48 protein-coding genes and 1 tRNA gene (1 of these 49 running past the window's edge) are annotated in these 57671 nt (G+C 72.2%); 14 read left to right on the forward strand and 35 right to left on the reverse strand.

The window, feature by feature from the left end; translation table 11 throughout:
• The 3 genes from ACFQLX_RS00005 to dapD all read right to left on the reverse strand — a co-directional run.
• The coding region (locus ACFQLX_RS00005; RefSeq protein ID WP_465270541.1) for a helix-turn-helix domain-containing protein at positions 1-314 on the reverse strand (314 nt) is incomplete at its 3' end.
• A gap of 90 nt (positions 315-404) precedes the next feature.
• Positions 405-2525, reverse strand: a complete 2121-nt coding sequence (locus tag ACFQLX_RS00010) for a P-loop ATPase, Sll1717 family (RefSeq protein ID WP_386410080.1) — start codon at positions 2523-2525, stop codon at positions 405-407.
• 415 nt (positions 2526-2940) lie between these two features.
• The gene (dapD, locus tag ACFQLX_RS00015) at positions 2941-3924 is read right to left on the reverse strand and encodes a 2,3,4,5-tetrahydropyridine-2,6-dicarboxylate N-succinyltransferase (protein ID WP_386410082.1); all 984 of its coding nucleotides are present in this window, start codon (positions 3922-3924) and stop codon (positions 2941-2943) included.
• A 199-nt stretch (positions 3925-4123) separates the two neighbouring features.
• On the opposite strand from dapD, the gene ACFQLX_RS00020 reads away from it, so the two are divergent.
• Positions 4124-5353, forward strand: a complete 1230-nt coding sequence (locus ACFQLX_RS00020) for a DUF7847 domain-containing protein (protein WP_386410085.1) — start codon at positions 4124-4126, stop codon at positions 5351-5353.
• Between the two features lie 151 nt (positions 5354-5504).
• Here the strand turns inward: ACFQLX_RS00020 and ACFQLX_RS00025 are convergent, their stop codons facing one another.
• The 8 genes from ACFQLX_RS00025 to ACFQLX_RS00060 form a co-directional block, all read right to left on the reverse strand.
• Positions 5505-5894 (reverse strand): metal-sulfur cluster assembly factor, encoded by a 390-nt coding sequence (locus ACFQLX_RS00025; RefSeq protein WP_386410088.1) that lies wholly within the window; start codon positions 5892-5894, stop codon positions 5505-5507.
• Entirely contained in the window at positions 5891-6352 is a 462-nt protein-coding gene (gene sufU / locus ACFQLX_RS00030; RefSeq protein WP_386410091.1) for a Fe-S cluster assembly sulfur transfer protein SufU, read from the reverse strand. Before sufU ends, ACFQLX_RS00025 begins: the two co-directional genes overlap by 4 nt.
• Positions 6353-6401: 49 nt before the next feature.
• Positions 6402-7676 (reverse strand): cysteine desulfurase, encoded by a 1275-nt coding sequence (locus tag ACFQLX_RS00035; RefSeq protein ID WP_386410094.1) that lies wholly within the window; start codon positions 7674-7676, stop codon positions 6402-6404.
• Positions 7673-8437 (reverse strand): Fe-S cluster assembly ATPase SufC, encoded by a 765-nt coding sequence (gene sufC / locus ACFQLX_RS00040; protein WP_386410096.1) that lies wholly within the window; start codon positions 8435-8437, stop codon positions 7673-7675. The genes ACFQLX_RS00035 and sufC overlap by 4 nt, the downstream gene beginning before the upstream one ends.
• A gap of 5 nt (positions 8438-8442) precedes the next feature.
• A complete protein-coding gene (locus ACFQLX_RS00045; protein WP_386410099.1) occupies positions 8443-8769 on the reverse strand; it encodes a non-heme iron oxygenase ferredoxin subunit in 327 nt (108 codons plus the stop codon).
• Positions 8766-9962 (reverse strand): Fe-S cluster assembly protein SufD, encoded by a 1197-nt coding sequence (sufD, locus tag ACFQLX_RS00050; RefSeq protein ID WP_386410102.1) that lies wholly within the window; start codon positions 9960-9962, stop codon positions 8766-8768. The genes ACFQLX_RS00045 and sufD overlap by 4 nt, the downstream gene beginning before the upstream one ends.
• A gap of 78 nt (positions 9963-10040) precedes the next feature.
• Positions 10041-11480, reverse strand: a complete 1440-nt coding sequence (gene sufB, locus ACFQLX_RS00055) for a Fe-S cluster assembly protein SufB (protein WP_386410104.1) — start codon at positions 11478-11480, stop codon at positions 10041-10043.
• Positions 11477-12352 carry a helix-turn-helix transcriptional regulator gene (locus ACFQLX_RS00060; protein WP_386410107.1) on the reverse strand — a complete coding sequence of 292 codons (876 nt, stop codon included), beginning with the start codon at positions 12350-12352 and terminating at the stop codon, positions 11477-11479. The genes sufB and ACFQLX_RS00060 overlap by 4 nt, the downstream gene beginning before the upstream one ends.
• 177 nt (positions 12353-12529) lie before the next feature.
• Here ACFQLX_RS00060 and ACFQLX_RS00065 point away from each other — a divergent pair, with 177 nt between their 5' ends.
• From ACFQLX_RS00065 to ACFQLX_RS00075, 3 genes are all read left to right on the forward strand, one after another.
• Positions 12530-13456, forward strand: coding sequence for an ABC transporter ATP-binding protein (locus ACFQLX_RS00065; RefSeq protein ID WP_386410110.1), 927 nt, complete (start codon positions 12530-12532; stop codon positions 13454-13456).
• Between the two features lie 122 nt (positions 13457-13578).
• A complete protein-coding gene (locus tag ACFQLX_RS00070) occupies positions 13579-14304 on the forward strand; it encodes an ABC transporter permease (RefSeq protein WP_386410648.1) in 726 nt (241 codons plus the stop codon).
• 86 nt (positions 14305-14390) lie between these two features.
• Positions 14391-15371 (forward strand): COX15/CtaA family protein, encoded by a 981-nt coding sequence (locus tag ACFQLX_RS00075; RefSeq protein ID WP_386410113.1) that lies wholly within the window; start codon positions 14391-14393, stop codon positions 15369-15371.
• A 7-nt stretch (positions 15372-15378) separates the two neighbouring features.
• Here the strand turns inward: ACFQLX_RS00075 and ACFQLX_RS00080 are convergent, their stop codons facing one another.
• The 3 genes from ACFQLX_RS00080 to ACFQLX_RS00090 all read right to left on the reverse strand — a co-directional run bounded on the left by ACFQLX_RS00080 (position 15379) and on the right by ACFQLX_RS00090 (position 18305).
• Positions 15379-16815 (reverse strand): alpha/beta fold hydrolase, encoded by a 1437-nt coding sequence (locus ACFQLX_RS00080; RefSeq protein ID WP_386410115.1) that lies wholly within the window; start codon positions 16813-16815, stop codon positions 15379-15381.
• 92 nt (positions 16816-16907) lie between these two features.
• Positions 16908-17225, reverse strand: coding sequence for a hypothetical protein (locus tag ACFQLX_RS00085; RefSeq protein ID WP_386410118.1), 318 nt, complete (start codon positions 17223-17225; stop codon positions 16908-16910).
• Between the two features lie 126 nt (positions 17226-17351).
• Positions 17352-18305, reverse strand: a complete 954-nt coding sequence (locus tag ACFQLX_RS00090; RefSeq protein ID WP_386410121.1) for a heme o synthase — start codon at positions 18303-18305, stop codon at positions 17352-17354.
• Between the two features lie 288 nt (positions 18306-18593).
• Here ACFQLX_RS00090 and tkt point away from each other — a divergent pair, with 288 nt between their 5' ends.
• The 5 genes from tkt to pgl are packed head-to-tail and all read left to right on the forward strand — an operon-like array spanning position 18594 to position 25265.
• Positions 18594-20696 carry a transketolase gene (gene tkt, locus ACFQLX_RS00095; protein WP_386410124.1) on the forward strand — a complete coding sequence of 701 codons (2103 nt, stop codon included), beginning with the start codon at positions 18594-18596 and terminating at the stop codon, positions 20694-20696.
• Between the two features lie 37 nt (positions 20697-20733).
• Positions 20734-21852 (forward strand): transaldolase, encoded by a 1119-nt coding sequence (gene tal / locus ACFQLX_RS00100; protein WP_386410127.1) that lies wholly within the window; start codon positions 20734-20736, stop codon positions 21850-21852.
• Positions 21853-21856: 4 nt separating this feature from the next.
• Positions 21857-23398 carry a glucose-6-phosphate dehydrogenase gene (zwf, locus tag ACFQLX_RS00105; RefSeq protein ID WP_386410130.1) on the forward strand — a complete coding sequence of 514 codons (1542 nt, stop codon included), beginning with the start codon at positions 21857-21859 and terminating at the stop codon, positions 23396-23398.
• The gene (gene opcA, locus ACFQLX_RS00110; RefSeq protein WP_386410133.1) at positions 23395-24471 is read left to right on the forward strand and encodes a glucose-6-phosphate dehydrogenase assembly protein OpcA; all 1077 of its coding nucleotides are present in this window, start codon (positions 23395-23397) and stop codon (positions 24469-24471) included. The genes zwf and opcA overlap by 4 nt, the downstream gene beginning before the upstream one ends.
• Positions 24468-25265 (forward strand): 6-phosphogluconolactonase, encoded by a 798-nt coding sequence (pgl, locus tag ACFQLX_RS00115; RefSeq protein WP_386410136.1) that lies wholly within the window; start codon positions 24468-24470, stop codon positions 25263-25265. Before opcA ends, pgl begins: the two co-directional genes overlap by 4 nt.
• A gap of 109 nt (positions 25266-25374) precedes the next feature.
• Here the strand turns inward: pgl and ACFQLX_RS00120 are convergent, their stop codons facing one another.
• Together ACFQLX_RS00120 and ACFQLX_RS00125 are read right to left on the reverse strand one after the other, a co-directional pair.
• On the reverse strand, positions 25375-26040 hold the full coding sequence (locus tag ACFQLX_RS00120) for a BadF/BadG/BcrA/BcrD ATPase family protein (protein ID WP_386410651.1): 666 nt from the start codon (positions 26038-26040) through the stop codon (positions 25375-25377).
• Positions 26041-26049: 9 nt separating this feature from the next.
• Positions 26050-26541, reverse strand: coding sequence for a hypothetical protein (locus tag ACFQLX_RS00125; RefSeq protein WP_386410139.1), 492 nt, complete (start codon positions 26539-26541; stop codon positions 26050-26052).
• Between the two features lie 112 nt (positions 26542-26653).
• On the opposite strand from ACFQLX_RS00125, the gene ACFQLX_RS00130 reads away from it, so the two are divergent.
• Positions 26654-27424, forward strand: a complete 771-nt coding sequence (locus tag ACFQLX_RS00130) for a sugar isomerase domain-containing protein (protein WP_386410142.1) — start codon at positions 26654-26656, stop codon at positions 27422-27424.
• A gap of 51 nt (positions 27425-27475) precedes the next feature.
• Here ACFQLX_RS00130 and pgi read toward each other — a convergent pair whose 3' ends face one another.
• The 11 genes from pgi to ACFQLX_RS00185 all read right to left on the reverse strand — a co-directional run bounded on the left by pgi (position 27476) and on the right by ACFQLX_RS00185 (position 39129).
• Complete coding sequence (gene pgi / locus ACFQLX_RS00135; RefSeq protein WP_386410145.1) at positions 27476-29128, reverse strand: glucose-6-phosphate isomerase; 1653 nt, start codon at positions 29126-29128, stop codon at positions 27476-27478.
• A 140-nt stretch (positions 29129-29268) separates the two neighbouring features.
• Positions 29269-29604 (reverse strand): RNA polymerase-binding protein RbpA, encoded by a 336-nt coding sequence (locus tag ACFQLX_RS00140; RefSeq protein WP_386410148.1) that lies wholly within the window; start codon positions 29602-29604, stop codon positions 29269-29271.
• A gap of 73 nt (positions 29605-29677) precedes the next feature.
• Complete coding sequence (gene secG / locus ACFQLX_RS00145; protein WP_386410151.1) at positions 29678-29905, reverse strand: preprotein translocase subunit SecG; 228 nt, start codon at positions 29903-29905, stop codon at positions 29678-29680.
• A gap of 178 nt (positions 29906-30083) precedes the next feature.
• Positions 30084-30857, reverse strand: a complete 774-nt coding sequence (tpiA, locus tag ACFQLX_RS00150) for a triose-phosphate isomerase (protein WP_386410154.1) — start codon at positions 30855-30857, stop codon at positions 30084-30086.
• A gap of 6 nt (positions 30858-30863) precedes the next feature.
• Entirely contained in the window at positions 30864-32075 is a 1212-nt protein-coding gene (locus tag ACFQLX_RS00155) for a phosphoglycerate kinase (protein WP_386410157.1), read from the reverse strand.
• A 108-nt stretch (positions 32076-32183) separates the two neighbouring features.
• A complete protein-coding gene (gap, locus tag ACFQLX_RS00160) occupies positions 32184-33188 on the reverse strand; it encodes a type I glyceraldehyde-3-phosphate dehydrogenase (RefSeq protein WP_386410160.1) in 1005 nt (334 codons plus the stop codon).
• Positions 33189-33455: 267 nt separating this feature from the next.
• Positions 33456-34433 (reverse strand): DNA-binding protein WhiA, encoded by a 978-nt coding sequence (whiA, locus tag ACFQLX_RS00165; RefSeq protein ID WP_386410162.1) that lies wholly within the window; start codon positions 34431-34433, stop codon positions 33456-33458.
• Entirely contained in the window at positions 34424-35467 is a 1044-nt protein-coding gene (locus ACFQLX_RS00170; protein ID WP_386410165.1) for a gluconeogenesis factor YvcK family protein, read from the reverse strand. Before ACFQLX_RS00170 ends, whiA begins: the two co-directional genes overlap by 10 nt.
• A gap of 82 nt (positions 35468-35549) precedes the next feature.
• Positions 35550-36518 (reverse strand): RNase adapter RapZ, encoded by a 969-nt coding sequence (gene rapZ, locus ACFQLX_RS00175; protein ID WP_386410167.1) that lies wholly within the window; start codon positions 36516-36518, stop codon positions 35550-35552.
• A gap of 99 nt (positions 36519-36617) precedes the next feature.
• A complete protein-coding gene (gene uvrC, locus ACFQLX_RS00180) occupies positions 36618-38606 on the reverse strand; it encodes an excinuclease ABC subunit UvrC (RefSeq protein WP_386410170.1) in 1989 nt (662 codons plus the stop codon).
• A gap of 73 nt (positions 38607-38679) precedes the next feature.
• Positions 38680-39129: a Rieske (2Fe-2S) protein gene (locus ACFQLX_RS00185; protein ID WP_386410173.1), complete on the reverse strand. Its 450-nt coding sequence runs from the start codon at positions 39127-39129 to the stop codon at positions 38680-38682.
• Positions 39130-39150: 21 nt separating this feature from the next.
• On the opposite strand from ACFQLX_RS00185, the gene ACFQLX_RS00190 reads away from it, so the two are divergent.
• A complete protein-coding gene (locus ACFQLX_RS00190) occupies positions 39151-40134 on the forward strand; it encodes a carbohydrate kinase family protein (protein WP_386410176.1) in 984 nt (327 codons plus the stop codon).
• A gap of 43 nt (positions 40135-40177) precedes the next feature.
• Here the strand turns inward: ACFQLX_RS00190 and ACFQLX_RS00195 are convergent, their stop codons facing one another.
• From ACFQLX_RS00195 to uvrA, 3 genes are all read right to left on the reverse strand, one after another.
• Positions 40178-43609, reverse strand: coding sequence for a phosphodiester glycosidase family protein (locus ACFQLX_RS00195; protein WP_386410178.1), 3432 nt, complete (start codon positions 43607-43609; stop codon positions 40178-40180).
• Positions 43610-43874: 265 nt separating this feature from the next.
• A tRNA-Pro gene (locus ACFQLX_RS00200) sits at positions 43875-43948 on the reverse strand.
• A 105-nt stretch (positions 43949-44053) separates the two neighbouring features.
• The gene (uvrA, locus tag ACFQLX_RS00205) at positions 44054-47092 is read right to left on the reverse strand and encodes an excinuclease ABC subunit UvrA (protein WP_386410181.1); all 3039 of its coding nucleotides are present in this window, start codon (positions 47090-47092) and stop codon (positions 44054-44056) included.
• 284 nt (positions 47093-47376) lie between these two features.
• On the opposite strand from uvrA, the gene ACFQLX_RS00210 reads away from it, so the two are divergent.
• From ACFQLX_RS00210 to ACFQLX_RS00220, 3 genes are all read left to right on the forward strand, one after another.
• Positions 47377-48072: a maleylpyruvate isomerase family mycothiol-dependent enzyme gene (locus ACFQLX_RS00210; protein WP_386410184.1), complete on the forward strand. Its 696-nt coding sequence runs from the start codon at positions 47377-47379 to the stop codon at positions 48070-48072.
• Between the two features lie 104 nt (positions 48073-48176).
• Positions 48177-48842 carry an MBL fold metallo-hydrolase gene (locus ACFQLX_RS00215; RefSeq protein WP_386410187.1) on the forward strand — a complete coding sequence of 222 codons (666 nt, stop codon included), beginning with the start codon at positions 48177-48179 and terminating at the stop codon, positions 48840-48842.
• A gap of 58 nt (positions 48843-48900) precedes the next feature.
• Positions 48901-49944 (forward strand): S66 family peptidase, encoded by a 1044-nt coding sequence (locus ACFQLX_RS00220; RefSeq protein ID WP_386410190.1) that lies wholly within the window; start codon positions 48901-48903, stop codon positions 49942-49944.
• A 46-nt stretch (positions 49945-49990) separates the two neighbouring features.
• Here ACFQLX_RS00220 and ACFQLX_RS00225 read toward each other — a convergent pair whose 3' ends face one another.
• The 5 genes from ACFQLX_RS00225 to ACFQLX_RS00245 form a co-directional block, all read right to left on the reverse strand.
• Entirely contained in the window at positions 49991-50293 is a 303-nt protein-coding gene (locus ACFQLX_RS00225) for a hypothetical protein (protein ID WP_386410193.1), read from the reverse strand.
• A gap of 217 nt (positions 50294-50510) precedes the next feature.
• Complete coding sequence (locus ACFQLX_RS00230; protein ID WP_386410196.1) at positions 50511-51857, reverse strand: SWIM zinc finger family protein; 1347 nt, start codon at positions 51855-51857, stop codon at positions 50511-50513.
• Positions 51854-54616, reverse strand: coding sequence for an SNF2-related protein (locus tag ACFQLX_RS00235; protein ID WP_386410198.1), 2763 nt, complete (start codon positions 54614-54616; stop codon positions 51854-51856). The genes ACFQLX_RS00230 and ACFQLX_RS00235 overlap by 4 nt, the downstream gene beginning before the upstream one ends.
• A gap of 54 nt (positions 54617-54670) precedes the next feature.
• The gene (locus ACFQLX_RS00240) at positions 54671-55642 is read right to left on the reverse strand and encodes a TerC family protein (protein WP_386410654.1); all 972 of its coding nucleotides are present in this window, start codon (positions 55640-55642) and stop codon (positions 54671-54673) included.
• Positions 55643-55810: 168 nt separating this feature from the next.
• Positions 55811-57671: the 3' portion of a TerD family protein gene (locus ACFQLX_RS00245; protein ID WP_386410201.1), read on the reverse strand. It continues 41 nt past the right edge of the window; the window shows 1861 of its 1902 coding nt (coding positions 42-1902); its start codon lies beyond the right edge, outside the window; the stop codon is at positions 55811-55813.

Below are 57671 nucleotides of genomic sequence, written 5' to 3' on the forward strand. Positions count from 1 at the left end.
ATCCGTGAGAGGGTCCAGGTCTGGTCCGGCCAGCCGTGTGCCACCGGGCCCTTGGCCAACTCCCGCTCAAGCACGGCGAACAGTTCGTCACTGAGCAGCGGCAGCGATGCCGGGCCCTTGGAGGCCAGGGCCCTGGGCCCGTTCTGCGACCAGGCCCTGCGCCACCGCTGAACCGACCGGACGCTGACCCGCAGGTCGTGCGCGATGACCGCGCTCTCGTCGCCCAGGGCGAACCGCGCAGCCGCCTCCATCCTCAACTTTTCGCGCAAGGCCCGCCGTTCGTCGGTCAGTCCGCCCCCTTGCGCATACCTCATGCGGTCGGCATACCGCAGGGATCATGAGGCGTCAGCCCCTACGACACCACGCTTTGAAGGTCAGTAGCAGCCGACGGACCATAACACGAACTACGACAACTTTCGGATGACGCTGTCATACTTATCCTGAATGTGGTCTTCCTTAATTTTCCCATTCCGAGCCTGCCGCAGAAAGACCATTAGATCTTTCTCGGTAAGCGGGAGCACGAATCCCTTATTATGCATGGCGATCCGCTTAATGTGCCCGTAATAGGAAGACTTCACCTCGCCTCGAAATACTACAACGATGAATCCGCCACCGAAGTCATTGAGGTAGTAACTCAGCTGATGAAAGTCGTCAGCGTGCAGTTCTGCATAGTTCTTACATTCCCAAATAACCTGGGTAGCCCCGTACCTAGTTCGCATCGCTTCCCAGAAGCCGTTACTTGCCCGATTGGATGCAATCCAGTCTCTGATGACCCTACCGTCACTATCACGAGATTTTGCCTCGACGTTCCCCAGGGCACGGAAGAAGCAGAGGCGAATCACATCGCCGACTACCTCCTCGAAATCCTGAGCCCCGGCCGTTCCCACTTCGATCTGCTTGAGATCCTCCATCAGCATTTCGACGTGAGTAACATACTCGGTCCTTTCGAGACCTCCGGGCAGATCCTCGATCTTTCCGATTTTGCCGAATTCAATATCTTCAGGGATGCTTCGGACAAGGGTGTCCTGGAGGTCTAGCGCATCCCAGTAACAGCGATGGATTACGATATCCGTGATGTCACTTACAGGGGGAGGACTGGTATCGAGCGGGCCCAACGCTCGAAACTTTGGGCTCTTCCCTGCCGCCCTAATACCTACAAACCCAATGTCATAGAGAAGGCGGATGAATTTCTCCGGCGAAGCGTTGACAGAAATCCATGATCCGCAGAGCTGTACAACTTCTGCATCTTTCATAAGCTTTCTGATGAGATCTTCAACCGCCCCAAAGGTGAACGAATTACCGAGCCCATAAAATCGTGAGAGAACAGTTGCTATCTGCGGAAAATTCTCCGAGTATTCGTCCCCGAGATCACGAAATCGGTTATCCGAGAAACGCCGCCGCGCCTGCTGGACGTCCTCAAGCAGGATCTTCTCGTGGCCAGCCCCTTGAGCGGCCTCCACAGCATTGCTGGTATAGATCAAGATGTCACGTGGTCGCCTTTGGCAATACGTGAGAACATTGTTCCAGGCTTCATCAGGATGCTCGAAAAATGCTTGCCAAGTTGCGCCTCGCAGGCCAAACTTAGCTGTCAGATTTCGATTCAGACGTTTCTCAATGACTTCCAGCAGTTGGCGCTCATTCCACTCCATGCCAACCACTGCAGTCTCAAGGCGGGAAGATTCGGTATCGAGAGCGCGCACCCTCTCGAAAATATTCTCTCGCAGGAAGATAATTGCACGCGCCCACGGAATTTGTGTCGAGATTTCCTGACACGCATGCATAAACGCCGTCAGGTAGACGAGACCTTCATCACTCCCCTCCCAATAATCATCAATACTGTCAATCAGCACCGTGTGCGTAGCGATACCCTCGGACGACATTTGTTTCATGTCATCCGCTACTTTTCGAGCGACTTTATTCTCCGCAAGCCATCGCTCATCATCTCCGTCAGCAAGAGCGCCACTAATCCGGGAAATGAGCCTCAGACAGCGCATGTCAAAATCCATGTCTGCATAAGACTCAAGTTCACTTTGTATCTCATTCGGCAATTTATCGCGTCCTGGGCGATCCTGGTGCCACATGGATACAATCTCTATTTGCAGCGCCCTGCGAAATGCGGAAACGAGCGATCTGAACGGTTTCTGCTTGACGTTAGTGAGTAGCTCGATCTCCTGCAACGTCGAGGAAGGACTGAAAATCTCTGGAACGATGACTCTCGTGGCACCACCATTGAGACCGCAGTACTTCCTAACCGCTGTTTTCCCGGTTCCACGCCGCCCCACGAAGAACACTTTTCCGCTATCCGGATCCAGCGCAGCTTCTAGAGCGGGTGTGTGAACGTAGATACCCGGGTCGCTCAGAGCGGCATCATATTCAGCGAAGGACTGCCCAATATTGATCCGCTTGATAGCGTCCTTGGGAAGGCGAAGACCAGTAGAGGGCTGCGCTACTTCCCGCGCAGGAGCGGAATCCGTATCGGGTCTCCCCGGTACCTTAGGCTCCTTGTTTCTCTTGCGACGAACCACGGCAGCTCCCCACACCGACGACGCTCGATTCGCACCATAGTGCCTGACACAGCGTGCAAGCGCCCACGAAACGAGCAAAACCACATCTCCAAGCCGCCAAGGCAAGTCATAAGGAGCGGACCAACCGCCAGTTCCTAGGCCTCTGAGTGCGCAATCTGGGCCGCCCGAGGTCAGCCGACGCCAACCGACAACGACAGAAGCCCACGGCATCTGAACTGGTCAGAGCCGTGGGCTTCGTCAGTCCCACTGGTCGGCGGAGAGGTTGAACACTAGACCGGCAAATGAGCGCCCTCCCGGGCCGTCCTCAGGCCGTGGAAGGGCGCTCAACGATGACCAACGCCGACAACTGCCGACAGCTCAGCAGCAGGTCAGGGCGCTGATCGTTTAGACGGCCGCAGGTCACGGCCTCCGACGGTCAGTTGTGGCTGTGCAGTGCCTCGTTCAGGCCGCCCCAGGAGCCCGTGCGCGGCAGTGCCTCGACCGTGCCCGTGGTGGAGTTGCGGCGGAAGAGGAGGTTGTGCGCGCCGGAGAGGTCGAGGGCCTTGACGACCTCGCTGTCCGGGAGGGTGACGCGGGTGCCGGCCGTGACGTACAGGCCCGCCTCGACGATGCAGTCGTCGCCCAGCGAGATGCCGATGCCGGCCTCGGCGCCCAGCAGGCAGCGCTCGCCGATGGAGACCGTCTGCTTGCCGCCGCCCGAGAGGGTGCCCATGATCGAGGCGCCGCCGCCGATGTCGGAGCCGTCGCCGACCACGACGCCGGCGGAGATGCGGCCCTCGACCATCGAGGTGCCCAGGGTGCCGGCGTTGAAGTTGACGAAGCCCTCGTGCATCACCGTGGTGCCGGGCGCCAGGTGCGCGCCCAGGCGCACGCGGTCCGCGTCGCCGATCCGCACGCCGGAGGGGGCGACGTAGTCCGTCATCCGCGGGAACTTGTCGACGGACGTCACCTGCAGGTGCAGCCCCTCGGCGCGGGCTGCCAGCCGCGCCTCCTCCAGCCGGTCCACGGGGACGGGGCCCAGGTTCGTCCACGCCACGTTGGCCAGCAGGCCGAAGACGCCGTCCAGGCTCTGGCCGTGCGGCTTGACCAGGCGGTGGCTGAGCAGGTGCAGGCGCAGGTACGCGTCGTGCGCGTCCAGCGGCTTGCCCTGGAGGTCCGCGATCACCGTACGGACCGCGACGACCTCCACCCCGCGGCGCGCGTCGGCGCCGAGCGCCTTGGGCGCCTGCTCGCCGAGCAGCTCGGCGGCCTGCTCGGCGGTGAGCCGCTCGGTGCCGGCGGGGCCGGGCTCCGCGACGAGCCGCGGGGCGGGGAACCAGGTGTCGAGGACGGTGCCGTCCTGGGCGATCGTGGCGAGGCCGGCGGCGACGGCGCCGGTGGGGAGAGGTGCGTCGGTCATACCGAGACGCTATCCGGCCCGGCGTCGGGCGGTCGAACCGGTCCCGGGCAGCGGACACCGCCCGCCGGCCACCGCACTCCCCCACGCCGCACTCCCCCACGCCGCAAGCCCCCTGCCAGGACCTCCGCCCTCATCGGCCGAAACGGCGGCGGCTAGGGTGTGCGCTCCAGGTGAAGTCTTCGGGGGTACGGGAGCAGGCATGACGCACGACCAGGGGTGGGGCCCGCAGGGCCCGGACGACGGGCCGCACGAGGCGCAGGCGGGGGGCGGTCAGCCGGCGCCGGGCGCCGCGCCGTACGGGCAGCCGCCCCACCAGCAGTGGCCGTACGGGCAGCCCCCCTACGGCCACGCCGTCCCGCCCTACGGCTGGCTGCCGCCCCGTCCTCCCCAGCCCGGTGTGATCCCGCTGGGGCCGCCGCTCGGACTCGGGGAGATCCTCGGCGGCACGTTCAGCACCCTCAGCCGTGCCTGGAAGCCGCTGCTGGGCGTCGGCGGCGCACTCTGCGGGGCGCTGGTGGCACTGATAGCCGTGCTGGCCGGCACCGGCTACCTCACCGTCAAGGACACCGTCGACAAGCTCATCGACATCGACCACTACGAGCCCACCGGCTCCGAGACCACCGGCCTCGTCACGGCGGGCAGCGCGGCCCTGCTGGTCACGCTGCTGGCAGGCCTCTTCGTCATGGGGGCGCTCTACGCACTGGCCTACGTCGTGCTGGAGCCGGCGGCGGTGGGCCGGCCCCTGGGCGTCCGGGAGGCCTGGCGGCGCACCCGTTCGCGGGCCTGGGCGATGATCGGCGTCTCCTCGCTGGTGGGGCTGATCGCGATGGTTCCGGTCGCGGCCGCGATCGCCTCGATCGTGCTCGTCAGCGTGACGGTGGGCAAGAGCAGCGTGGGACTGGCCGTACTCCTCGGCGTCCTGATCGGACTGGCCGCGGCGGCGTACGCCGTGTGGGTGAGCGTGCTGCTGCGGCTGGCGCCGGCGGTCGTGGTGCTTGAGGGCGCCAGCCCGGTCACCGCGCTGAGGCGCTCCGCCCAGCTGGTCCGGGGGGCCTGGTGGCGCACCCTGGGCATCACCCTGCTCACCTACCTCATCGTGATGACCATCAGCCAGGTCGCCCAGCTCCCGATGATGCTGCTGCCGGCGATCACGGGCGCGATCGTGGGCGGCACGCAGTCGCTCGGCCTGCAGATCGCCGCGGTCGTGATGCTCGTGCTGGTGCTGCTGGTCTTCATGTTCATCACCCAGGTGTTCACCATCGCCTTCATGGAGATCGCCGGCGGTCTGGTCTACGTCGACCGCCGCATCCGCACCGAGGACCTCGCCCCGGCGCTGCTGGAGGCCGCGGGCCTCGCCCCGGCCCCCGTCCCCGCTCCGGCCGCGGCCCCGGCCCCGCAGCCGCCGACGGACCAGCCGCCCCGCGCCTGACCACCACGGCGGGCGGGAGACGTACGGCGAGCGGGCGGCGAACGTCCGCAAACGCCTGAGCGGGCCGGGTGCGCTTGCGCACCCGGCCCGCTCAGGACCCGTCATCCACCGCGGCGGCGGCTGCGGCCACCGCACCCCGGGCAGCCCGGTCTCAGACGTTGAAGCCCAGCGCCCGCAGCTGCTCGCGGCCCTCGTCCGTGATCTTGTCGGGGCCCCACGGCGGCATCCAGACCCAGTTGATCTTCAGGTCGTTGACGATGCCCTCCGTCGCGCTCTTGGCCTGGTCCTCGATGACGTCCGTGAGCGGGCAGGCCGCCGAGGTGAGCGTCATGTCCAGGGTGCAGACGTTGGCGTCGTCGACGTGGACGCCGTAGATCAGGCCGAGGTTGACGACGTCGATACCCAGCTCGGGGTCGACCACGTCGTAGAGGGCCTCGCGGACCTCCTCCTCACTGGCGGGCGTCACACCGGCGACCGGGGCGGCCTGCGCCGCGTCCGCGGCGGTGTCCGCACCTGTGCTCTCAGGCGTCTCGTCGCTCATACCGTGCTCTCCTTGACTGTGCCGACCGCCTGCGCGGTCGCGTCCTTCCACGCCATCCAGCTCAGCAGCGCGCACTTGACCCGCGCCGGGTACTTCGAGACGCCGGCGAACGCCACCGCGTCCTCCAGCACCTCCTCCATCTCCTCGTCGGGCTCGACCTTCCCCTTGGACTGCATCAGCTCCAGGAAGGCCCCCTGGATCCGCTGCGCCTCGGCGAGGTCCCTGCCGACCAGCAGCTCGTTCAGCACGGAGGCGCTGGCCTGGCTGATGGAGCAGCCCTGGCCCTCGTAGGAGACGTCCTCGATACGGTCCCCGTCGAGCTTCACCCGCAGGGTGATCTCGTCCCCGCAGGTCGGGTTGACGTGATAGACCTCGGCGTCGCCCTCACGCAAGCCCCGCCCGTGCGGGTGCTTGTAGTGGTCCAGGATGACGTCCTGGTACATCGAATCGAGCTTCACGCTGGCTCCACGCCTCTCACTGCCGTACCGGTCCTACCGCTGTACTGATCTAACCGAAGAAGTTCCGCACGTACTCCAGGCCCTCGATGAGGGCGTCCACCTCGCCGGGTGTGGAGTACAGATAGAACGACGCCCTGGTGGTCGCGGGAATTCCGTACCGCAGGCAGACCGGCCGCGCGCAGTGGTGGCCGACGCGCACCGCGATGCCCTGCTCGTCGAGGACCTGGCCCACGTCGTGCGGGTGGATGTCGCCGAGCGTGAAGGAGATCGCGGCGCCGCGGTCCTCGGCCGTGGTGGGGCCGATGATCCGCAGGTCGGGGACCTCCTGGAGCCTGCGCACCGCGTACTCGGTGAGGGCGTGCTCGTGGGCGAGGACCTTGTCCATGCCGATGGCCGAGAGGTAGTCCACGGCCGCGCCCAGTCCGACCGCCTGCGCGATCGGCGGGGTGCCGGCCTCGAACTTGTGCGGGGCCGGGGCGTAGGTGGAGGAGTGCATCGAGACGGTCTCGATCATCTCGCCGCCGCCGAGGAACGGGGGCAGGTCCTCCAGCAGCTCCTGGCGCCCCCACAGCACGCCGATGCCCGTCGGGGCGAGCATCTTGTGCCCGGTGAAGGCGACGAAGTCGGCGCCCAGCGCCTGCACGTCCAGCGGCATGTGCGGGGCGGCCTGGGAGGCGTCGACCACCACCAGGGCGCCGACCTCCTGGGCCCGGCGCACGATCGTCTCGACCGGGTTGAGCGTGCCCAGGATGTTGGAGACCAGCACGAAGGAGACGACCTTGGTCTTCTCGGTGATGATCTCGTCGATGTTGGACAGGTCCAGGCGGCCGTCGTCGGTGAGGCCGAACCACTTCAGCTTCGCGCCCGTGCGCTGCGCCAGCAGCTGCCAGGGGACGATGTTGGAGTGGTGCTCCATCTCCGTGATGACGATCTCGGTGTCGCTGTCCACCCGGTAGGGCTCGTCGGCCCAGGCCAGCATGTTGGCGACGAGGTTCAGCGACTCGGAGGCGTTCTTGGTGAAGATCACCTCGTCGCGGCTGGGCGCGTTGACGAAGTCGGCGACCTTGTCGCGCGCCCCCTCGTACAGCTCGGTGGCCTCCTCCGCGAGGACGTGGACGCCGCGGTGCACGTTGGAGTTGTGCCGCTCGTAGTAGGCGTTCAGCGCGTCGAGCACCTGGCGCGGCTTCTGCGAGGTCGCCGCGTTGTCCAGGTACACGAGCTTCTTCCCGTCGTGGACCGGGCGGTCCAGGATGGGGAAGTCCTTGCGGATCGCCTCCACGTCGTAGGGGGACGCGGTGAGGAGGCCCGAGGGCTGGCGGGTCACGCCGTCCCGCCGCCCTTCACATACGCCGCGTAGCCCTCTTCCTCCAGCTTGTCGGCCAGCTCGGGGCCGCCGGACTCGACGATCTTCCCGTCGGAGAAGACGTGCACGAAGTCGGGCTTGATGTAGCGCAGGATGCGCGTGTAGTGCGTGATCAGCAGGGTGCCGGTCTCGCCGCCCTCGCGGACGCGGTTGACGCCCTCGGAGACGATGCGCAGGGCGTCGACGTCCAGGCCGGAGTCGGTCTCGTCCAGCACGGCGAACTGCGGCTTGAGCAGCTCCAGCTGGAGGATCTCGTGGCGCTTCTTCTCGCCGCCGGAGAAGCCCTCGTTGACGTTGCGCTCGGCGAAGGCGGGGTCCATGTTCAGCTTCGCCATGGCCTCCTTGACCTCCTTCACCCAGGTGCGCAGCTTGGGCGCCTCGCCGCGGATCGCCGTGGCGGCGGTGCGCAGGAAGTTGGAGACGGTCACGCCGGGGACCTCGACCGGGTACTGCATGGCGAGGAAGAGGCCGGCGCGGGCGCGCTCGTCGACGCTCATCTCCAGCAGGTCCTCGCCGTCGAGGGTGACGGTGCCGCCGGTGATCGTGTACTTGGGGTGCCCCGCGATGGAGTAGGCGAGGGTGGACTTGCCGGAGCCGTTGGGCCCCATGATGGCGTGGGTCTCGCCCTGCTTCACGGTCAGGTCGACGCCCTTGAGGATCTCGCGGGGGCCGTTCTCGGTGTCGACGGAGACGTGCAGGTCGCGGATGTCAAGCGTAGCCATGTGCCTTAGCTCTCCTGGGTGAGGGAGACGAGCACATCGTCCCCTTCGATCTTTACGGGGTATACGGGGACGGGACGCGTGGCCGGCGGCCCGGAGGGCTTGCCGGTGCGCAGGTCGAAGCAGGAACCGTGCAGCCAGCACTCGATCTGGCCGTCCTCCACCTCGCCCTCGGCGAGGGAGACGTTGGCGTGCGAGCAGATGTCGTAGATCGCGAACACCTCGCCCTCGGTGAGGACGACGGAGACCGGGGTGCCGTCGAGGTCCACCAGCAGCGGGGTGTCCTCCGCCAGCTGGTCCTTCGTGCAGACCTTCACGAAGTTCGGGCCGCTCATGAGTCGGACGCCTCCAGCTCCGTCTCGATCTTCCGAAGGAGGCGCTCCCGGACGTCGGGGATGCCGATCTGCTGGACCAGCTCGGTGAAGAAGCCGCGCACGACCAGGCGCCGGGCCTCGCCCTGCGGGATGCCGCGGGCCATCAGGTAGAAGAGCTGCTCGTCGTCGAAGCGGCCGGTGGCGGAGGCGTGGCCGGCGCCGACGATCTCGCCGGTCTCGATCTCCAGGTTGGGCACCGAGTCGACGCGGGCGCCGTCGGTGAGCACCAGGTTGCGGTTGAGCTCGTAGGTCTCGGTGCCCTCGGCGGACTTGCGGATCAGCACGTCGCCGATCCACACCGCGTGCGCGTCCTGGCCCTGCAGGGCGCCCTTGTACGTGACGTGGGAGCGGCAGTGCGGCGCCTCGTGGTCGACGAAGAGGCGGTGCTCCTGGTGCTGGCCGGCGTCCGTGAAGTACAGGCCGTACAGCTCGGCCTCGCCGCCGGGGCCCGCGTAGGTGACGCGGGGCTGGATGCGCACCGTGTCGCCGCCGAAGGTGACGACCACGGACTTGAAGGAGGCGTCCCGGCCGACCAGCGCGTTGTGCTGGGAGACGTGCACGGCGGAGGCGTCCCAGTCCTGGACGGAGACGAAGGCGACCTTGGCGCCGTCGCCGATCACGAAGTCGACGTTGGCGGCCCGTACGGCGTCGCCGGTGTGGTCCACGACGATAGCGACCTCGGCGAAGGCGCCGATGTCGAAGACCGTGTGGCCGAAGGTCGTCCCGCCCTCGCCGTGCAGCGCGAGGCGGATCGGCTCCGTCAGGACGGTGTCCTTGGGCACGGAGACGACGGTGGCCTTCTCGAAGGAGGAGTACGCCTGGGCTGCGACCCGGTCGACCGGCTTGCCGGCCTGGCCCAGGCGCGCGTCCTCGCGGCCGACGGACTCCACGGTGACGCCCTCGGGGGCGTCGACGGTGACCTTCATCGAGCCGTCGGCGGTGGCGGAGCCGTCGTGCAGGCCCTTCAGGCGCTCCAGCGGCGTGAAGCGCCACTCCTCCTCGCGGCCGTGCGGCACGGGGAAGTCCGCCACGTCGAAGGAGGGCGGGGCGCTCATCCGGGTGGCGACGGTGGACTCGGCGGCCACCGCGACCGGTCCTGAGGTGATCGACCCGGACGTGGTGGCGCCCGCCGGGGTGTTGTGAACGTCAGCCATGGCTGTCGTGTTGCTCGCTTTCTCTTCCGTCGAGGGAGGCGTCAGGGGAGCCGTCGGGAGGGACGGGGCGGGCCGGCGTCAGCCGACCGCGCCCTCCATCTGCAGCTCGATCAGCCGGTTGAGCTCCAGCGCGTACTCCATCGGCAGCTCCTTGGCGATCGGCTCGACGAAGCCGCGCACGATCATCGCCATGGCCTCGGTCTCGCTGAGGCCGCGCTGCATCAGGTAGAAGAGCTGGTCGTCGGAGACCTTGGAGACGGTCGCCTCGTGGCCCATCGTCACGTCGTCCTCGCGGACGTCGACGTAGGGGTAGGTGTCGGAGCGCGAGATCGTGTCGACCAGCAGCGCGTCGCACAGCACGCTGGACTTGGAGCCGTGCGCGCCCTCGCCGATCTCGACCAGGCCGCGGTAGGAGGTGCGGCCGCCGCCGCGCGCCACGGACTTGGAGACGATGTTGGAGGAGGTGTGGGGCGCCATGTGCACCATCTTGGAGCCGGCGTCCTGGTGCTGCCCCTCGCCGGCGAAGGCGATGGAGAGGGTCTCGCCCTTGGCGTGCTCGCCCATCAGGTAGACGGCCGGGTACTTCATCGTCACCTTGGAGCCGATGTTGCCGTCGATCCACTCCATGGTCGCGCCCTCGTAGGCGACGGCGCGCTTGGTGACCAGGTTGTAGACGTTGTTCGACCAGTTCTGGATGGTCGTGTAGCGGCAGCGGGCGTTCTTCTTGACGATGATCTCCACGACCGCGGAGTGCAGGGAGTCCGACTGGTAGATCGGCGCGGTGCAGCCCTCGACGTAGTGCACGTAGGCGCCCTCGTCGACGATGATCAGCGTGCGCTCGAACTGGCCCATGTTCTCGGTGTTGATCCGGAAGTAGGCCTGGAGCGGGATCTCGACGTTCACGCCCTTGGGGACGTAGATGAAGGAGCCGCCGGACCACACCGCGGTGTTCAGCGAGGCGAACTTGTTGTCGCCGACCGGGATGACCGTGCCGAAGTACTCCTGGAAGAGCTCCGGGTGCTCCTTGAGCGCGGTGTCGGTGTCGAGGAAGATGACGCCCTGCTCCTCCAGGTCCTCGCGGATCTGGTGGTAGACGACCTCCGACTCGTACTGCGCGGCGACGCCGGCGACCAGGCGCTGCTTCTCCGCCTCGGGGATGCCGAGCTTGTCGTAGGTGTTCTTGATGTCCTCGGGCAGGTCCTCCCAGGACTGGGCCTGCTTCTCGGTGGAGCGCACGAAGTACTTGATGTTGTCGAAGTCGATGCCGGAGAGGTCGGAGCCCCAGTTCGGCATGGGCTTCTTGCCGAAGAGCTTCAGGCCCTTGAGGCGGAGCTTGAGCATCCACTCCGGCTCGCTCTTCTTGGCCGAGATGTCCCGGACGACGTCCTCGGACAGGCCGCGCTGGGCGGCGGCACCTGCCGCGTCGGAGTCGGCCCAGCCGTACTCGTACTTGCCCAGGCCCTCGAGCTCGGGGTGAGCCGGCTGAGGGGTCGGGGACGTGTCAGTGGGCGCAGTCATGCGGGGTTCCTCCCGGCCTTGCTGGTCGTTGGTGACTTGCTTCCGGCGCTGCCGGTGGCGTCCGCCTCGCGGGGCGCCGTCCGGTCCGCGTGCGGGATGAACGCCGTGCGCGGAATGAACGTCGTACAGACACCGTCGCCGTGGGCGATGGTCGCGAGACGCTGCACGTGGGTGCCGAGCAGTTGCGAGAAGACTTCCGTCTCGGCCTCGCACAGCTGCGGGAACTGCTCGGCGGTGTGGGCCACCGGGCAGTGGTGCTGGCAGAGCTGTTCGCCGGGGGCGCCGGGGGCACTGCGCGCGGTAGCAGCGTACCCGTCCTGGGTGAGTGCCCTGGCCAGAGCGGCCGCCCGCTCCTTGGGGGGTACGTCGTGCAGCTCGGCGGCGTAGCGCGCGGCCTGGGCGGCGATACGGGCGCGGGCGAAGTCCGCCACGGCGGCCTCCCCCCGCTCCCCGCCGCCCGCGCTGTGCGCGATCCAGCGCAGGGCCTCGGCGGCCAGCTGGTCGTACGCCTGGTCGAAGGCATCGCGCCCGCAGTCGGTGAGCGCGAAGACCTTGGCGGGCCGGCCGCGCCCCCGGGCTCCGTAGACCCGCTGGTCACGGGGCTCGACGATGCCGTCGGCGAGGAGGGTGTCGAGATGGCGGCGGACGGCCGCCTGGGTCAGGCCCAGGCGCTCGGCGAGATCGGCGGCGGTGGACGGGCCGTGGTCGAGGATCGAGCGGGCGACCCGGTTGCGGGTGCCGTGCTCGCTGGTGCGCTCCCCGGCGGGGTGGGAGAGCGGGGGCAGGGGGGACCCGGCGGTCGCCGCTACCGCGGCGGCTGCCCTCCGGTCCTGCTCCTTGGGGCTCTCGGTGCCCTCACGCAGAGTTTTCACAACGCCATTGTTGCGTAATTCACGCCCGTGCGACAAGCCGGGAAAGGATCACCGCTCGGTGCGGTGCGTCACTTAGGGTTACCTAACCAGTCTGCGGGGCGGGTCTCCGCGGCCCTACGGGGCCCGCGGGGCAAGGGCGCGGGCGGGAGTGTCCGCGGTCGCTCGTAGACTTCCCGCATGCGTAAAGAGCCCGCCGTCGAGCTGGCCGGTCTGATCAAGCGGTACGGCCACAAGACCGCCCTGGACGGCCTCGACCTCACCGCCGCCCGCGGCGCCGTCACCGCCCTGCTGGGGCCCAACGGCGCCGGCAAGACGACGACGGTGGAGATCTGCGAGGGCTACCGCGCCGCCGACGCCGGCCGCGTACGCGTCCTGGGCCTCGACCCGGCCCGCGAGGGCGCCGCCCTGCGGCCCCGGATCGGCGTGATGCTCCAGGAGGGCGGCGTCTACCCGGGCGTGCGGGCCGTGGAGATGCTGCGCCACATGGCGAGGCTGTACGCGCATCCGCTCGCCGTCGACCCCCTGGTCGAGCGGCTGGGCCTGGGCTCCTGCGGGCGCACGCCCTACCGCCGCCTGTCGGGCGGGCAGAAGCAGCGCCTGGCGCTGGCGACGGCGGTGGTGGGCCGGCCGGAGCTGGTCTTCCTGGACGAGCCGACGGCGGGCCTGGACCCGCAGGCCAGGCGCGCGACCTGGGAGCTGGTGCGCGAGCTGCGCGCCGACGGCGTCTCGGTGCTGCTGACCACGCACCACATGGACGAGGCCGAGCAGCTGGCGGACGCGGTCGCGGTCGTCGACGCGGGGCGCCTGGTCGCCCACGGCACCCCGGAGGAGCTGTGCCGGGGCGGCGCGGAGAACACGATGCGCTTCTCGGGCCGCCCGGGGCTGGAGACGGCCTCGCTGCTCAAGGCGCTGCCCTTCGACTGCGCGGCGATCGAGCTGACCCCGGGGGAATACCGGGTGGCGGGCGACATCACGCCGGAGCTGCTGGCGACGGTGACGACCTGGTGCGCGCAGAACGGCGTGCTGCCCGACCGGATAACGGTGGAGCGGCGCACGCTGGAGGACGTCTTTCTCGAACTGACCGGCAAGGAGCTGCGCGGATGACGCCGGACCAGGCCCCTCTCACCGGGGATGCCACCGCGGGTGTCACCGCGAAGGCCGCCCCTCGCCCGCGCGCCGGCGAGGGGGCGTACGCGCCGCGGCCCGCGCCCGCCCCGCTGGCGCGCATGATCGCGGCGCAGGCGGCGCTGGAGACGCGGCTGATGCTGCGCAACGGCGAGCAGCTGCTGCTGACGATCGTCATCCCGGCGGTGGTGCTGGCCCTGTTCAGCACGGTGGACGTGATCGACACGGGCGCGGGCAGGCGGGTCGACTTCCTGGCGCCCGGCGCCATCGCGCTGGCGGTGCTGGCCACCTCCTTCACGGGCCAGGCGATCGGTACGGGCTTCGACCGCCGCTACGGGGTGCTCAAGCGGCTGGGCGCCTCCCCGCTGCCGCGCGCGGCGCTGATGGCGGCGAAGACGGTGTCGGTGCTGCTGACGCAGCTGCTGCAGATCGCCCTGCTGTCGGCGATCGCCTTCGCGCTGGGCTGGTCGCCGCGGGGCGGCTGGTCCTCCGCGGCGCTGCTGGCGGTGCTGGTGCTGCTGGGCACGGCGGCGTTCTCGGGCCTGGGCCTGCTGATGGCGGGCACGCTGAAGGCGGAGGCCACCTTGGCCGCGGCGAACCTGGTCTTCGTCGTGCTGCTGGTGGTCGGCGGTGTGCTGGTCCCGCTCGCGAAGTTCCCCCCGGCCCTGCGGCCGCTGCTGGAGGCGCTGCCGATCACGGCGCTCTCGCAGGGCCTGCGCGAGGTGCTGGCCCAGGGTGGCGGCATGCCGTGGGCCGAGGCGGGCGTGCTGGCGGTGTGGGCGGTGCTGGGCCTGGGGCTGGCGGCGCGGTTCTTCCGCTGGGAGTGAGCCGCGGCACCCCCGGCCCCGCACTTCCGCCCATATCGGGACATCGGGGCGACCCGCCGCAGGGCCCCGGCCCCGGCGCGCATACGATGGGCGCCGTGTTCAACCCTCTCGCCCTTCTCGACCGCCGCTGGACGCCGTCGCCCAGGACCGTGCAGCGGGCCGCGCTGGCGGCGCTGCTGATGAGCGTCGCCATCATCGTCACCGGCGGTGCCGTCCGGCTGACGGGCTCGGGGCTGGGCTGCGACACCTGGCCGAAGTGCTCCTCCGACAGCCTGGTCGCCACCCGCGAGATGGGCTGGCACGGCGTGGTCGAGTTCGGCAACCGGCTGCTCACCTACGTGCTGAGCGCCGCCGTCGGCTGGGCGATCGCCGCCGCGCGCTGCGCCAAGCCGCGCCGGCGCGGGCTGACGCGGCTGGCCTGGACGCAGTTCTGGCTGGTGATGGCCAACGCGGTACTCGGCGGGATCACCGTGCTGACCGAGCTGAACCCGTACACCGTGGCGGGCCACTTCCTCGCCGCGAGCGGGCTGCTGACCGTCGCCTTCCTCACCTGGGACCGTACGCGCGAGGGCGACGGCGGACCGGACTGGCTGGTCGGGCGGATCGTGCGCAAGCAGGTCTGGGCGCTGGTCGCGGCCACGGCCGTGCTGCTCGCCGCGGGCACGGTCGTCACCGGTACGGGACCGCACGCCGGCGACTCCAGCGAGGTGCCGCGCATGGGCTGGATCTCCTGGACGGATGCGGCGCACCTGCACGCGGTGAGCGCCTGGCTGGTGGTGGCGCTGACGCTCGCGGTGTGGATCACGCTGAAGGCGATGGACGGCCCCCCCGGGCCGATCGCCCGCACCCGCGAGCTGTTCCTCGTCCTGCTGGCGCAGGGTCTGATCGGGTACGTGCAGTACCTCACGGAGCTGCCCGAGGTGCTGGTCGCCGCCCACATGCTCGGCTCCGCGCTGGTGTGGATCGCGGTGCTGCGGGTGCTGACCTCCCTGCGCCACCGCCCGGCCGCCGTCGCGGCGGCGATCCCGCAGCCGGCGGCGCCCGGCCGTGCGGTCGCGGCGGGCTGACCGCCGCTCAGTCCCTCCCCAGGAAGTCCAAAACCTCCCGCACTCCCGCCTCCGTCAGCTGTACGGTGTGCCCGCCGCCGGGGACGACGACCGTCTCGGCGTGCGGCGTCCGGGCCCGCTGGGCCTCCATCGCCTCCACCGGTGTCGCGAGGTCGTACTCCCCGGCCAGCATCAGCACCGGCACCTTCGGCAGCTCGGCGCCCCCGGGCACCGCCGCCGGGGCGGGTGTGCGCGGCCACGGCAGGCAGGTCGACGCGGCCGACGCCACCGTGGCGGCGTCGAAGGGCCCGTAGTCGGCGGGGGTGAGCCGCGCCGCGGCGCGCTCCAGCCGGCGTTCGCGCTGGGCGCGCCCGGTGTCGCTGCCGCCCCAGGCGAGACCCCCGTCCAGGCACCGGGTGGTCAGCTGCAGCGCGGCGCTGAACTCCTCCGCCTCCACGGTGTCGACGGGCGTCCCGTCCCGGCCCGGCCGTACGGTCGCCGGGGCCGGTGCGCCGCGGCCCAGCAGCCGGTCCAGCGCAGCCCGGTGGCCGGCCGCCGCCTCGTGCAGGGCCGCCATCGGCACGTGGACGTCCGCCCCGGCGGAGGTGAGCGCGTCGAGGATCCGCACGCCGTCGCCGTACCGGCGCAAGGCGGTCCGCAGGTCCGCCACCGGGTCGTAGCCGCAGTCCCGCGCCGCGCAGGCGGCGCGCAGCACGCGCGGCACGGCCCGCAGCGGGATGAGGTCGAGGGGGTCGGCGGCGGTGGCGGGGACGACGGAGTCGAGGACCAGCCGGCTGACGCGCCGCGGGTGGGCGAGGGCGTAGCGCTGGGCGGTGTAGGTGCCGTACGAGACGGCATCGATGCTCCAGCGCTCGGCGCCCAGCGCCCGGCGCAGCAGCTCCAGGTCCGCCACGGTGTCGGCGGTGCCGTAGTAGCGGCCCACCGCGCCGACGGCCTCGGCGCACCGGGTGACGGCGGTGGCGCTCGGGCGGCCGGGCCCGAAGACGCTGTCCTGCAGCTCGCAGCGCAGGGCGCCCGCGCCGGTGCCGCGCTGGTCGAGCACGACCAGCCGGTGGTCGTCGAGCAGGGGCGCCAGCAGCCCGGCGACCTCTCCGGCGATCGGGAGGCCGGGCTGGCCGGGGCCGCCGGCGAGGAAGAGCAGGACGCCCTTGGGGGCGTCGGCGTTGTCCGTCATGGCCACGGAGAGGCCGAGGGTGCCGGGGCGGGCACCGCTGTGGTCGTAGGGGACGTTGAGGGTGGCGCAGTGGAACGGTCCGAGGTCGGGGCAGGGGGCCGCCGGGGTGAGCAGGGGGCGCTCGGCGGCGGGCGCGGGGGCGCTCACCGGCGCCGGCCGGGGCCGCGGCGCCCCGGTGTCCTCCTCCGGTGAGCAGCCCCCGGCCGCCGCAAGCGCCAGCACGACCGCACCCGTCCACCGCCCCGCCCGCATCGGGCTCCCCTTCAGCACTTCCCCATACTGCGGGAGCAGGGTACGGGCGCACGAGCCCCGTGCGGCGGCGAAGAGCGGAGAGGGGCGGGAAAAGGGGGGCCGGAGGAGGGTCAGGCCGTCTCGGTCTCGCGCATCGGCACGAGCTGGATGCCGGCCATCCGGCGCCACTCGTATGGACCGGTCTCGACCCGCGCGGCCAGCTCGCCGTCGAAGTCCTCGCGCAGGCTCAGCCCGGCGGCCTCGGCGGCGGCCTGGGCGACCGCGACGGAGGGGGCGACGAGCAGGCCCCAGAAGTCGTCGCCGCCGACGAGGGCGATCCGGGCGCCCATCGTGCCGAGGTGCGCGATCTGGCCTTCCGCACCGCCGTGCTTGCCGCTGAAGGCGGTGATCTCCTTGGCCAGACGCTTGATGGTCTTGTCGTCGCTCATACGGGTGATGCTACCGGTGGGTAATCCACGGCTGCCAGCCCATCCGGACGGGGTGTGCGCCACACGGGCGCACGGGCCGGCCACCGCGACACAGACGGGGACTCCGTACAGGACCTGGCGCAGGACCTAGCGCAGGAAGGGGTCCGCCGCCACGGCCAGGAAGAGCAGCGACACGTAGGTGATCGACCAGTGGAAGAGCCGCATCTCCTTGAGCTTCGCGCCGCTCAGTCCCCGCTTGGCGCGCGACTGCAGCCCGTACGCCTCCTTCATCCAGAAGACGCCCAGCACCGCCGCCACCGCCGGGTAGAACCAGCCCGTGTAGCCCAGCGGCCACAGCAGCAGCGAGACGGCGACCATCACCCAGCTGTACGCGACGATCTGGCGGGCGACGGTCTTGTTGGAGGCCAGCACCGGGAGCATCGGCACGCCCGCGCGGGCGTAGTCGTCCTTGACCTTCATCGACAGCGGCCAGTAGTGCGGCGGCGTCCAGAAGAAGATGACCAGGAAGAGGATGAGCGAGGCCCACGAGACGGTGCCCGTCACGGCCGACCAGCCGATGAAGACCGGCATGCAGCCCGCGATGCCGCCCCAGACGATGTTCTGCGCGGTGCGGCGCTTGAGGATCATCGTGTAGCCGACGACGTAGAAGAGGATCGCGGCGAGCGACAGGGCCGCGGAGAGCGGGTTGACCAGCACGGCGAACCAGGCCGTCGAGACGGCCGAGAGCGCCAGGCCGAAGACCAGCGCCTCGCGCGGCGTGACGATGCCGGTGACCAGCGGCCGCTGCTCGGTGCGGTGCATCAGCGCGTCGATGTCGCGGTCGATGTACATGTTGAGCGCGTTGGCGCCGCCCGCGGAGAGGTAGCCGCCCAGGCAGGTGGCGACGACCAGCCAGAGGTCCGGCACGCCCTCGGCCGCCAGGAACATGACGGGCACGGTGGTGATGAGCAGCAGCTCGATGATGCGCGGCTTGGTCAGCGCGACGAAGGCCAGGAGACGGGCCCGGAGCGGCCAGCGTGCGGGGGGCCGCGTGGAGGACGGCGCCAGCGACCCTGCTGGACGGGATTCGACGGCCGTCACGGACACCTCGATCAAGAAAAGGTCAGGAACTCGATACGCCCAACTTTAGACGCTGCCGACATGGCCGCCCTCCCGGGGGTCCCTCGTGTGTCGGACGGGGTAGCACGGGGCGGCGCCGCCGCCGGCGCGCGGGCACCCGCGCCCCGGCGCCCCTCCGACCGCCGGGAGGCGGAGTACGCCCGCAACGGGCAGGCTGTGACGGGGGGATAGGCTCGACGGGAGTCCGGGGCGTTCGCGCCCTCGGACGTTCGCCATGTGGAGACTTGTGGAGAGGAGCCCTGAGTAAGGGTGAGCACGCAGCCGACGACCACAGAGTTCGACTGGAACGACCTCGACGACCGGGCGGTGGACACGGCCCGCGTCCTGGCCATGGATGCCGTCCAGAAGGTGGGCAACGGCCACCCGGGCACCGCCATGAGCCTCGCCCCGCTCGCGTACACCCTCTTCGAGAAGGTGATGCGCTACGACCCCAACGACCCGCAGTGGCTCGGCCGCGACCGCTTCGTGCTCTCCGCGGGCCACGCCTCGCTCACCCTCTACACGCAGCTCTACCTGATCGGCGCCGGTCTGGAGCTGGAGGACCTGGAGGCGTTCCGCACCTGGGGCTCGCGTACCCCGGGCCACCCGGAGTACGGGCACACGCCCGGCGTGGAGACCACCACCGGACCGCTGGGCCAGGGTCTCGCCAACGCCGTCGGCATGGCGATGGCCGCGCGCTACGAGCGCGGGCTCTTCGACCCCGAGGCGCCCCCTGGCACCTCCCCGTTCGACCACGACGTCTACGTGATCGCCGGTGACGGCTGCCTGCAGGAGGGCATCTCGCACGAGGCGTCCTCGCTGGCCGGCCACCAGAAGCTGGGCAACCTGACCCTGATCTGGGACGACAACCACATCTCCATCGAGGGTGACACGGAGACGGCCGTCTCCGAGGACACCATGAAGCGCTACGAGGCGTACGGCTGGCACGTGCAGCGCGTGGCGCCCAAGCCCGACGGCGACCTGGACCCGGCCGCGATGTACCGGGCCTTCCAGGAGGCCCGCAAGGTCACCGACCGGCCGTCCTTCATCGCGGTGCGCTCGATCATCGCCTGGCCCGCGCCCAACGCCCAGAACACCGAGGCGGCGCACGGCTCGGCGCTCGGCCCGGACGAGGTCGCGGCGACCAAGACGGTGCTGGACTTCGACCCGCAGAAGGACTTCGAGGTCGAGGAGCGGGTGCTGACGCACACCCGCCACGCCCAGGTGCGCGGCCGCGAACTGCACGAGGAGTGGGACCGGGCGTTCGCCAAGTGGCGCGCGGAGAACCCGCGGCGCGCCGCGGAGTTCGACCGGATGCAGGCGGGCGAGCTGCCCGCGGGCTGGGAGGAGCTGCTGCCGGTCTTCCCCGTGGGCAAGATGATCGCCACCCGTGCCGCCTCCGGCGAGACGCTCAAGGCGCTCGGCCGGGTGCTGCCCGAGCTGTGGGGCGGCTCCGCCGACCTGGCCGGCTCGAACAACACCACCATCGACAAGGACTCGTCCTTCCTCCCGGACGGCAACCCGCTGCCCGGTGCGGACAAGTACGGCCGCACCGTGCACAACGGCATCCGCGAGCACGCGATGGCCGCCGCCATGAACGGCATCACGCTGCACGGCCCCACCCGGGTCTACGGCGGTACGTTCCTGGTCTTCTCCGACTACATGCGCAACGCGGTCCGCCTCAGCGCGCTGATGCACCTGCCCGTGACGTACGTGTGGACGCACGACTCCATCGGCCTGGGCGAGGACGGCCCGACCCACCAGCCGATCGAGCAGCTCCCCTCGCTGCGCGCCATCCCCGGGCTCAACGTCATCCGCCCCGCGGACGCCAACGAGACCTCCCTGGTGTGGGGCGAGATCCTGCGCCGCTACACCAAGGAGTTCCCCAAGGGCAGCCCGAACGGCCTGGTGCTGACCCGCCAGGCGGTGCCGACCTACGAGCGCGACGGGAACACCGTGCGCGGCGGCTACGTCCGCGCGGAGGCCGTCGACGCCGACGGCAACGCCGTCGAGCCGGAGGTCCTGCTCATCGGCACCGGCTCCGAGGTGCAGCTCGCCGTCGCCGCCCGCGAGCAGCTGCAGGCGGAGGGGATCGCGACGCGCGTGGTGTCGATGCCGTGCGTGGAGTGGTTCGAGGAGCAGGACCGCGACTACCGCGAGAGCGTGCTGCCGCCGTCGGTGAAGGCCCGCGTCGCGGTCGAGGCCGCGCAGGGCATGACCTGGCCCACGTACGTCGGGGACGACGGCCGGATCGTCTCGCTGGAGCACTTCGGCGCCTCCGCCGACTACAGGAAGCTCTACGAGGAGTACGGCATCACGGCCGACGCGGTCGCCGCGGCGGCCCGGGAATCCCTCGCCGCGGCGCGCGGCTGACCTCGTACGGACCAGCGAACACAGGAGCTGACATCCCATGACAGACGCACTGAAGCGCCTCTCCGACGAGGGCGTGGCGATCTGGCTGGACGACCTGTCCCGTAAGCGGATCACGTCCGGCAACCTCGCCGAGCTGATCGACGACAGCCATGTCGTCGGCGTCACCACCAACCCGTCCATCTTCCAGAAGGCGATCTCCTCCGGCGACGGCTACGAGGAGCAGCTGGCGGACCTCGCCGTGCGCGGCCTCACCGTCGAGGAGGCGCTGCGGATGATCACCACGGCGGACGTCCGCGACGCCGCCGACATCCTGCGCCCCCTCTACGACGCCACCGACGGCCGCGACGGCTGGGTCTCCATCGAGGTCGACCCGCACCTGGCCCACAACACGGCGGGCACGGTCGCCGAGGCCAAGCAGCTCGCGTGGCTGGTGGACCGGCCGAACGTGTTCATCAAGATCCCCGCCACGAAGGCGGGCCTGCCGGCCATCGCCGACGTGATCGCCAAGGGCATCAGCGTCAACGTCACGCTGATCTTCTCGCTGGAGCGCTACCGCGAGGTGATGGACGCCTACGTCACCGGTCTGGAGCGGGCGAAGGCCGCCGGCCTGGACCTGTCGCAGATCCACTCGGTGGCGTCGTTCTTCGTCTCCCGGGTGGACACCGAGATCGACAAGCGCCTCGACGCGCTGGGCACGGACGCGGCGAAGGCGCTGCGCGGCAGGGCGGCGCTGGCCAACGCGCGGCTGGCCTACCAGGCGTACGAGGAGGTCTTCGGCTCCGAGCGCTGGGCCGGGCTGGAGCGGGCCGGCGCCAACAAGCAGCGCCCGCTGTGGGCCTCGACCGGCGTGAAGGACCCGGCGTACAAGGACACGCTGTACGTGGACGAGCTGGTGGCGCCGGGGACGGTCAACACCATGCCGGAGGCGACCTTGGAGGCGACCGCCGACCACGGCGAGATCACCGGCGACACGGTGCGCGGCACGTACGGGCAGGCGAAGGCCGACCTCGACGCGCTGGCGGCGCTCGGCGTGGACTACGACGACGTGGTGCAGGTGCTGGAGGACGAGGGCGTGGAGAAGTTCGCCTCGGCCTGGGACGACCTCGTGGCCTCCACCCAGGCGGAGCTGAACCGCCTTTCGTCGAAGGGGCGTTGAGGCTGTGCCTTCCGAACCGGCGCGCGTGGCGGCCAACCCGCTGCGCGACCCGCAGGACCGGCGGCTTCCGCGTATCGCGGGGCCGTCGGGCCTGGTGATCTTCGGCGTCACGGGCGACCTCTCCCGCAAGAAGCTGATGCCGGCGGTCTACGACCTCGCCAACCGGGGCCTGCTGCCGCCGGGTTTCTCCCTCGTCGGCTTCGCCCGGCGCGAGTGGGAGGACCAGGACTTCGCCCAGGTCGTGCACGACGCGGTGAAGCAGTACGCGCGCACGCCCTTCCGCGAGGAGGTGTGGCAGCAGCTCTCGGAGGGCTTCCGCTTCGTCCAGGGCGACTTCGACGACGACGCGGCCTTCGGCAACCTCCGCGAGACGATGGAGTCGCTGGACAAGGAGCGCGGTACGGGCGGCAACTTCGCCTTCTACCTCTCCGTCCCGCCGAAGTTCTTCCCCACCGTGCTGGAGCAGCTCAAGGAGCACGGCCTCTCCGACAGCCACGGCCACGGCTGGCGGCGCGCGGTCATCGAGAAGCCCTTCGGGCACGACCTGGAAAGCGCGCGTGAGCTGAACAAGCTGGTGCACGAGGTCTTCGAGCCCAACGAGGTCTTCCGCATCGACCACTACCTGGGCAAGGAGACCGTCCAGAACATCCTGGCGCTGCGCTTCGGCAACACCATCTTCGAGCCCTTGTGGAACCGCAGTTACGTCGACCACGTGCAGATCACGATGGCCGAGGACATCGGCATCGGCGGCCGGGCCGGCTACTACGACGGCATCGGCGCGGCCCGCGACGTGATCCAGAACCACCTGCTGCAGCTGCTGGCGCTGACCGCGATGGAGGAGCCCACCTCCTTCCATCCCAAGGCGCTGGTGGCGGAGAAGCTGAAGGTCCTCAACGCGGTGCGGCTGCCCGACGACCTGGGCGAGCACACGGTGCGCGGGCAGTACGCGGCCGGCTGGCAGGGCGGCGAGCTGGTGCCCGGCTATCTGGAGGAGGAGGGCATCGACCCGGAGTCGGTGACCGACACCTACGCGGCGCTCAAGTTGGAGATCAACACCCGGCGTTGGGCCGGCGTGCCGTTCTACCTGCGTACCGGCAAGCGGCTGGGGCGGCGGGTCACGGAGATCGCGGTCGTCTTCCAGAAGCCGCCGCACTCCCCCTTCGACGCCATGGAGACCCAGGAGTTGGGCGCGAACGCGCTGGTGATCCGGGTGCAGCCGGACGAGGGCGTGACGATCCGCTTCGGCTCCAAGGTGCCGGGCACCTCGATGGAGATCCGGGACGTGACGATGGACTTCGCGTACGGCGAGTCCTTCACCGAGTCCAGCCCCGAGGCGTACGAGCGCCTCATCCTGGACGTGCTGCTGGGCGACGCCAACCTCTTCCCGCGCCACCAGGAGGTGGAGCGGTCCTGGGAGATCCTGGACCCGGTGGAGGAGTTCTGGGCCTCCTCCGGCCGGCCCGAGTCGTACACCTCGGGCACCTGGGGGCCGGCGGCGGCGGACGAGATGCTGGCGAGAGACGGACGGAGCTGGCGGCGGCCATGAACATCGATCTGACGGACACCACGTCGAGCCAGATCAACGCGGCGCTGGTGAAGGCCCGTCGGGCCACCGGCACGCCGGCGGTCGGCATGGTGCTGACCCTGGTCATCGTCACCGACGAGGGCAACCACTACGACGCGCTGCGGGCGGCCAGCGAGGCGTCCAAGGAGCACCCCTCGCGCATCCTGGTGGTCGTACGGCGCCCCGGGCGCACCCCGCGTGAGCGCAACTCGGCGCGGCTGGACGCCGAGGTGCGGGTGGGTTCGGAGTCCGACACGGGCGAGACCGTACTGCTGCGGCTGCACGGGGAGTTGGCGGCGCACGCGGAGTCCGTGGTGCTGCCGCTGCTGCTGCCGGACGCCCCGGTGGTGGTCTGGTGGCCGGAGGACGCGCCGCAGGCGCCCGCGAAGGACGCGCTGGGGCAGCTGGCGCAGCGCAGGATCACCGACGCGGCGGCCGCGGAGGACCCGGAGGCGGCGCTCGCGCTGCGGGCGCGGACCTACGCGCCGGGCGACACGGATCTGACGTGGACGCGGGTGACGGGCTGGCGCAGTGTGCTGGCGGCGGCCATGGACCAGCGGCACGGGACGCCGCAGTCGGCGGTGGTGGAGGGCGAGGAGTACAACCCGTCCACGGAGCTGCTGGCGATGTGGCTGGGCACCCGGCTGGGTGTGCCGGTGGAGCGGAGGGTCTCGGCCGGTCCCGGGATCACGGCGGTGCGGCTGCACACGACGGACGGCACGATCTGCCTGGACCGGCCGGACGGCGCACTGGCGAAGCTGGAGGTGCCGGGGCAGCCGGAGCGGCATGTGGCGCTCAAGCGGCGTACGACGGCGGAGCTGATCGCCGAGGAGCTGCGCCGGCTGGACCCGGACGAGGCGTACGAGCACGCGGTGCGCTTCGGCGCGGACCGGCTGGCGGCCCCGGGCACGGCGGCGTCCGGTGTCGACGCGGTCGCCGCCGTGGAGACCGCGGAGACGGCGGAGGCGGCGGGCGGTGGCGCGAGCGCGACTCCCCCCAAGCCGGCGGCTCCCCGCCGTGCGAAGCCGGGCGCCGAGGGCGGGGCGACGGCGTGACCGGCACCCCGCAGGTCGTCGTGCTCGGTGGCACCGGGCTGATGGCGCAGGCCGCCGCGGCGCGGCTGATCACGGCGATCGTGGACGCCCAGGCGGCCCGCGGCAGCGCCTCGGTGGTCCTCACGGGCGGGCGCAACGGCAACGCGCTGCTGCGCGCGCTCGCCGCCTCGCCCGCCCGGGACGCGGTGGACTGGACGCGGCTGGACCTGTGGTGGGGCGACGAGCGCTTCCTGCCCGAGGGCGATCCGGACCGCAACTACGTGCAGGCGCGGGCGGAGTTGCTGGACCAGGTGCCGCTGGACCCGGCGCGGGTGCACCCGATGCCCTACTCCGGCGGCCCCTGGGGCGACGACGTGGACGCCGCGGCGGCGGCGTACGCGGCCGAACTGGCCGCGGCGGCCGGCCCGGCGGGCCCGGCGAGCCCGGCGAGCCACAGCCCGGTGCCGGCCTTCGACGTGCTGCTGCTGGGCGTGGGCCCGGACACGCACGTGGCCTCGCTCTTCCCGGAGCATCCGGGGGTACGGGAGACGGAGCTGACGGTGGTGGGCGTGCACGGCGCGCCGAAGCCGCCCCCGCTGCGGACCTCGATGACGCTGCCGGCGATCCGCGCGGCCCGCGAGGTCTGGCTGCTCGCGGCGGGCGAGGACAAGGCGGGCGCGGTGGCGCGCGCACTCTCCGGCGCGGACGGGCTGCAGGCGCCGGCGGCCGGGGCGCGGGGCCGGTCGCGCACGCTGTGGCTGCTGGACCGGGCGGCGGCGTCGGACCTGCCGGCGGCGCTGCGGCCACCGGTCTAGGTCCTGTCCGGAGTACGGGCAGGAGTACGGCCAGGAGTACGGCCAGGAGTACGCGCCGCCGCCGACCGGGGATCGTCCGGTCGGCGGCTGTGTGCCGTCACCGGCCCCGTCACCGGCCCTTCGCCGCCTCGCGGGCCAGCGCGACCGCTCCCGCCAGACCGCTCGCGACCGGGTGCGGGGTGAGGCCGAGGGCGGCCAGGCGCGGGGTGAGGTGGGGCAGGAGCGGGCCGCCGGTGCCGATCAGGCCGCCCACCGTGACCAGCGGCTCGCCCGGCCGGGGGGCCAGCGCCGTGAGGCACTCGGCCAGCAGGTCCGCCGCCTCGTCGAGGATCGCGGCGGCCACCGCGTCGCCGGCGCGGGCGGCGGCGGTGACCGCCGTGCTGTGGCGGGCCAGGCGCACCGGCGGGGCGCAGGCCAGCACGCCGTCGACCAGGACGCGGCGCAGGGTCTGCGGGCTCAGGTCCCGGGCCGCGTCCGCCGGGGCTCCGGCGGCGGTGAACTCGGCTGCCAGCAGCGGCAGTAGCGCGGTCGCCGGGCCGCGGCCGTCCAGGGCGCGCAGTGCCCTGCGGACGCCCTCGCGGGCGATCCAGAAGCCGCTGCCGTCGTCGCCGGCCAGCCAGCCGCAGCCGTCCGCCGCCGCGCGCAGCCGGTGGCCGGTGATCCGGGCCGCCGCGGCGCCCGTACCGGCGATGAGGGTTAGGGCCTGTATCGAGTTGGCCTTCGTCCGCGCGAAGCGCGGGCGGCGCGGTGGTCGGTGCGTGCTCTGGGCGTGCAGCGTCGCAGGTCATGTGGCGGAGCCACCTGTCCTGTGGCGCTGTGCGCCCAGAGTGCGTGCCGGGCGCCGGGGCGCAGAAGGCCAACTCGATACAGGCCCTAGTCCGTCCGCCGGGGTGCCGGGGGCGCCGGCGAAGGCCACGTCGATGTCGCCGACGACCTGGACCGCCGCGCCCTGGACGCCGGCGTGCCGCAGCGCCGCCGCCATGGAGCGTTCGGCAGACAACCGGCCCGGGTCGTCGGGGTGTTCGGGCGCTCCGGCGCCGGCGAAGCCGGCCACCACCGCCCGTACCGAACCCGGGTCGGCCGCCGTCAGCACCTCGGCGAGGACCCGGGCCAGCCGCCCGGTGAGGACGTCCTCGGGGACCAAGCGGGCGTTGCCCGCGCCCGCCGCCGCGGTGGCGAGCACCGGGCCGCCGGCCGCCGGGGCCAGCGCGGCGCGCAGGCTCGTACCGCCGGCGTCGACGCCGATGACATGGCCGACGCGGCCGGGTCCGCCCACCACTCCCCCACCCCCGCTGCGTGATCCCCGCCGGGCCGTACCGCCCCGCGGGTTCCCGGAGAATAATCCCTCCCAGGCAGCGAAGAGCCGGTTACCGATGGGGAGTGGGGCCATGAGCGAGCAGGGCAGGGCGACGATCGGCGCGGAGGCGTTCACCGCCGCGGCGCTGGAGACCGTCCGCAAGGTCAGCGAGACGCAGCGCGAGGGGGTGCTGGCCGCCGCCGCGCTCTGGGCGGCCTCGCTGCGCGCGGACGGCGTGATCCAGGCGTTCGGCACGGGGCACTCCGAGTCCCTCGCCACGGAGATCTCCGGGCGCGCGGGCGGGTTCGTACCGACGAACAAGGTCTCCCTGCGCGATGTGGTGCTGCGCGGCGACAAGCCGAAGGACTTCGTCGGCGACCCGCTGCTGGAGCGCGACCCGGCCACCGCCCGCCGGCTCTACGAACTCTCCGGCGCCCGGCCGCAGGACGTCTTCGTCATCGCCTCCAACTCCGGGATCAACGGCTCGATCGTGGAGATGGCCGCGGTGGTGAAGGAGCACGGCCACCCGCTGGTCGCCATCACCTCGGCGGCGCACGGCGAGCGCGGTGTCTCGCGGCATCCCTCGGGCAGGCGGCTGGTGGACTTCGCGGACGTGGTGCTGGACAACGGGGCGCCCTTCGGCGACTCGATGCTGGAGCTGCCGGGCGGCGGCACGGCGTGCGCGATCTCGTCCATCACGGGCGCGCTGCTGGTGCAGCAGATCGTCGCGGAGGCCATCGCGCTGCTGCTGGCCGCGGGCATCGAGCCGCCGGTCTACCTCTCGGCCAACATCCCGGCCGGGGACGCGCACAACAAGGAGCTGGAGGACCGGTACGCGGGGCGTATCCACCGCTCGGCGTGAGCGCGCCTGCGGGGCGGCCACCGCGCGGCGGCCGCCCCGCAGCGGTGTCTCTCAGCGCCCGTTCAGCTCCCGGTAGCGCCTGACCAGTGCCTGCGTGGAGCTGTCCAGGCCCGCGAGCTCCGCGCCCCCGGTCAGCGCCGGCTCCAGGCGCTTGGCGAGGGCCTTGCCCAGCTCGACCCCCCACTGGTCGAAGGAGTTGATGTTCCAGATCGCGCCCTGGACGAACACCTTGTGCTCGTAGAGCGCGATCAACTGGCCCAGCACGGAGGGCGTCAGCTCGGTGCCCAGGATCGTGGTGGAGGGGCGGTCGCCGGGGAAGGTCCGGTGCGCGACCAGCTTCTCGGGCACGCCCTCGGCGCGGACCTCCTCGGGCGTACGGCCGAAGGCGAGCGCCTGGGACTGGGCGAACATGTTGGCCAGCAGCAGGTCGTTCTGCGCGACCAGCGGCCCCAGCTCCTCGACCGGGCGGGCGAAGCCGATCAGGTCGGCGGGGATGAACTTCGTGCCCTGGTGGAGCAGTTGGTAGTACGCGTGCTGGCCGTTGGTGCCGGAGGTGCCCCAGACCACCGGCCCGGTCTGCCAGCTGACGACGTGGCCCTCGCGGTCCACGGACTTGCCGTTGGACTCCATGTCCAACTGCTGGAGGTAGGCGGGGAACTTGGCGAGGTAGTGGCTGTACGGCAGGACGGCCAGCGCCTGCGCGTCGTAGAAGCCGCCGTACCAGACCCCCAGCAGTCCCATGATCAACGGGGCGTTCGACTCGGCCGGTTCGGTGCGGAAGTGCTCGTCCACCAGCCGGAAGCCGGCCAGCATCTCGCGGAAGCGCTCCGGGCCGATGGCGATGGCCAGGGAGAGGCCGATCGCGGAGTCGAAGGAGTAGCGGCCGCCGACCCAGTCCCAGAACTCGAACATGTTGTCGGTGTTGATCCCGAAGCCGGCGACCTCCTCCCCGTTGGTCGACAAGGCGACGAAGTGCTTCTCTACCGCCTCCGGACCGGCCCCCAGCCCCTCCAGCAGCCAGCGGCGGGCCGCGGCGGCGTTGGTCATCGTCTCCACGGTGGTGAAGGTCTTGGAGGCGATGATGAAGAGCGTGGTGGCGGGGTCGATCGCGCGCAGCGTCTCGTGCAGGTCGGCGCCGTCCACGTTGGACACGAAGTGGAAGCCCAGCTCGCGGTCGGTGTACGGCAGCAGCGCCTCGTACGCCATCGCCGGGCCCAGGTCGGAGCCGCCGATACCGATGTTGACGACCGTGTCGATCGGCTTCCCCGTGGCGCCGCGCCACTCGCCGCGGCGGACCCGCTCGGCGAAGGCGCACATCCGGGTGAGCACGTGGTGCACGCCCTCGACCACGTCCGCGCCGTCCACCTCGATGTGCTGGGCGTGCGGGGCGCGCAGCGCGGTGTGCAGCACCGCCCGGTCCTCGGTGGTGTTGATGTGCTCGCCGCGGAACATCGCGTCGCGCAGCTCGGTGACGCCGGTGGCCGCCGCGAGGTCGCGCAGCAGGCGCAGGGTCTCGTCGGTCACCAGGTTCTTGGAGTAGTCGATCAGCAGGTCGCCGATCTCGACGGTGTAGCGGGTGCCCCGCTCGGGGTCTTCGGCGAAGAGCTGACGCAGTGTGGTGCCCCCGAGTTCCTCGCGGTTCTTGGCCAGCGCGTGCCACTCGGGGGTCTGGTCGAGCCTGGTCCGTGGTGTGGTGTCGGGCATGTGTCCAAACTAATTGATGCGTTGGGACGCTGCCCCCGCAGCGCCGCACGCCCGCCGGGGGCGCGGCCGCCGCCGGACATGCCGGTGGCCCGGCCCCTTCGGGAAGGGGCCGGGCCACCGGCATGCGTCGTGCGAGGGCGTCAGATCTCGCCGCGGAGCTTCGCGAGCGCCTCCGCGAGGATCGCCTCGCCGTCCGCGTCGGAGCGGCGCTCGCGGACGTACGCGAGGTGCGTCTTGTACGGCTCGGTGCGCGGCGGGGCCGGCGGACTGTCCCGGTCCTGCCCGGCAGGGAATCCGCACCGCGGGCAGTCCCACGTGTCCGGCACCTGCGCGTCGCTCGCGAAGCTGGGACGTGTCTCGTGCCCGTTCGAGCACCAGAAGGAGATCCGGAGCCGCGGGGCGGACTCGCCTCGCTCGGCCTCCCCCATCGGCCCCGCTCCGACCCGGCTGCCCCGGATCGCGTTGCCACTTGCCACGGTCGTTACTCCCTGCGTGATGGTGCTAAGAGTCGCCCCAGTCTACGTACCAACAGGTGCTGCGGAAGGCCGCCTAGTCGAACTTCATCAGCAGACCGAGCACGACAATGAGCGCAAACCAGATCAGACCCACAACGACGGTGATGCGGTCGAGGTTGCGCTCGGCGACGGAGGAGCCGCCGACGGACGTCTGCATGCCGCCGCCGAACATGTCGGACAGGCCGCCGCCCTTCCCCTTGTGCATGAGCACCAGCATCATCAGCAGCCCGCTGAAGATGATGAGGGCGATGGAGAACCCCATGACCACGGCTGGACCAACTCTCTCGTAACGGACACATCGGTAGGAACATCAGGGGCCGGTCGCAACCGCGCCCGCAAGCACGCCGGCGCACCGGCCCCCGACAGGGTACGACGAAGAGGCCCCGTGGGCCTACTGCGGATCCGAGACCGTCCGATCCGCAGCGGCCCGGGCCCGGGGACTACTGGTCGCGGAAGCGCACGATCCGTACGAACTCGTCCACATCCAGCGAGGCCCCGCCCACCAGCGCGCCGTCCACGTCCGGCTGCGCCATGATCGCGGCGACGTTGGAGCCCTTGACCGAGCCGCCGTACTGGATGCGCACCTTCTCGGCGACCTCCGGCCCGTACAGCTCCGCCAGCCGCCCGCGGATCGCCCCGCAGACCTCCTGGGCGTCCTGGGGGGTGGCGACCTCGCCCGTGCCGATGGCCCAGACCGGCTCGTAGGCGATGACGATGTCCTCGACCTCGCCGGCCGGTACGTCCTTCAGCGCGCCGTCGAGCTGCTTGAGGACGTAGGGCACCTGCTCGCCGACCCGGCGGACGTCCAGGCCCTCGCCGACGCAGAGGATCGGGGTCAGGCCGTGCTTGAAGGCGGCCTTGACCTTGGCGTTGACGAGCTCGTCGGTCTCGTGGTGGTACTGCCGGCGCTCGGAGTGGCCGATCACCGCGTAGGTGCACTTCAGCTTCGCGAGCATCGGTCCGGAGACCTCGCCGGTGTAGGCGCCGGAGTCGTGCGCGGAGATGTCCTGGGCTCCGTAGCGGAGCTTCAGCTTGTCCCCGTCGACCAGCGTCTGCACCGAGCGCAGGTCGGTGAAGGGCGGCAGGACGGCGACCTCGACGGCCTCGTGGTCCTTGTCGGCGAGGGCGAAGGCGAGCTTCTGGACCTGGGCGATGGCCTCCAGGTGGTTGAGGTTCATCTTCCAGTTGCCCGCCATCAGCGGCGTACGGGTCATGAGGGGTCAGTCCTCCAGTGCGGCGAGGCCGGGGAGCGTCTTGCCCTCGAGGTATTCGAGGGAGGCGCCGCCGCCGGTCGAGATGTGGTCGAAGGCGTTCTCGTCGAAGCCGAGCGTACGGACCGCGGCGGCGGAGTCCCCACCGCCCACCACCGTGAAGCCGGGGGCGTCGACGAGGGCCTGCGCCACGGCGCGGGTGCCCGCGGCGTAGTCGGGGTGCTCGAAGACGCCCATCGGGCCGTTCCAGAAGACGGTGCCCGCGTCGGCGATCTTCGAGGTGAAGAGCGCGGCGGTGGCGGGGCCGATGTCCAGGCCCATCAGGTCCGCGGGGATCGCGTCGGCCGGCACCACGACGGCGCCGGTGGGCTGCTGCGCCTTGAGGTCGGGGAAGCCGGGGCCGGCGACGATGTCGACCGGGAGCACGAACTCCACGCCCAGTTCCTTCGCCCGGTCCAGGTAGGCGCGGACGACGGGGACCTGGTCCTCCTGGACCAGGCTGGAGCCGGTCTCGTAGCCCAGCGCCCTCAGGAAGGTGAAGACCATGCCGCCGCCGATCAGGATGCGGTCGGCCTTGGCCATCAGGTTGTCGATCACGGCGAGCTTGTCGGAGACCTTGGCCCCGCCGAGCACCACCACGTACGGGCGCCTGACGTCGTCGGTGAGCTGCCGGAGCACGCCCACCTCGGTCCCGATCAGGCGGCCGGCGGCGTGCGGCAGGCGGGCGGGCAGGTCGTAGACGGAGGCGTGCCGGCGGTGCACGGCGCCGAAGCCGTCGCCGACGTAGCGGTCGGCGAGGGCGGCCAGCTCGTCGGCGAAGGCGCCGCGCTCGGCGTCGTCCCTGCTCGTCTCGCCCGGGTTGAAGCGCAGGTTCTCCAGCAGCGTGACCCCGCCGTCGCCGAGTCCGGCGACGGTGGCCTTCGCGCTCTCGCCCACGGTGTCGGTGGCGAAGGCCACCGGGCGGCCCAGGATCTCCCCGAGCCGCTGTGCGACCGGCGCGAGGGAGAACGCCGGGTCGGGCTCGCCCTTGGGGCGGCCGAGATGGGAGGCGACGACCACCTTGGCGCCGGCGTCGGCCAGCGCGGCGATCGTCGGGGCGACGGCGCGGATGCGGCCGTCGTCGGTGATGGCCGTGCCGTCCAGCGGCACGTTGAGGTCGGCGCGGACGAACACCCGCCTGCCGGCCACTCCTTCTGCGAGCAGGTCGTCGAGCGTCTTCATGGCTGAGGGACTCCAGATCGTACGGGTGAGGGTGTGACTGCCTGCGACGAGTGGGCCCCGCCGCGGCGTCGCACGCCGCGGCGGGGCCCACTCGTCATAAGACAGATATCAGAGACGCTCGCCGACGTAGGTCGTGAGGTCGACCAGTCGGTTGGAGTAGCCCCACTCGTTGTCGTACCAGCCGACGATCTTGACCTGTGTGCCCTGCGACATCGTGAGCTTGGAGTCGAAGGTGCAGGAGGCCGGGGAGCCGACGATGTCGGAGGAGACGATCTCGTCCTCGGTGTAGGTCAGGACGTCCTTCATCCCGTCCGAAGCGGCCTTCTGGAAGGCCGCGTTGATCTCCTCGACGGTGGCCTCGCGCTCCAGCTCCACCACCAGGTCCGTGACCGAGCCGTCGGGGACGGGCACCCGCATCGCCATACCGTCCAACTTGCCCTCCAGCTGCGGAAGGACGAGGGAGGTGGCCTTCGCGGCGCCGGTGGAGGTGGGGATGATGTTCTGCGCGGCTGCACGGGCCCGGCGCAGGTCCTTGTGCGGGTAGTCCAGGATCCGCTGGTCGTTGGTGTAGGCGTGGATCGTGGTCATCATGCCCTTGACGATGCCGAAGTTCTCGTCGAGCACCTTGGCCATCGGCGCCACGCAGTTGGTGGTGCAGGAGGCGTTGGAGATGATGTTGTCCGTCGCCGGGTCGTAGGCGTCCTCGTTGACGCCCATCACGATGGTGATGTCCTCGTCCTTGGCCGGAGCCGAGACGATGACCTTCTTCGCACCCGCCTGCAGGTGCTTCCCGGCGCCTTCCTTGTTCGTGAAGATGCCGGTCGACTCGATCACGATGTCCGCGCCCAGCTCGCCCCAGGGGAGCTTGGCGGGGTCCTTCTCGGCGAAGGTCCGGAAGGTCTGGTCACCCACCGTGATCGTGTCCTCGGTGGAGCTGACGTCCTCCTTCAGCGGGCCGAGGATGGAGTCGTACTTCAGCAGATGGGCCAGAGTGGCGTTGTCGGTCAGGTCGTTGACACCGACGATCTCGATGTCGGTGTCCTGCTCCAGAAGCGCCCGGAAGTAGTTGCGGCCGATGCGGCCGAAGCCGTTGATTCCTACGCGGATCGCCACGAAACCGATCTCCTCGTTGGTACGCCGGACAGTGCCGGCGAGCGTGTTGGGTGTGCCCCGACCGCCTACGACCCTACCTCTTCAGGGCACTTGGGCGGGGGTCGACGGCCCCTCTGATCAGTCCGTGGACACCCCGGGACAGCGCGGCGGCCCGTACTCGCCGGTAAAGGGGAGTACGGGCCGCCGATTACGCTACGTGATCAATAGAGCGGGTGGTCGCTCACCCGTGCGAAGGGCTCGCGAACGGCCGTCGGAGCCGCCGCGGCGTCAGCCGACCATCTCCTCGGTGAGGGTCGACTCGGTCCCCGGAATGCCCAGGTCGGCGGCCTTCTTGTCGGCCATGGCCAGCAGCCGGCGGATCCGGCCGGCGACCGCATCCTTGGTCAGCGCCGGGTCGGCCAGCGCGCCCAGCTCCTCCAGTGAGGCCTGCTTGTGCTCCATCCGCAGCCGGCCGGCCGCGGCGAGGTGCTCGGGCACCTCCTCGCCGAGGATCTCCAGCGCCCGCTGCACGCGCGCCCCGGCGGCGACCGCCGCGCGGGCCGAGCGGCGCAGGTTGGCGTCGTCGAAGTTCGCCAGCCGGTTCGCCGTGGCGCGCACCTCGCGGCGCATCCGGCGCTCCTCCCAGGCCAGCACCGACTCGTGCGCCCCCAGCCGGGTCAGCAGCGCGCCGATCGCGTCGCCGTCGCGGACCACGACGCGGTCCACGCCGCGCACCTCGCGGGCCTTGGCGGGGATGCCCAGTCGGCGCGCGGCGCCGACCAGGGCGAGGGCCGCCTCCGGTCCGGGGCAGGTGATCTCCATGGAGGAGGAGCGGCCGGGCTCGGTGAGCGAGCCGTGGGCCAGGAAGGCGCCGCGCCAGGCGGCCTCGGCGTCGCAGGTGGCACCGGAGACGACCTGCGGGGGCAGCCCCCGGATGGGACGGCCGCGGCCGTCCACCAGGCCCGTCTGGCGCGCCAGCTGGTCGCCGCCGGCGACCACCCGCACCACGTAGCGCGAGCCGCGCCGCAGTCCGCCGGGGGCCATCACCACCAGGTCGGAGTTGTGGCCGAAGATCTCCACCACGTCCTTGCGCAGCCGGCGGGCGGCGATGCCCGTGTCCAGCTCCGCCTCGATCACGATCCGTCCGCTCACCAGATGGAGACCGCCCGCGAAACGCAGCGTCGCGGAGACCTCCGCCTTGCGGCAGCAGGTCCGGGTGACGGGGAGGCGGGAGATCTCGTCCTTCACCGCTCCTGTCATCGCCATGGGCCGATCCTTCCATGCATGCGGAAAATACGGTCGTACGCGGCGGCCAGCAGCTCCGGATCGTGCCGGTGGGCACTGCCGGGTGCGGCCACGGCCGCGAACTCGACGGAGGCGCCGAGCCGCTCGGCGGCTGCCAGCAACCGCTTCCTGTCCGGCACGGCCGCCGTGTCCGCGAGCACCACGTCGAAGGTGAGTTTAGGGGCGTGTCGCGCCAAAACCTCCACATGACGCTGCGGGGAAAATCCTTCCGTTTCCCCGGGCTGCGGCGCCAGGTTCAGCGAGAGCACACGCCTGGCCCGCGTCACCGTGAGCGCGTCGCGCAGTTCGGGGACCAGTAGATGCGGAATCACCGAGGAGAACCACGACCCGGGGCCAAGGATCACCCAATCGGCCTCCAGGACGGCGGCCACGGCCTCCGGAACGGCCGGCGGGTCACCGGGCACCAGGTGGACGCCGACGACCTCGCCCGGGGTCAGGGCGACGTTCGCCTGGCCCCGTACGACCTGCATCCCGCCGGGGTCGGCCGGGTCCAGTCCGCGTACGTCGGCGGTCAGCTCCAGCGGGACCGCCGACATCGGCAGCACCCGGCCCTGGGCGCCCAGCAGCCGGCCGACCAGGTCGAGGGCCTGGACGTGGTCGCCCAGCTGCTCCCAGAGGGCGACGATCAGCAGGTTCCCGACGGCGTGGCCGTGCAGGTCGCCGTGGCTGGCGAAGCGGTGCTGGATCACCCGCGACCAGGTCTGGCCCCAGTCGTCGTCGCCGCACAGAGCGGCCAGGGCCTTGCGCAGGTCGCCGGGCGGGAGGACGCCCAGCTCCTCGCGCAGTCGGCCGCTGGAGCCGCCGTCGTCGGCGACCGTGACCACGGCGGTGAGGTCACCGGTGATCCGGCGCAGGGCCGCCAGGGAGGCGGACAGCCCCATGCCGCCGCCGAGCGCCACCACCTTGGGCTGGCCTCGGAACGGGGCGGCGCCCCGCCGGCGGATGCCGCCGCGGCGGCGCAGCCGGATGGTCCGGCCGTTGGTACTGCGTGTCACAGACGCTGCCTCACTGTCTCCCGTTACCGCTCATCGCACTCCCCCGCGCCGCCCGGCCCCCCCTCCCGCTCCCGGGCGCCGCTCACTCGCGGCCCAGGTCGCGGTGGACGACCACCGTCTCCACGCCGTCGGCCGCCAGCCGCCGCGAGAGCCGCTCCGACATCGCCACCGAGCGGTGCTTGCCGCCCGTGCAGCCCACCGCGATCGTCACGTAGCGCTTGCCCTCGCGGCGGTAGCCGGTGGCGACCAGGCGCAGCAGCTCGGCGTAGCGGTCGAGGAACTCCTTGGCGCCGGGCTGGTCGAAGACGTACGAGGCGACCTCCTCGTTCTGCCCGGTGAAGGGGCGCAGCTCCGGCACCCAGTGGGGGTTGGGCAGGAAGCGGCAGTCGACCACCAGGTCGGCGTCGACGGGCAGGCCGTACTTGTAGCCGAAGGACATCACCGTGGCGCGCAGCTCCGGCTCGTCGTCGCCGGCGAACTGGGCGTCGAGCTTGGCGCGCAGCTCGTGGACGTTGAGCGAGGAGGTGTCGATCACCAGGTCGGCGTCGCCGCGCAGCTCGCGCAGCAGGTCGCGCTCGGCGGCGATGCCGTCGACGATCCGGCCGTCGCCCTGCAGCGGGTGCGGGCGGCGGACCGACTCGAAGCGGCGCACCAGCGCCTCGTCGGAGGCCTCCAGGTAGACGACCCGGCGGGTGACCTGCTTGGCCGTGAGGTCGGCCAGGGACTCCTTGAGGTTGTCGAAGAAGCGCCGGCCGCGGACGTCCACGACCACGGCGATGCGGGCCACGTTGCCCTGCGAGCGGGCGCCGAGGTCGACCATGGTGGGGATGAGCGCCGGGGGGAGGTTGTCGACCACGAACCAGCCGAGGTCCTCCAGGCACTTCGCCGCGGTGGAGCGGCCGGCTCCGGACATGCCGGAGATGATCACCAGCTCCGGGATCGGCGCCTCGGCCGCGCCCTTCGGCTCGGCGTGCTCCGCCGCTGCGTCGCCCGCCTGCGCCGCTCCGGGCGCCTCCGCGTGCTCCTGGCTGTGTCCGTCGCGCTCGTTCATCCGTGTGCCCCCGGGTTGGCTTGCCGTCGGTCTGTCGTGCTCTGACTGTGCTGGTCGTGGCTGGTCGTGCCTGTCGTGGCGGTCGTGGCGGTCGTGCGGTCAGTCCATGATCTCGCCGGTGGCCGTGTTGACCGCTGCCGCGGCCGGCTCCTGCTGCTGGAGGGTCGCGGCGACCGCCTCCGCGGTCTTGCGGCCGATGCCCGGCACCTCGCAGATCTCGTCAATGGTCGCAGCTCTCAGCCGCTTCAGTGATCCGAAGTGCTTCAGCAGCGCCTTGCGCCGGGTCTCGCCCAGGCCGGGGACGTCGTCCAGCGGGCCGGCGGTGAGGGACTTGGCGCGCTTCTTGCGCTGGTAGGCGAGGGCGAAGCGGTGCGCCTCGTCGCGGATGCGCTGCAGCAGGTAGAGCCCCTCGCTGGAGCGGGGCAGCACCACGGGATCGTCCTCGCCGGGCAGCCAGACCTCCTCCAGCCGCTTGGCGAGACCGCAGACGGCCACGTCGCCGATGCCCAGCTCGGCCAGGGCCCGCACGGCGGCGGCGACCTGCGGCTGCCCGCCGTCCACGACGATGAGCTGCGGGGGGTAGGCGAACCGCCGGGGGCGGCCTGCCTCGTCGAGGGGGGCCGCCCCTGACTCCCCCGACTCCCCGGCCGGCTCGGGCAGCTCCCTGCCGCTCGCGTGGGCGCGCTCCGCCGCGTAGCGCTTGAAGCGGCGGCTGATCACCTCGTGCATGGCGCGGACGTCGTCCTGGCCGGTGAAGCCCTTGATCTCGAAGCGGCGGTACTCGCTCTTGCGGGCGAGACCGTCCTCGAAGACCACCATCGAGCCCACCACGTCGTCGCCCTGCAGGTGCGAGATGTCGTAGCACTCGATCCGCAGCGGCGCCGACTCCAGCTCCAGCGCCTGCGTGATCTCCTCCAGCGCCCGGGAGCGGGTGGTCAGGTCCGAGGCGCGCTTGGTCTTGTGCAGCACCAGTGCCTGGTCGGCGTTGCGCTGGACCGTCTCCATCAGCGCCTTCTTGTCGCCGCGCTGCGGAACGCGCAGCTCCACCCGGGCGCCGCGGTGCGCCGCCAGCCAGTCCCGCAGCGGTTCGGCCATCTCCGGGATCGCGGGGACCAGCACCTCTTTCGGCACCGCGCTGTCGGGGCCGCCGGTCTCCTCGCCGTAGAGCTGGCGCAGGGCGTGCTCCACCAGGTCGGCGGTGGTGACGTCCTCCATCGTGTCCGTCACCCAGCCGCGCTGGCCGCGCACCCGGCCGCCGCGCACGTGGAAGATCTGCACCGCCGCCTCCAGCTCGTCCTCGGCGACGGCGAGGAGGTCCGCGTCGGTGTCGTCGGTGAGGACGACGGCGTTCTTCTCCATCGCGCGCCGCAGCGCCCCGATGTCGTCGCGCAGCCGGGCGGCCTTCTCGTACTCCAGCTCCTCGGCGGCCTGCTGCATCTCCGCCTCCAGCCGCCGCAGGTACTCCCCCGTGCGGCCGGCCATGAACTCGCAGAAGTCCTCGGCCAGCTCGCGGTGGTCCTCGGGGCTGATCCGGCCCACGCAGGGCGCCGAGCACTTGCCGATGTACCCCAGCAGGCAGGGGCGGCCGATCTGCTGGGAGCGCTTGAAGACCCCGGCCGAGCAGGTCCGTACCGGAAAGGCGCGGAGCATCAGGTCGACGGTGTCGCGGATGGCCCAGGCGTGGGCGTACGGACCGAAGTAGCGCACGCCCTTGCGGCGGGGGCCGCGCATGACCTGCACGCGCGGGAACTCCTCGTTCATCGTCACCGCGAGGGAGGGGTAGCTCTTGTCGTCGCGGTACTTGACGTTGAAACGGGGGTCGAACTCCTTGATCCAGCTGTACTCCAGCTGGAGCGCCTCGACCTCTGTGGAGACCACCGTCCACTCCACCGAGGCGGCGGTGGTCACCATCGAGCGCGTGCGGCGGTGGAGTCCGGCGACGTCCTGGAAGTACGAGCCGAGCCGCTGGCGGAGGTTCTTCGCCTTCCCGACGTAGATCACGCGGCCGTGCTCGTCCCGGAACTTGTAGACCCCCGGGGTCTCGGGGATCTCCCCGGGCTTGGGGCGGTAGGTGGAGGGATCGGCCATGCTCCCCACCTTATCGGCGGGGGCCGACAGGGCGGGGTCGCGCGGAAGGAGGGCTTCCGCTCGCGGGGGGCGGTCAGCCCTTGCGCACGGCCACGAGCCTGCCGTCCTTGACGGAGACGGGCAGCGACGGCAGCGGTGCGGTCGCCGGGCCGTGCACGGCGGTGCCGTCGGCGGTGTCGAAGCGGCTGCCGTGGCAGGGGCAGATCGCCTCGTCGCCCTTGATCTCACCCAGGACGCACGCCTGGTGGGTGCACACGGCGCTGAGGGCGCGGTAGGTGTCCGCCGTCGGGCGGCTGACGATGACCCGCTCGGTGCGGTAGAGCTTCGCGCCGCCGACCGGGACGGCCTCGGGGTCGCCGAGGTCGATGTCGCCCTTGGGGCCGGTGTTCTCCTGGTGCGCCGGGGTATCGGTGGAGCAGGCGGTGAGCGCCCCGGTGGTGGCGAGGGCCGCCGCGGCGCGGCACAGGACGGTACGGCGGGTCGCGGTCGGCTGACTGGCGGCGGATGCGATCGGTTCTTCCATGCCACGGACGATACTGGGGCGATGATCGTTGTCGGCGGTGAAGCCCTGATCGACCTCGTCCCCGTGGCACCCGGCGCCCCGGGGGATCCGGCGCCCGGTGCGCCGGCGTCCCTGCCGCCGCTGCTGCCGCTGCGCGGCGGTGGTCCGTACAACACGGCGCTGGCGCTGGCGCGGCTGGGCAGTGCGGCCTCCTTCTGCTCGCGGGTGTCCACGGACGCCTTCGGTGAGGCGCTGCTGGACGGGCTGCGCGCGGAGGGGGTCGGGCTGGGGCTCGTACAGCGGGGGCCGGAGCCGACGACGCTGGCCGTGGCGGCGGTGGGGGACGACGGGTCGGCGGAGTACCGCTTCTACGTGGAGGGGACCGCCGACCGGCTGTTCACCGAGCCGCAGGTGATGCCGGACGCGGCGCGGGCGCTCTTCCTGGGCACCGGCTCGCTGGCGCTGGAGCCGGGGGCGAGCGCGTACGAGGCGCTGCTGCGGCGGGCGGCGCACCACGGGGTGTTCACGATGCTGGACCCCAACATCCGTCCGCAGCTGATCGCGGACCCGGCGGCCTACCGGGCGCGCTTCCGGGCCTGGCTGCCCGATGTGCGGCTGCTGAAGCTGTCGGTGGTGGACGCGCGGTGGCTGGCGGAGGGCCAGTACCCGGACGTGGAGCGGGCGGTGGCGGGCTGGCTGGCGGCGGGGCCGGCGGCGGTGGTGCTCACCGAGGGGGCGCGCGGGCTGTCGGTGACGGCGCTCGGCGGGCGCTCCGCGCGGGAGGAGCCGCTGCGGGTGGCGGTCGCCGCGCCGCCGGTCGCGGTGGCGGACACCATCGGCGCCGGGGACGCGGTCAACGCCGCGCTGCTGCACTGGCTGCGGCAGCGCGGCGCGCTGTCGCGTCCCGCGGTGGCCGCGCTGGACGCGGCGGCCTGGCGCGAGGCGCTCGGCTACGCGGCCCGGGTGGCGGCGCTGACCTGCACCCGGGCGGGGGCGCAGCCGCCGTACGCGGCAGAGGCGGGGTGAGGGCGCCCCCGGGTCCGGGTGCGGGTCGGCCGGGTCGGCCGGGTCAGCGGTACACCGTCACCTGCGCCGCCGTCGGGATGCCGTTCACCGTCACCGTCAGGGTGCCCGAGCCCGGGCGCAGGCCCGTCAGGGTGCCGGTGGCCGGGTCGTAGGCGGCTGCCGAGCCGGCGGGGGCCGTGCGCGCGGGGCCGATCCAGAGGTTCGGCGTGCCCGTCCAGTCCGCGCTCAGCGGCCAGGCGACCGGGACGCGGCGGGCGTCCTGGAGCACCGTCGCGGTGACCTGCCCCGTCGCCCCGGCCCGCAGCCGTGCGGGGGCGTCGAGGGTCAGGGCGTCGACGTGCGCCCTGGTCTGGACGTCCACCCAGTCGGGGCCGCCGGACCAGGGGCGCAGCCGGGCCGCGAGCCGCTGGCCGGCGGAGACGGGGTCCACGCCGATCAGGGACCAGCCGGTGAAGCCGCCGCGGTCCGGCGGGGTGGCCGGGTTCTTGCCGGAGTTGCCGTTGACCAGGTACGGCACGCCCTCCACCCGTTCGGCGTGGAAGGTCCCCACGTGGGCGCCGATGAACAGGGCGCCCTTGCCCGTACGGCGGCGGAAGTCGCCGAGCCAGTCCTCCAGCAGGTCGGCCTCCTTGCGGTCGCCGAGCTGGCTGCCCTTCTGCGGGGTGGGGTCGCGCGGGGGTACGTGCGCGATCACCGTGACCGAGGAGACCGCGGGGTCCGCGGCGGCCGTGTCCAGTTGGCGGCGCAGCTCCTGGATCTGGGGGTAGCCGCCCGAGCGCAGGGTCAGGCGCGAGGTGTCGAGGGTGACGAAGCGGGTGCCCTTGTGGTCGAAGGTGCGCTGGGGGGCACCGAACTCCGCGACGAAGTTCTCGATCCTCCCGCCCATGACCTCGTGGTTGCCGGGGACGTAGGTCCAGGGCAGTTCGTCGCCCAGTTCCTCGTCGAGGATGCGGTGGGCGAGGTCGAGGTCGGCGGGCGAGCCCTCGTCCACCAGGTCGCCGTTGACGACGAGGAAGTCCGGGTGCGCGGCTTTGATCTCCCGCAGGGTGCGCCGTGCGGCCCGTACGAGATCGCTGTCCGGCTCGCGGGAGACGAACTGGGCGTCGGACATGACGGCGTAGCGCCAGGCGCGGCCCTGGACGTCGGCGGCGGTGGTGATCAGCGGGTCGGCGACGGTGGGTTGGGGTGGCAGGTCGGCGTCGGGCGGGGTCTGGGCGGTGAGTTCGTCGATGACGACCTCGCTGCTGTACTGGTGGGCGGGGACGGTCTCCGCGAGGTAGAAGCGCACCACCCTCAGCGGGTAGGCGATCCCGCGCGGCACCTCGAACGTCAGCTGCTGCCAGCCCGGTTCGGTGAGGTACGGGGCGCGCAGGACCTGGGTGACGCCCGCCGCGTCCTTCAGGTGCAGGGAGGGCCAGGCACCCTTGCCGTCGCTCTTCACCCACAGGCCGAAGCTGCGGGGCTGCCCGGGGACGGGGATCTCCGCGGGCGGGACGGCGTAGAGGGCGCGGGTGGCGGTGGACTGGGTGAAGTCGTAGGCCATCCGCAGCCCTTGGCCCTCGTGCCCCTGCGGCTCGGGGGCGACGGAGCCGGAGGCGCGGGCGGTGGTGTACGTCCACTGCGCGGCGTCGTCGAAGGCGGCGACGGACTGCTCGTGCAGCCCGACGGTCACGGCCAGGGCGGTGCTGCGGCCCTGGACGGTGGCCGTGACCTGGCCGGAGGCGAAGGGCTGCGCCGTGCGGGCGCGGACGGTGAAGCCGCCGGCGGCGGGGTCGGGGGTGAGGGTGAAGAGGTCGCGGTCGTAGTCGAGGTGGACGTCGGCGGGGTCGATGGGGGCGCTGTCGCCGGCGGCGTCCCAGCCGACGAGGCCGAAACCCCCCGTGTCGTGGGGGTCCTTGAGGCCGACGCGTTCACTGCTGGGGCGTACGCGGTCCAGTGCGCCCAGGACGGTGAGGGTGGTGGTCCCCTTGGCGGCGCCCCGGTGGGCCGTGATCTCGGCCGTGCCGCCGGAGCGTGCGGTGAACAGGCCGCCGGAGTCCACGGCTCCGACGCCGGGGTCGGAGGAGGTCCAGTCGGCGGGGGTGCCGTCGGCCGGTCCGTAGGTCTCGTCGTGGCCGGCCGCGGTCAGGGCGCGGTGCAGGCCCGGGAAGACGCGGTCCGGGTGGCCGCCGGGGACCTGGTCGGCGCTCGGGGCGCGGGCGGGGTCGGCGGTGGGGGTGAGCCAGAAGCCCTTCAGGGTGCCGCTGCCGTCGGGGGCGGTGATCGCCAGTCCGTTGGGGACGACGCGCTCGAAGCCGTCGGAGGGGGTGTTCTCCAGCCGCGGGGTGTCGGAGCCCGGTGCGCGGGCCAGCAGGGTGGAGGAGCCGCCGCCGTCGAGGTTGAGGGCGCTGTGGGCGCCCAACTGCTTCATCATCAGGGCGAGTTCGGTGAGCGTGACGCCGCCGGTGTCGCCGGAGCGGCCGTCGACGGTGAGGACGTGCATGGTGCGGCCGTCGCGGGAGAAGCCGACGGCGGTGCGGGCGGCGGAGGCGTTGTTGGGCCTGCCCTCCCAGTTCTGCGCCACGCCGTCCAGGACGAGGACGCCGCGGCCGCCGACCGCCGTACGGGGCACCTCGCCGCCGTCGGTGACGGGGCGGTACTCCATGGCCACGGGGTCGCCGGGGTTGAGCGCGGCGAGGGTGTCGGCGCCGGCGTCGTCGCCCAGCAGGACGGTGGTGTCCGCCGGGATCGGGCCGGTGGCGGGGGTGGCGGAGACGGTGGCCACCCGGCCGTCGCGGACGGTGACCTCGGTCGTACGGGAGGCGCCGTCGACGGTGAGCGCGCGGTCGGCGCTCCCCCACTGGGAGGTGTAGGCGCCGATGCCGCCGGCGGGGACGTTGGCGGCGTTGAGCGCCTGGAGGGGGTGCGGGCCGCCGGGGAGGGTGAGGGTGCCCTGGAAGTAGAGCTTCAGCAGGCGGCCTGCGCTGCCCTCGGCGGTGGCCGCGCCGATGCCGACGGCCTCCTCGGCGCCGGCGGAGGGCGAGTGGGTGACCTGGCCGTTGTCCAGGCCGGGGCCCAGGGGGGCGCCGGTCTCGTTGATGTCGAAGAAGTCGGCGTTGAGGGCGGCGACGGTGCGGCGGCCCTCGCCGGGGTCGTGGGCTTCGGCGAGGTCGGCGACGGTCTCGCGGTCGGAGACCTTGTCGGCGAGGTAGTCGACGCGGGCCGAGCCGCCGAGGTCGACGCTGAGCGCGTCGGCCCGGAGCCACTTGTCCGACTCCAGGCGCTCGAAGGAGGTCAGCTCCACGCCCGGTGCGACGGGGCGGGAGGTGGAGTCGAGGCCGATGCCGTCGCCGTGGACGATGGCGGTGGGGACGGCGGCGAGTGCGCGGGGGGCGGCGGGGGTGCTCGGCAGCGCGGTGAGGGCGAGCGCCGCCGCCACGGATATGAGCGCGGCCCGGCTGGTTCGCCGTCCGGCGTGGTGGCTCTGTCCTTGCACAACGTCTCCTTCTCGCACGGGAGTTGGGCGCGTTGGATGCGTACGTGGATGCGTACGGGGCCACAGGGTTCCAGGAGCGGAGTGGTCTACACCAGGGGGCGGGGGGAAACTCGTGGGGAAGTTTTGCCGGCGGGCGCCGGGCGGGCCGCGGGGCCGACCGCGGCGGGCGGGCCCGGTCGGCCGGTCCGGCAGGTGGGAGGGCGGCATACGGAAAGGCGGTGTCGAATTGTCTTCGACACCGCCTGCGACCTGCGTACCACGCAAGTCGGGACGACAGGATTTGAACCTGCGACCCCTTGACCCCCAGTCAAGTGCGCTACCAAGCTGCGCCACGTCCCGGCACCCGTGACCAGGGGTTTCCCTGGCCGTCGGGTATGAGAACCATACGCCATCGAAAGCCGCCGCCTCACACCGGGCGGCCCCGCGGGTGCCGGGAGCGGCCGCTCAGGCGGTGCTCTTGGGGGAGGCCGCCTTCTTCGCGGGCGCCGCCTTCTTCGCGACGGCCTTCTTCGCCGCCGTCTTCTTCACCGCCGTCTTCTTCGCCGGGGCCTTGGCATCCGCCGTCGCCGACGCCACCCGCTTCGCGGCTGTCTTGCGCGCCGCCGCCGTCTTCTTCGCCCGCGCGGGGGCGGCGTCCGAGACGCGGTCGCCCAGCAGTTCGCGGAGGAACTTGCCGGTGTGCGAGGCCGGGACGGCCGCCACCTCCTCCGGCGTGCCCTCGGCCACGACCAGGCCGCCGCCGCTGCCGCCCTCGGGGCCCATGTCCACGACCCAGTCCGCTGTCTTGATCACGTCGAGGTTGTGCTCGATGACGATCACCGAGTTGCCCTTCTCGACCAGGCCCTCCAGCACGTGGATCAGCTTGCTGATGTCCTCGAAGTGCAGACCCGTCGTCGGCTCGTCCAGCACGTAGACCGTGCGGCCCGTGGAGCGCTTCTGCAGCTCGCTCGCCAGCTTGACGCGCTGCGCCTCGCCGCCGGAGAGCGTCGGCGCCGGCTGGCCGAGGCGTACGTAGCCCAGGCCGACCTCGGTGAGCGTCCGCAGATGCCGGGCGATGGACGGCACGGCCTCGAAGAAGTGCAGCGCCTCCTCGATCGGCATGTCCAGGACCTCGGCGATGCTCTTGCCCTTGTAGTGGACGTCCAGGGTCTCGCGGTTGTACCGCGCGCCGTGGCAGACCTCGCACGGCACGTAGACGTCGGGCAGGAAGTTCATCTCGATCTTGATCGTGCCGTCGCCCGAGCAGTTCTCGCAGCGGCCGCCCTTGACGTTGAAGGAGAAGCGCCCCTGCTGGTAGCCGCGGACCTTCGCCTCGGTCGTCTCCGCGAAGAGCTTGCGGACGTGGTCGAAGACACCGGTGTACGTGGCCGGGTTGGAGCGCGGGGTGCGGCCGATGGGCGACTGGTCGACGTGCACCACCTTGTCGACCAGCTCGTCGCCGTCGACGCGGGTGTGCCGGCCGGGCACGTGGCGGGCGCCGTTGAGCTCGCGCGCCAGGTGCGTGTAGAGGATGTCGTTGACCAGGGTGGACTTGCCGGAGCCGGAGACCCCGGTGACGGCGGTGAGCACCCCGAGCGGGAAGGCGACGTCGATGTCGCGCAGGTTGTGCTCCCGCGCCCCGCGGACCACCAGTCGGCGGGCGGGGTCGATCGGGCGGCGCACCTCGGGCGTGCGGATCTGCCGGCGCCCCGAGAGGTACTTGCCGGTCATCGACTCCTCGTTGGCCAGCAGGCCGGCCAGCGGGCCGCTGTGGACGACCCGGCCGCCGTGCTCGCCGGCGCCGGGGCCGATGTCGACCACCCAGTCGGCGACCTTCATGGTGTCCTCGTCGTGCTCCACCACGATGAGCGTGTTGCCCATGTCGCGCAGGCGCACCAGGGTCTCGATCAGCCGGTGGTTGTCGCGCTGGTGCAGGCCGATGGAGGGCTCGTCCAGCACGTACAGCACGCCGACCAGGCCGGAGCCGATCTGGGTGGCGAGGCGGATGCGCTGGGCCTCGCCGCCGGAGAGGGTGCCCGCGGCGCGGTTGAGCGAGAGGTAGTCCAGGCCGACGTCGACCAGGAAGCGCAGCCGCTCGTTGACCTCCTTCAGCACCCGCTCGGCGATGGTCTTGTCCCGGTCGGTCAGCTCCATGGCGCCGAGGAAGTCGGCGCAGTCGCTGATCGACATCGCCGCCACGTCCGCGATCGACTTGCCCTCCACCGTCACCGCCAGGACGACGGGCTTGAGCCGGGTGCCCTCGCAGGTGGGGCAGGGGACCTCGCGCATGTAGCCCTCGAAGCGCTCGCGGCTGGAGTCGGACTCCGACTCGCCGTGCCGGCGCTTGATGAAGGGCAGCGCGCCCTCGAAGGCCGTGGTGTACGCGCGCTCGCGGCCGTACCGGTTGCGGTAGCGCACCTCGATCTTGGTGCGGTGGCCGTGGAGCAGGGCCTTCTGCGCGCGCTGCGGCAGCCCGGCCCAGGGGATGTCCGTGCGGAAGCCCAGCTCCTGGGCGAGGGCGCCCACCAGGCGGTTGAAGTAGTCCTTGGTGTGGCCGTGCGACCACGGGTGGATGGCGCCCTCCTCCAGCGTCTTGTCCGGGTCGGGGACGATCAGCTCGGCGTCGACCTCCATCCGGGTGCCGATGCCCGTGCAGTCGGGGCAGGCGCCGAAGGGGGAGTTGAAGGAGAAGGAGCGGGGCTCCAGCTCCTCGAAGGAGAGGTCGTCGTAGGCGCAGTAGAGGTGCTCGGAGAACATCCGCTCGCGCTCGGGGTCGTCCTCGGCGAGGTCGACGAAGTCCAGGACGACCATGCCGCCGGACAGGCCCAGGGCCGTCTCGACGGAGTCGGTGAGCCGGCGCTGGGCGCTGTCCTTCACCGTCAGCCGGTCGACGACCACCTCGATGGTGTGCTTCTCCTGCTTCTTCAGCTGCGGCGGCTCGCTCAGCTGGATGATCTCGCCGTCCACCCGGGCCCGGCTGTAGCCCTTGGTCTGCAGGTCGGCGAAGAGGTCCACGAACTCGCCCTTGCGCTCGCGCACCAGCGGCGAGAGCACCTGGAAGCGACTGCCCTCGGGCAGCTCCAGCACCCGGTCCACGATGGCCTGCGGCGACTGGCGGCTGATGGGGCGGGCGCACTGGGGGCAGTGCGGCTTGCCGATACGGGCGAAGAGCAGGCGGAGGTAGTCGTAGACCTCGGTGATCGTGCCCACGGTGGAGCGCGGGTTGCGCGAGGTGGACTTCTGGTCGATCGAGACGGCCGGGGAGAGGCCCTCGATGAAGTCGACGTCGGGCTTGTCCATCTGCCCGAGGAACTGCCGGGCGTAGCTGGAGAGCGACTCCACGTAGCGGCGCTGGCCCTCGGCGAAGATCGTGTCGAAGGCGAGGGAGGACTTGCCCGAGCCGGACAGGCCGGTGAAGACGATGAGCGAGTCGCGGGGCAGGTCGAGCGAGACGTTCTTCAGGTTGTGCTCGCGAGCGCCACGAACGATGAGACGGTCGGCCACGCCGGTCGGCACCTTTCTCGTAGACCCCGCGCGGGGAGGCGCGGGATGCGGGGGGCGGCTGCGCTTGGAAGGGGGGAGAAGGCGGGGAGCGCACTGGCTCCCTTCCCAAGCGTAGGGGGAGGCCCGGATTCGTGTGCGAGGTCGCCGGGACGCGATCCTATAGCACAAGCATTCGATTAGGTGCCGGTTTCCCGCGAGAACCCGGCGCACTCCTCCCACCTCCCACACGCTAGCGTCAGGGTCTGACAATCCCGCCCGGTCCAGCTTTTCCCGGAGGTCCCGCCATGCCCGACGCACGTCATGACCTGCAGCTTCTGCACGAGGCGACCGAACGGCTGCTGGCCGCCGCCGGGAAGCTCGACGACGGTGCGGTCGCCGCTCCCAGCCTGCTGCCGGGCTGGACCCGCGGCCATGTCCTGAGCCACCTCGCCCGCAACGCCGACGCCCTGGTGAACGTGCTGACGGGGCTGCCGATGTACGCGAGCGCCGAGACCCGGGACGCGGACATCGAGGCGGGCGCGGGGCGCGGGCTCGCGGAGCAGCTGGCGGACGTGCGGGCGAGCGCCGAGCGGCTGGCGGCCACCGCCGACGCCCTCTCCCCCGCCGACTGGGAGTCGCGCTGCGAGCTGCGCAACGGGGTGACGGACGTCCGGGCGCGCATCCCCTTCCGGCGGCTGCAGGAGGTGGAGCTGCACCACGTGGACCTCGGGATCGGCTACGGGCCGGCGGCACTCCCGGCGGAGTTCACCGGGCGGGAGGTGGACTTCCTGGCCGAGCGCTTCGCCGGGAACGGGGCCGTGCCCGCGCTGTCCCTCACCGACGCGGCGGGCCGGACCTGGACCACCGGGAGCGCGGCGGGCGAGCCGCTGGCGGTCGCCGGGGAGGCGGCGGCGCTGATGGGGTGGCTGTCAGGGCGCACCGACGGTTCGGACCTCTCCGTCGCGGGGGGCGGGGCGCTGCCCGTACTGCCGCCGCTGTAGGGCGCTGCAGAAGCGGTCGCCGGAGTCCTCCGCGCAGGCGGGGTTGTCCACAGGGCTTGGTCCCTGCCGGGCTCGCGGGGCCGCTGTCTGGAAGACTGGGGGGCATGTCGGAGACGCGCTACACAGGCAGGGTGACGGTCGGCGGGCCGGCCCAGGTGCACGAGCTGGAATCACTGATGATCTCCAAGGTCGCGGTGGGCCCGATGGACAACAACGCCTATCTGCTGCGCTGCCGGGCCACCGGCGAGCAGCTGCTGATCGACGCCGCGAACGACGCGGGGACGCTGCTCACGCTCATCGGTGACGACGGCATCGCCTCCGTCGTCACCACCCACCAGCACGGCGACCACTGGCAGGCGCTGGCGGAGGTGGTCGCGGCGACCGGCGCGCGCACGTACGCGGGGCGTGAGGACGCGCAGGGCATCCCCGTCCCCACGGACGTGCCGCTGGCGGACGGGGACGTCGTCACGGTCGGCGAGGTCGCGCTGACCGCCCGCCACCTGGTGGGCCACACCCCGGGCTCGATCGCGCTGGTCTACGACGACCCGCACGGCCATCCGCACGTCTTCACCGGGGACTGCCTCTTCCCGGGCGGCATCGGCAACACCCGGGGCGACGCCGGGCACTTCGGGTCGCTGCTGCACGACGTGCGCACCAAGCTCTTCGACCCGCTGCCCGACGAGACGTGGGTCTACCCGGGGCACGGGCGCGACACGACGCTGGGGGCCGAGCGCCCGCATCTGGAGGAGTGGCGCGAGCGGGGGTGGTGAGGCGGGGCTGAGCCAAAACGCGTGGACGGGGCCGCGTACCGCTGCCTAGGCTCCGCGCATGTCGATCCCCGTGTATCCCCCCAAGCCCGTGGCCGGTGACCGGGTCGCCGTCCTCTCGCCGTCCTTCGCCGGGCCCGCCGTCTTCCCGCGGCCCCACGAGCTGGGACTCGAGCGGCTGGTGAAGGAGTTCGGCCTTGAGCCGGTGGAGTATCCGTCCACGCGCCGGGCGGCCACGCCCCGCGAGCGGGCCGCCGACATCCACGCGGCCTTCGCCGATCCGGCGGTCAAGGCGGTCTTCAGCACCATCGGGGGCGACGACCAGATCACCGTACTGCCGCATCTGGACCGGGAGTTGATCCGCGCCAACCCCAAGCCCTTCTTCGGGATGAGCGACAACACCAGTCTGCTGATGTACCTGTGGAACACCGGCATCGTCGGCTACCACGGCGGCACGGTGATGACCGTCCTGGGCCGGCCCGGCGCCGTGCACCCCTTCTCCGCCGACTCGCTGCGCGCCGCGCTCTTCGGGTCACAGGAGTACGAGCTGCGTCCCGCGCCGGAGTTCCGGACGATCGACCAGGACTGGCGCGAGGCGGACACCTGGACGACCGAGCCGCCGATGGAGCCCGGCACCGGGTGGGGCTGGCACCAGGCGGACCGGGTGGTGGAGGGTGTGAGCTGGGGCGGCTGCCTGGAGATCCTCGCCTGGCAGCTGATGGCGGACAGCGAGGTCCAGCGCGATCCGGCCGCCTACGAGGGCTGCGTGCTGATGCTGGAGACCTCCGAGGAACTGCCGCCTGCGACCGAGGTCTTCCGCACCCTGCGCAACATGGGTGAGCGGGGGCTGCTGGCGCGCTTCCCCGCGCTGCTGATGGGCCGCCCGAAGACGTGGAGCTTCGAGCGGCCCCTCGACGCCGGGGCGCGGGCGCGGTACGCGGCCGAGCAGCGCGAGGCGGTGCTGCGGGCGACGGCGGCCTACGCGCCGGAGGCCATGGTGGTCTTCGACGTGGACTTCGGCCACACCGACCCGCAGCTCGTCCTGCCGTACGGCGGCACGGTCCGCGTCGACGGTCCGGCGCGGCGCGTCTCGGTGCGCTACTGAGCGGGCGGGGCGCCGGCAGGGGGCGGGTGCGGGTGCGGGTGCGGGGTCAGCCGAACTCGATCCGCTGCTGGAGGTCCCCGTTGACGAAGACGGGCGGGCGGGTGCACAGGGCACCCATCCCGGCGGAGAACTCCTGCACCTCGGGCCGGTCGTTGTTGCGCATCGCCTCCTCGTAGGAGGGGAACTCGACGATGCTCAGAAAGCGGCGCGGGTTCTCGCGGTCCTGGACGATGGTGACGCGGTTCGGTCCGCCCGGCTCCCCTTCCCGCTCCTTGCGGTACTGCTCGGAGAGCGCCCACATCTCCTCCGGGCGGTCCGTCTCGTAGTCGATGACCTGGATGAACTCCATGGCTTTCCCGTCTGTGACACGACGCCCTCCGGCGGGCGCCTCCCGCATCCACGCAACCACCGGTGGGGAGGGCCGACAAGTGGGAACTTCCCTACGCCCGGTGTGTCGGGGCGGCGCCCGTCGCACGGCGGGGAGCGTACGGACGAGCGCGCGCCCGTCGTACGGACGAGCGCGCGCCCCGAAGGCCGACCCGATACCGGCCCCAGGGCCAGGGCGGTCAGACCGTGGCCGCGAGCAGTGCCGTGAGCGCGCCCACCGGGTCGGGGTCGGGCGGGCCGGCGGGCCAGAAGTCGGTGCTCCCGGGATCCGCCGTGTAGGGGTACCAGCGCTTGTCGCGGCCGTAGCGCAGCTGCAGGCCCCTCGCCTCGTCCGTGAGCCGGTTGCGGTACGGGCGCAGGGGCGGCAGGTCCGCCGCCGCGAGGGCGGGGCGGGCGCGGTCGAAGGGGCCGGCCGGCGGGTCCCAGGGCTCCTCCAGCATGCGCAGCCCCTCGGCGCCGCCCTGGCGCCAGGCGGCCACGGCCCGACCGACCTGCGCGGGCGTACGGTCCGTCGCGGCGGCCAGCCGGGCGTGCAGCCGGCGGCCGGCACTCGTCACCCCCGCGGTGGGGAGCGTGGCGGCCAGCCGGACGGCGTCCTGCCAGGGGGTGGGGGCGGCAGGTCCGGCTCCCTGCGGCAGCGCACCGTCCGGCTCGCCGCCTGGCTCACCGCGCGCCGCGCCGCGCGTCAGCCGGGCGTGCGCCCGCGCCGCCGTGTCCGCCGCGAGCAGCTCCAGCGTCGGGGCGTCCACCGCGGCCGGGGCGTCGGGGAGCGCCGGTCCCTGGCCGGGGGCCGGCGGCGGGGCGAGGGGTGGGGGCAGCGGCGGGAGCGGCCGCAGCGCGGCGGCGTGCAGCACCTGCGCCACCGGGGTGCCGGGCTCGGCGGCGAGGGCCTCCCGCGCTCCGGCCAGGGCGTTGCGCCGCCCGAGGTCGGCGAGCAGCTCCGCCTCGCCCCGGCCCCGGAGCAGCAGGAGCACGAAGGGGTCCACGTCCAGCAGCCGCGCCGCCTGGTAGCACAGCGCCGCCGCGTGCTTGCAGGGGCGGCCCGTGTCGGGACAGGAGCAGTGCGGCTCCAGATCGCCGGGGCCGGGCAGCAGGCGTACCCCCGCCCGGTCGGCGGAGTCGGCCAGGGTCTGCGGCATGTCCTTGTCGAGCAGGGCGGCCAGATGCCCGGCCTGCCCGGCGGCCGTGGCCAGGAAGCGGTCCCACTGCTCCTCGGTGAAGGTCCGCAGCCGCACCTCGGCGCGGTACGGGCGCGAGCGGCTGCCCTGGACCTGGGCGGTGATGCGGCCCGGCGTGACGGCGATGTCCAGGACGTGGCCGCCGCGGGCGTAGGTGCGGCCCCGGCTCAGCCGCCCGGTGTTCAGGGAGGTGCGCTCCAGGGCGTCGATCCAGGCGCGCCCCCACCAGGACTCGGCGAAGGGCGCCCGGCTGCCCCGGCGCGGCTCCAGGGGCGGGAAGTCGCGGCGCCGGTCGCCGGCGGCGCGTCCGCTCGCCCCGCCGGCTGCGCCCGTCCGGCGGCCGCTCATCGGGCCTCCCGCAGGGCGACCAGCTCCGCCAGCTCCGCATGGGTCAGCTCGGTCAGGCCCGCCTCGCCGGCGTGGCCCAGCACGGCGTCGGAGAGGGCCCGCTTGGTGTGCAGGAGCTCGTCGATGCGCTCCTCGACCGTGCCCTCCGTGATGAGCCGGTGGACCTGGACGGGCCGGGTCTGCCCGATGCGGTACGCCCGGTCGGTGGCCTGCTCCTCCACGGCCGGGTTCCACCAGCGGTCGTAGTGCACGACGTGTCCGGCGCGGGTCAGGTTCAGCCCGGTCCCGGCGGCCTTCAGCGAGAGCAGGAAGACCGGGGCCCCGCCGCTCTGGAAGCGGTCGACCATGCGCTGGCGCTCGGCGAGGGGTGTCCCGCCGTGCAGCAGCTGGGAGTCGATCCCCTGGGCGATGAGGTGGCGCTGGAGGAGGCGGCCCATCGTGACGTACTGCGTGAAGACCAGCACCGAGTCGTCCTCGGCGAGGATCGTCTCCAGCAGCTCGTCGAGCAGCTCCAGCTTCCCGGAGCGGCCGGCCAGCGCGGGGGCCGGCTCCCTGAGGAACTGCGCGGGGTGGTTGCAGATCTGCTTGAGCGCGCCGAGCAGCTTCATCACCAGTCCGCGCCGGGCCATCCCCCGGGCCTCGGCGATCTCCTCCAGTCCCTCGCGCACCACCGCCTCGTAGAGCACGGCCTGCTCCTTGGCCAGCGCCACCGGGTGGTCGGTCTCGGTCTTGGGCGGCAGCTCGGGGACGATGCCGGGGTCGGACTTGCGGCGGCGCAGCACGAAGGGGCCGATGAGGCGGGCGAGTCGGGCGAGGGCCTCCTCGTCGCCCTCGCTCTCGATGAGCCGGGCGTGGCGGGCGCGGAAGTTCTTCAGCCCGCCCAGGAGGCCGGGGGTGGTCCAGTCGAGGATGGCCCACAGCTCGGAGAGGTTGTTCTCCACCGGGGTGCCGGTGAGGGCGATGCGGGCGGGGGCGGGGATCGTACGCAGTGCCCGCGCGGCGGCGGCGTACGGGTTCTTGATGTGCTGGGCCTCGTCGGCGACGACGAACGCCCAGTCGCGGGCGGCCAGTTCGGGGGCGCTGGCGCGCATGGTGCCGTACGTGGTGAGGACGAAGCCGCCGCCCGCCCCGTCCTGCAAAGCCAGGGAGCGGCCCGCGCCGTGGTAGCGGTGGACGGGCAGGCCGGGGGCGAACTTCTCGATCTCGCGCTGCCAGTTGCCCAGCAGGGAGGCCGGGCAGACGACGAGGACGGGGGCGGCGGGGCGGCGGTGGCGCTGGAGGGCGATGACGGCGAGGGTCTTGCCCAGGCCCATGTCGTCGGCGAGGCAGCAGCCCAGGCCCAGGGAGGTCATGCGGTCCAGCCAGGCGAGGCCCTTGAGCTGGTAGTCCCGCAGGGGGAGGTCGCTGGTGACGGGGCCGGGATCGCGGGTGAGGGCGGCGCGCAGGTCGGCGAGGACGCCCTGCGGCTCCACGGCGACGCGCTCGCCGTCGACCTCGCCCTCCCCGGTGAGGGCCAGGGAGAGGGCGTCGAGGGGGTCGAGCAGGCCGAGGTTGCGGCGGCGGGCCTTGCGGACCAGCGCCGGGTCGACCACGACCCACTGGTCGCGCAGCCGCACCATCGGGCGGTGCGCCTGCGCCAGCCGGTCCATCTCCTCCTCCGTGAGCGGCACGCCCGCCAGGGAGACCTGCCAGCGGAACTGCAGCAGCCGGTCGGCGTCGAAGAAGCTCGTCTCCTGCGTGGCGGCGCCGGGGGCCTGGCGCACGACGGCGGTCGCGGTCAGCGAGCGGACCAGTGTCTTCGGCCAGTGCACGGCGATACCGGCGGCGGCCAGCCGCTGGGAGGCGGGGCCCAGCAGCTCGGACAGCTCGTCCTCCGCCAGCAGCAGCCGGTCGGGGACGGGCAGCGCCAGGAGGCGCTCCAGCGGCGGCCACAGGCGGGCGGCGCGGCGCAGCGCCAGCACCGTGTCGACGCGGGCGCGCGGACCCAGGACGTCGCCGACGGCGCCGCTCCACAGCTCGGAGGCGTCCGCGAGGAGGGTGGGGTCGGCGAGGCTGTGCACCTGGACGACGAGGGTGGCGGGGCGGGCGTCGGGCTCGTACAGCTCGTGGGGCGCCAGGTGCAGGCGCAGGCCCAGCCGGACGCCGGCGTCGGCTCCGGCGGCCACCTCGGCGGCCCAGTCGGCCAGCCGCGGCAGCTCGTGCGCCTCCTTCGCCGCGTACGGACCGCCGGCCAGGAGGGCGGCGCCCGGGGTGCGCGGCAGGGTGTCGGCCACGGCGTCGAGGAAGGCGCGCAGCAGGTCCTCCGCCTCGGGCAGGCGGGGCGGGCCCGCGCCGGGGAGGGGGACGGCGCGGCCCTCCCAGGGCAGGGCGGCGGCGACGGCCCGCAGGTGCACCAGGTCGTCGGCGTCCAGGGGGCCGGCCCGCCAGGCGTCGGCGCCTTGCGGGGTCAGGCCGGGCAGCAGCCGGCCGCGGGCGGTGAGCTGCAGGGCGTGCAGCGCGGCGGCGCCCCAGGCGGCCGCGGCGGGGTGGGCGCGCGGATCGTGCCGGGCGGCCGTCAGCCAGGGGAGCGCCTCGGCCACGGTCAGCAGCCGGGCGGGCACCTTCGCACGCCGGGCGCCGCTCCCCCACCTGCGTACGACCTGGATCTCGCCTCCGGCGCCGCCCGCGCGCGCGTCGGCCTCCCCGCCGTCGGGCCGCCACAGGGCGAGCCGCCCCTGCCGGGGCAGGGGGGCGGGGAGGAAGACGGCGGCGTCGGTCACGGGGCCGAGTCTAGGGAGCGGGTCTGACAGACCCGCTCCCCGCTCGGGCTCCGCTCAGGAGGAACTGCCGGACTTCTCGGCCTCGTCGAGCTTCTTGGCGGCCCGCAGACTGGTGATCGTCGTGATGATCAGCACGCCGCAGATCACGCCCAGGGAGACCGGGATGGAGATCTCCGGGACGTCGACGCCCGACTCGTGCAGCGCGTGCAGCACCAGCTTGACCCCGATGAAGCCGAGGATGATCGACAGGCCGTAGCTGAGGTGCACCAGCTTCTTCAGCAGGCCGCCGATGAGGAAGTACAGCTGGCGCAGGCCCATCAGGGCGAAGGCGTTGGCCGTGAAGACGATGTACGGGTCCTGGGTGAGGCCGAAGATCGCCGGGATGGAGTCCAGGGCGAAGAGGACGTCCGTCGTACCGATCGCGAGCATCACGATCAGCATCGGCGTCAGGAGGCGCCTGCCGTTCTCCCGGATGACGAGCTTGGTGCCGTGGTAGCGGTCGGCGACCGGGAAGCGGTTCTCGATCGCCTTGATCAGCTTGCTCTCCTCGTACTCCTCGTCCTCCTCCTCGGCGCGGGCCTCCTGGATCAGCTTCCAGGCGGTCCAGATCAGGAAGGCGCCGAAGATGTAGAAGACCCAGGAGAAGTTCTCGATGACGGCCGCGCCGGCCGCGATGAAGATCGCGCGCAGCACCAGCGCGATCAGCACGCCGACCATCAGCACCCGCTGCTGGTAGATCGCGGGCACCGCGAACTTGCCCATGATCAGCACGAAGACGAAGAGGTTGTCGACGCTCAGCGACTTCTCGGTGATGTAGCCGGCGAAGAACTCGCCGGACGCCCGGGCGTCGCCCCAGACGAGCAGGCCGAGGCCGAAGAGCACGGCCAGCACGATCCAGACGACGGTCCAGATGCCGGCCTCCTTGGTGGAGACCTCGTGCGGCTTGCGGCCGATGAAGAAGTCGACGGCGATCAGGGCGCAGAGACCGACCACGGTCACGACCCACATGGTCAGCGAAACGTCCACCAATTCCTCCAGGGACTTCAGGGACACCAGCCTCGCCGGTGCCACCTGCCCCCACCACTCGGGATCACGGAAGGGGGATGAGCCCCCGGACCGCCGACTCTATAGGAATCCCCAAGGAAAGGTAAAACAATCACCAAGGAATCGGTCGCGCGTCGCTCGCGCCCCGCGTCAGTACGGCCGCGACCTGCGGGCCTGCGCCACCCGGGCCAGCACCCGCGCGAGCGTTTCGCCGCGGTCCGCCGCGGTCGGCGGCTCGTACGTCCAGGCGTGGCCGATCCACGGGTCGGCCAGATGGTCCTCGGGCAGCGGGGTGACCCGCAGCAGTCCGCGCCAGAGCGGGTCCAGGAGGGGGCCGTAGGCTTCGGCCTCCGCGCGGTCGGCGACCAGCATCAGATGGACGCCGGCCTGGGCGCCCTCGTCGGCGAGGTAGCGCAGTTGCGTGACCGCCCGCTCGTCGAAGCCGTGCGGGAAGTCGTGGACGATCAGCAGCCGGTCGGCTGCGTCCGTGCCCGGCGGCAGCGCGTCGGTGGCGCCGCTGCGGATCGCCATCTGCACCAGGTCGACCCGCTGGGTCAGCTCCTCCAGTACGGCGCGCACCCCGGCCGCCCCGGCCGCGGGCGGCGCGGCGAGCAGGCCGGCGTCGCGCAGGGGCGCGAGTCCGGCGGCCGCCGCGCCGTCCGGGTCGATGACGTGGACGGCGAAGGCGTCCGCCGGATACGCGGCGAGCAGCCGGGCGGCGAGGGAGACGGCGAGGCCGACGCCGTCGTGGCGCACCTGGTCGGCGTCGGCCGGTCCGAGGGCGCCGGCGCTCCCGGTGTCGATCCACAGGCCGCGCTGCAGCGGCAGCCGCATCAGCATCGGGATGCGCAGGGGGCCGCTCTCCTCCAGGGAGAGGTCGCCCAGGCGCAGCGCCATGGGCGCCTGGGCGGGGACCTGGTAGGAGTGCCAGCAGGCGCTGTCCCAGCGGGCGTACGGGGGCGGCAGCGCGGGCTCGACGACCGCCGACTCCGCGATGAGCTGGGCGAGGTCGCGGTCGAGGGCGGCGCGGGCCTGGCCGACCAGCGCGCCGTGGCGGGCGTCGGCCGCCTCGCGGGCGGCGTCGGCGGCGGTGCCGATGCGGCTGCGGGGGTCGGCGAGGACGTCCTCCAGCTCGCGTTCGAGCCGGGAGTCGGCGAAGTCGACGGCGCTGCGGTAGGCGGCGACGCTGCGGGTCAGGTCCTCGAACATGCCCCAGACCTGGTTGTAGAGCCGCTCCTCCAACGACCAGCCGGCGGCGTCGCCTGCGACGGGGGCGGGCGGGCGGCCGGCGGGGGTCGGCTGCCCGGCGGCGGGGGCACTGCGGACGGGGTGGCGGTAGTCGACGCCCGGTCCGGATCCCGGGTCGGGCGGCGGGGCCGGGGTGTCCGGTCCGGCCCCGGGGGATGCGGGGCGCCGGGTGGGGTGGCGGTAGTCGACGCCGCCGGCGGGGGTCCGGGAGGCGGGGACGGTCGGCGGGGGCGCCGCGGCGACCGCGCGGGCCAGCCCTTCGCTCACCGCGGCGTTGATCCGGGCGGCGAGACCGGCCGCGTCGGGCAGGCCCTGGTCGGCGAGCATCGCGGCGAGGCCGCCGGCGTAGCCCTGGCCGGCCGCGCGGACCTTCCAGGCGCCCTGGCGCTCGTACAGCTCCAGGGCGAAGACCGCCGACTCCGCGTCCAGGCCGGTGACCGTGAAGCCGGCGATCCGGGTGCCGTCCAGGGTGGTGATCGCGGCGTGCGGGGCGGACAGCGCGCCGAAGCGCTCCGCACGGCCGGTGCCGGTGGGCAGCGCGAGCAGGATGTTGACCCGGCGGACGGCCTCGGGGAGGGCGCCCAGGTCGACCGCCAGCCGGTGCTCGGCGGCGGCCTGGCGGGGCAGCTCCAGCCCCGGCAGCACGGGCGCGCCGGGATGGCCCACCCACTCGGGGCGCGGAACGCGTCCGTGCTCGTCGGTGAGGGTGGCGCCGGCGATCACCGGCTCGCCCGCGCTCAGCCGGATCTCCAGCCGCGCACCG

The sequence above is a fragment of the Streptomyces polyrhachis genome (genome assembly GCF_042663125.1).
GTDB lineage: Bacteria > Actinomycetota > Actinomycetes > Streptomycetales > Streptomycetaceae > Streptomyces > Streptomyces polyrhachii.

Excerpts from the sequence above, each read along its gene's own strand:
- dapD (WP_386410082.1), bottom strand. The coding sequence starts at position 3,924 with ATGACCGACGCACCTCTCCCCACCGGCGCCGTCGCCGCCGGCCTCGCC.
- ACFQLX_RS00020 (WP_386410085.1), top strand. The coding sequence starts at position 4,124 with ATGACGCACGACCAGGGGTGGGGCCCGCAGGGCCCGGACGACGGGCCG.
- ACFQLX_RS00025 (WP_386410088.1), bottom strand. The coding sequence starts at position 5,894 with ATGAGCGACGAGACGCCTGAGAGCACAGGTGCGGACACCGCCGCGGAC.
- sufC (WP_386410096.1), bottom strand. The coding sequence starts at position 8,437 with ATGGCTACGCTTGACATCCGCGACCTGCACGTCTCCGTCGACACCGAG.
- ACFQLX_RS00045 (WP_386410099.1), bottom strand. The coding sequence starts at position 8,769 with ATGAGCGGCCCGAACTTCGTGAAGGTCTGCACGAAGGACCAGCTGGCG.
- sufD (WP_386410102.1), bottom strand. The coding sequence starts at position 9,962 with ATGGCTGACGTTCACAACACCCCGGCGGGCGCCACCACGTCCGGGTCG.
- sufB (WP_386410104.1), bottom strand. The coding sequence starts at position 11,480 with ATGACTGCGCCCACTGACACGTCCCCGACCCCTCAGCCGGCTCACCCC.
- ACFQLX_RS00065 (WP_386410110.1), top strand. The coding sequence starts at position 12,530 with ATGCGTAAAGAGCCCGCCGTCGAGCTGGCCGGTCTGATCAAGCGGTAC.
- ACFQLX_RS00070 (WP_386410648.1), top strand. The coding sequence starts at position 13,579 with ATGATCGCGGCGCAGGCGGCGCTGGAGACGCGGCTGATGCTGCGCAAC.
- ACFQLX_RS00075 (WP_386410113.1), top strand. The coding sequence starts at position 14,391 with ATGGGCGCCGTGTTCAACCCTCTCGCCCTTCTCGACCGCCGCTGGACG.
- ACFQLX_RS00085 (WP_386410118.1), bottom strand. The coding sequence starts at position 17,225 with ATGAGCGACGACAAGACCATCAAGCGTCTGGCCAAGGAGATCACCGCC.
- tal (WP_386410127.1), top strand. The coding sequence starts at position 20,734 with ATGACAGACGCACTGAAGCGCCTCTCCGACGAGGGCGTGGCGATCTGG.
- opcA (WP_386410133.1), top strand. The coding sequence starts at position 23,395 with ATGAACATCGATCTGACGGACACCACGTCGAGCCAGATCAACGCGGCG.
- ACFQLX_RS00130 (WP_386410142.1), top strand. The coding sequence starts at position 26,654 with ATGAGCGAGCAGGGCAGGGCGACGATCGGCGCGGAGGCGTTCACCGCC.
- pgi (WP_386410145.1), bottom strand. The coding sequence starts at position 29,128 with ATGCCCGACACCACACCACGGACCAGGCTCGACCAGACCCCCGAGTGG.
- secG (WP_386410151.1), bottom strand. The coding sequence starts at position 29,905 with ATGGGGTTCTCCATCGCCCTCATCATCTTCAGCGGGCTGCTGATGATG.
- tpiA (WP_386410154.1), bottom strand. The coding sequence starts at position 30,857 with ATGACCCGTACGCCGCTGATGGCGGGCAACTGGAAGATGAACCTCAAC.
- ACFQLX_RS00155 (WP_386410157.1), bottom strand. The coding sequence starts at position 32,075 with ATGAAGACGCTCGACGACCTGCTCGCAGAAGGAGTGGCCGGCAGGCGG.
- whiA (WP_386410162.1), bottom strand. The coding sequence starts at position 34,433 with ATGGCGATGACAGGAGCGGTGAAGGACGAGATCTCCCGCCTCCCCGTC.
- rapZ (WP_386410167.1), bottom strand. The coding sequence starts at position 36,518 with ATGAACGAGCGCGACGGACACAGCCAGGAGCACGCGGAGGCGCCCGGA.
- uvrC (WP_386410170.1), bottom strand. The coding sequence starts at position 38,606 with ATGGCCGATCCCTCCACCTACCGCCCCAAGCCCGGGGAGATCCCCGAG.
- ACFQLX_RS00185 (WP_386410173.1), bottom strand. The coding sequence starts at position 39,129 with ATGGAAGAACCGATCGCATCCGCCGCCAGTCAGCCGACCGCGACCCGC.
- ACFQLX_RS00190 (WP_386410176.1), top strand. The coding sequence starts at position 39,151 with ATGATCGTTGTCGGCGGTGAAGCCCTGATCGACCTCGTCCCCGTGGCA.
- ACFQLX_RS00210 (WP_386410184.1), top strand. The coding sequence starts at position 47,377 with ATGCCCGACGCACGTCATGACCTGCAGCTTCTGCACGAGGCGACCGAA.
- ACFQLX_RS00215 (WP_386410187.1), top strand. The coding sequence starts at position 48,177 with ATGTCGGAGACGCGCTACACAGGCAGGGTGACGGTCGGCGGGCCGGCC.
- ACFQLX_RS00220 (WP_386410190.1), top strand. The coding sequence starts at position 48,901 with ATGTCGATCCCCGTGTATCCCCCCAAGCCCGTGGCCGGTGACCGGGTC.
- ACFQLX_RS00225 (WP_386410193.1), bottom strand. The coding sequence starts at position 50,293 with ATGGAGTTCATCCAGGTCATCGACTACGAGACGGACCGCCCGGAGGAG.
- ACFQLX_RS00230 (WP_386410196.1), bottom strand. The coding sequence starts at position 51,857 with ATGAGCGGCCGCCGGACGGGCGCAGCCGGCGGGGCGAGCGGACGCGCC.